The sequence below is a fragment of the Candidatus Blochmannia sayi (nom. nud.) genome (genome assembly GCF_059935855.1).
Genome location: NZ_CP011796.1, coordinates 576716 through 634386 on the forward strand (window position 1 = coordinate 576716; position 57671 = coordinate 634386).

At 30.0% G+C, this 57671-nt stretch carries 41 protein-coding genes, 4 tRNA genes and 1 pseudogene (2 of these 46 running past the window's edge); 15 read left to right on the top strand and 31 right to left on the bottom strand.

Annotated elements, in window-relative coordinates; translation table 11 throughout:
- A protein-coding gene (gnd, locus tag Bsayi582_RS02420; RefSeq protein WP_500815639.1) for an NADP-dependent phosphogluconate dehydrogenase crosses the window boundary here: on the bottom strand, positions 1 to 1069 show its 5' portion. 341 nt of this gene lie to the left of the window's left edge; the window shows 1069 of its 1410 coding nt (coding positions 1–1069); the start codon lies at positions 1067 to 1069; the stop codon falls past the left edge of the window.
- Positions 1070 to 1615: 546 nt separating this feature from the next.
- Here gnd and metG point away from each other — a divergent pair.
- Positions 1616 to 3232, top strand: a pseudogene (gene metG / locus Bsayi582_RS02425) (methionine--tRNA ligase); the annotation flags it as partial.
- 822 nt (positions 3233 to 4054) lie between these two features.
- Here metG and folE read toward each other — a convergent pair.
- Positions 4055 to 4720 carry a GTP cyclohydrolase I FolE gene (gene folE, locus Bsayi582_RS02430; protein ID WP_500816102.1) on the bottom strand — a complete coding sequence of 222 codons (666 nt, stop codon included), beginning with the start codon at positions 4718 to 4720 and terminating at the stop codon, positions 4055 to 4057.
- Positions 4721 to 5682: 962 nt separating this feature from the next.
- Between folE and rplY the strand changes: the two genes are divergently transcribed.
- Positions 5683 to 5976, top strand: coding sequence for a 50S ribosomal protein L25 (rplY, locus tag Bsayi582_RS02435; RefSeq protein ID WP_500815640.1), 294 nt, complete (start codon positions 5683 to 5685; stop codon positions 5974 to 5976).
- Between the two features lie 256 nt (positions 5977 to 6232).
- Here rplY and Bsayi582_RS02440 read toward each other — a convergent pair whose 3' ends face one another.
- The 3 genes from Bsayi582_RS02440 to gyrA all read right to left on the bottom strand — a co-directional run bounded on the left by Bsayi582_RS02440 (position 6233) and on the right by gyrA (position 11616).
- Positions 6233 to 7333 (bottom strand): D-alanine--D-alanine ligase family protein, encoded by a 1101-nt coding sequence (locus tag Bsayi582_RS02440; protein WP_500815641.1) that lies wholly within the window; start codon positions 7331 to 7333, stop codon positions 6233 to 6235.
- Positions 7334 to 7423: 90 nt separating this feature from the next.
- Entirely contained in the window at positions 7424 to 8539 is a 1116-nt protein-coding gene (locus Bsayi582_RS02445; RefSeq protein ID WP_500815642.1) for a porin, read from the bottom strand.
- Between the two features lie 512 nt (positions 8540 to 9051).
- A complete protein-coding gene (gene gyrA / locus Bsayi582_RS02450) occupies positions 9052 to 11616 on the bottom strand; it encodes a DNA gyrase subunit A (protein ID WP_500815643.1) in 2565 nt (854 codons plus the stop codon).
- Positions 11617 to 11908: 292 nt separating this feature from the next.
- Here gyrA and ubiG point away from each other — a divergent pair, with 292 nt between their 5' ends.
- The 4 genes from ubiG to yfaE all read left to right on the top strand — a co-directional run bounded on the left by ubiG (position 11909) and on the right by yfaE (position 16792).
- Positions 11909 to 12601, top strand: coding sequence for a bifunctional 2-polyprenyl-6-hydroxyphenol methylase/3-demethylubiquinol 3-O-methyltransferase UbiG (ubiG, locus tag Bsayi582_RS02455; protein WP_500816103.1), 693 nt, complete (start codon positions 11909 to 11911; stop codon positions 12599 to 12601).
- Between the two features lie 448 nt (positions 12602 to 13049).
- Positions 13050 to 15338, top strand: coding sequence for a class 1a ribonucleoside-diphosphate reductase subunit alpha (gene nrdA / locus Bsayi582_RS02460; protein WP_500815644.1), 2289 nt, complete (start codon positions 13050 to 13052; stop codon positions 15336 to 15338).
- A 61-nt stretch (positions 15339 to 15399) separates the two neighbouring features.
- Entirely contained in the window at positions 15400 to 16530 is a 1131-nt protein-coding gene (gene nrdB, locus Bsayi582_RS02465; RefSeq protein WP_500815645.1) for a class Ia ribonucleoside-diphosphate reductase subunit beta, read from the top strand.
- Positions 16514 to 16792, top strand: a complete 279-nt coding sequence (gene yfaE, locus Bsayi582_RS02470) for a class I ribonucleotide reductase maintenance protein YfaE (protein ID WP_500815646.1) — start codon at positions 16514 to 16516, stop codon at positions 16790 to 16792. The genes nrdB and yfaE overlap by 17 nt, the downstream gene beginning before the upstream one ends.
- A gap of 61 nt (positions 16793 to 16853) precedes the next feature.
- Here the strand turns inward: yfaE and nuoN are convergent, their stop codons facing one another.
- The 18 genes from nuoN to fabB all read right to left on the bottom strand — a co-directional run bounded on the left by nuoN (position 16854) and on the right by fabB (position 39447).
- On the bottom strand, positions 16854 to 18353 hold the full coding sequence (nuoN, locus tag Bsayi582_RS02475) for an NADH-quinone oxidoreductase subunit NuoN (RefSeq protein WP_500815647.1): 1500 nt from the start codon (positions 18351 to 18353) through the stop codon (positions 16854 to 16856).
- A 37-nt stretch (positions 18354 to 18390) separates the two neighbouring features.
- A complete protein-coding gene (gene nuoM / locus Bsayi582_RS02480; RefSeq protein ID WP_500815648.1) occupies positions 18391 to 19932 on the bottom strand; it encodes an NADH-quinone oxidoreductase subunit M in 1542 nt (513 codons plus the stop codon).
- An 84-nt stretch (positions 19933 to 20016) separates the two neighbouring features.
- Positions 20017 to 21906: an NADH-quinone oxidoreductase subunit L gene (gene nuoL / locus Bsayi582_RS02485; protein WP_500815649.1), complete on the bottom strand. Its 1890-nt coding sequence runs from the start codon at positions 21904 to 21906 to the stop codon at positions 20017 to 20019.
- Positions 21903 to 22205, bottom strand: coding sequence for an NADH-quinone oxidoreductase subunit NuoK (gene nuoK, locus Bsayi582_RS02490; protein ID WP_500815650.1), 303 nt, complete (start codon positions 22203 to 22205; stop codon positions 21903 to 21905). The genes nuoL and nuoK overlap by 4 nt, the downstream gene beginning before the upstream one ends.
- Positions 22202 to 22762, bottom strand: a complete 561-nt coding sequence (gene nuoJ / locus Bsayi582_RS02495; protein ID WP_500815651.1) for an NADH-quinone oxidoreductase subunit J — start codon at positions 22760 to 22762, stop codon at positions 22202 to 22204. The genes nuoK and nuoJ overlap by 4 nt, the downstream gene beginning before the upstream one ends.
- A 37-nt stretch (positions 22763 to 22799) precedes the next feature.
- On the bottom strand, positions 22800 to 23345 hold the full coding sequence (nuoI, locus tag Bsayi582_RS02500; RefSeq protein ID WP_500815652.1) for an NADH-quinone oxidoreductase subunit NuoI: 546 nt from the start codon (positions 23343 to 23345) through the stop codon (positions 22800 to 22802).
- 27 nt (positions 23346 to 23372) lie between these two features.
- Positions 23373 to 24341, bottom strand: a complete 969-nt coding sequence (gene nuoH, locus Bsayi582_RS02505; protein WP_500816104.1) for an NADH-quinone oxidoreductase subunit NuoH — start codon at positions 24339 to 24341, stop codon at positions 23373 to 23375.
- Complete coding sequence (gene nuoG, locus Bsayi582_RS02510; protein ID WP_500816105.1) at positions 24341 to 27118, bottom strand: NADH-quinone oxidoreductase subunit NuoG; 2778 nt, start codon at positions 27116 to 27118, stop codon at positions 24341 to 24343. Before nuoG ends, nuoH begins: the two co-directional genes overlap by 1 nt.
- Before the next feature lie 121 nt (positions 27119 to 27239).
- The gene (gene nuoF, locus Bsayi582_RS02515; protein WP_500815653.1) at positions 27240 to 28571 is read right to left on the bottom strand and encodes an NADH-quinone oxidoreductase subunit NuoF; all 1332 of its coding nucleotides are present in this window, start codon (positions 28569 to 28571) and stop codon (positions 27240 to 27242) included.
- A complete protein-coding gene (gene nuoE, locus Bsayi582_RS02520) occupies positions 28568 to 29065 on the bottom strand; it encodes an NADH-quinone oxidoreductase subunit NuoE (protein ID WP_500816106.1) in 498 nt (165 codons plus the stop codon). The genes nuoF and nuoE overlap by 4 nt, the downstream gene beginning before the upstream one ends.
- 61 nt (positions 29066 to 29126) lie before the next feature.
- On the bottom strand, positions 29127 to 30902 hold the full coding sequence (nuoC, locus tag Bsayi582_RS02525) for an NADH-quinone oxidoreductase subunit C/D (protein ID WP_500815654.1): 1776 nt from the start codon (positions 30900 to 30902) through the stop codon (positions 29127 to 29129).
- Positions 30903 to 30994: 92 nt separating this feature from the next.
- Complete coding sequence (locus Bsayi582_RS02530; protein WP_500815655.1) at positions 30995 to 31675, bottom strand: NuoB/complex I 20 kDa subunit family protein; 681 nt, start codon at positions 31673 to 31675, stop codon at positions 30995 to 30997.
- A 76-nt stretch (positions 31676 to 31751) separates the two neighbouring features.
- Positions 31752 to 32060, bottom strand: coding sequence for an NADH-quinone oxidoreductase subunit A (gene ndhC / locus Bsayi582_RS02535; protein ID WP_500815656.1), 309 nt, complete (start codon positions 32058 to 32060; stop codon positions 31752 to 31754).
- Between the two features lie 700 nt (positions 32061 to 32760).
- Entirely contained in the window at positions 32761 to 34062 is a 1302-nt protein-coding gene (gene folC / locus Bsayi582_RS02540; protein ID WP_500815657.1) for a bifunctional tetrahydrofolate synthase/dihydrofolate synthase, read from the bottom strand.
- 91 nt (positions 34063 to 34153) lie between these two features.
- On the bottom strand, positions 34154 to 35014 hold the full coding sequence (gene accD, locus Bsayi582_RS02545) for an acetyl-CoA carboxylase, carboxyltransferase subunit beta (protein ID WP_500815658.1): 861 nt from the start codon (positions 35012 to 35014) through the stop codon (positions 34154 to 34156).
- A 242-nt stretch (positions 35015 to 35256) separates the two neighbouring features.
- Positions 35257 to 36045: a tRNA pseudouridine(38-40) synthase TruA gene (truA, locus tag Bsayi582_RS02550; RefSeq protein ID WP_500815659.1), complete on the bottom strand. Its 789-nt coding sequence runs from the start codon at positions 36043 to 36045 to the stop codon at positions 35257 to 35259.
- Between the two features lie 557 nt (positions 36046 to 36602).
- Positions 36603 to 37730 carry a 4-phosphoerythronate dehydrogenase gene (locus Bsayi582_RS02555; protein WP_500815660.1) on the bottom strand — a complete coding sequence of 376 codons (1128 nt, stop codon included), beginning with the start codon at positions 37728 to 37730 and terminating at the stop codon, positions 36603 to 36605.
- A 502-nt stretch (positions 37731 to 38232) separates the two neighbouring features.
- The gene (gene fabB, locus Bsayi582_RS02560; protein WP_500815661.1) at positions 38233 to 39447 is read right to left on the bottom strand and encodes a beta-ketoacyl-ACP synthase I; all 1215 of its coding nucleotides are present in this window, start codon (positions 39445 to 39447) and stop codon (positions 38233 to 38235) included.
- Between the two features lie 883 nt (positions 39448 to 40330).
- Between fabB and prmB the strand changes: the two genes are divergently transcribed.
- The 3 genes from prmB (at position 40331) to Bsayi582_RS02575 (ending at position 42570) form a co-directional block, all read left to right on the top strand.
- Positions 40331 to 41257, top strand: coding sequence for a 50S ribosomal protein L3 N(5)-glutamine methyltransferase (prmB, locus tag Bsayi582_RS02565; RefSeq protein ID WP_500815662.1), 927 nt, complete (start codon positions 40331 to 40333; stop codon positions 41255 to 41257).
- Positions 41258 to 41267: 10 nt separating this feature from the next.
- Positions 41268 to 42332 carry a chorismate synthase gene (aroC, locus tag Bsayi582_RS02570; RefSeq protein WP_500815663.1) on the top strand — a complete coding sequence of 355 codons (1065 nt, stop codon included), beginning with the start codon at positions 41268 to 41270 and terminating at the stop codon, positions 42330 to 42332.
- A 166-nt stretch (positions 42333 to 42498) separates the two neighbouring features.
- Positions 42499 to 42570, top strand: a tRNA-Arg gene (locus Bsayi582_RS02575).
- 370 nt (positions 42571 to 42940) lie between these two features.
- On the opposite strand, the gene Bsayi582_RS02580 is transcribed toward Bsayi582_RS02575, so the two are convergent.
- The gene (locus Bsayi582_RS02580; protein WP_500815664.1) at positions 42941 to 44176 is read right to left on the bottom strand and encodes an Nramp family divalent metal transporter; all 1236 of its coding nucleotides are present in this window, start codon (positions 44174 to 44176) and stop codon (positions 42941 to 42943) included.
- A gap of 338 nt (positions 44177 to 44514) precedes the next feature.
- Here Bsayi582_RS02580 and Bsayi582_RS02585 point away from each other — a divergent pair, with 338 nt between their 5' ends.
- Positions 44515 to 45705 (top strand): NupC/NupG family nucleoside CNT transporter, encoded by a 1191-nt coding sequence (locus Bsayi582_RS02585; protein WP_500815665.1) that lies wholly within the window; start codon positions 44515 to 44517, stop codon positions 45703 to 45705.
- 114 nt (positions 45706 to 45819) lie between these two features.
- Here the strand turns inward: Bsayi582_RS02585 and Bsayi582_RS02590 are convergent.
- A tRNA-Ala gene (locus Bsayi582_RS02590) sits at positions 45820 to 45892 on the bottom strand.
- Between the two features lie 164 nt (positions 45893 to 46056).
- Positions 46057 to 47475: a glutamate--tRNA ligase gene (gltX, locus tag Bsayi582_RS02595; RefSeq protein WP_500815666.1), complete on the bottom strand. Its 1419-nt coding sequence runs from the start codon at positions 47473 to 47475 to the stop codon at positions 46057 to 46059.
- Positions 47476 to 47643: 168 nt separating this feature from the next.
- On the opposite strand from gltX, the gene Bsayi582_RS02600 reads away from it, so the two are divergent.
- Both Bsayi582_RS02600 and Bsayi582_RS02605 read left to right on the top strand, forming a co-directional pair.
- Positions 47644 to 47716 (top strand) — tRNA-Val (locus Bsayi582_RS02600).
- 19 nt (positions 47717 to 47735) lie between these two features.
- Positions 47736 to 47808: transfer RNA gene (locus Bsayi582_RS02605), tRNA-Lys, on the top strand.
- Positions 47809 to 48043: 235 nt separating this feature from the next.
- On the opposite strand, the gene ligA is transcribed toward Bsayi582_RS02605, so the two are convergent.
- Positions 48044 to 49837: an NAD-dependent DNA ligase LigA gene (ligA, locus tag Bsayi582_RS02610; RefSeq protein ID WP_500815667.1), complete on the bottom strand. Its 1794-nt coding sequence runs from the start codon at positions 49835 to 49837 to the stop codon at positions 48044 to 48046.
- 357 nt (positions 49838 to 50194) lie between these two features.
- On the opposite strand from ligA, the gene cysK reads away from it, so the two are divergent.
- From cysK to ptsI, 3 genes are all read left to right on the top strand, one after another.
- Positions 50195 to 51133, top strand: a complete 939-nt coding sequence (gene cysK, locus Bsayi582_RS02615) for a cysteine synthase A (protein ID WP_500815668.1) — start codon at positions 50195 to 50197, stop codon at positions 51131 to 51133.
- Positions 51134 to 51526: 393 nt separating this feature from the next.
- Positions 51527 to 51784: an HPr family phosphocarrier protein gene (locus Bsayi582_RS02620; RefSeq protein ID WP_500815669.1), complete on the top strand. Its 258-nt coding sequence runs from the start codon at positions 51527 to 51529 to the stop codon at positions 51782 to 51784.
- A gap of 63 nt (positions 51785 to 51847) precedes the next feature.
- Positions 51848 to 53563, top strand: a complete 1716-nt coding sequence (ptsI, locus tag Bsayi582_RS02625; protein WP_500815670.1) for a phosphoenolpyruvate-protein phosphotransferase PtsI — start codon at positions 51848 to 51850, stop codon at positions 53561 to 53563.
- 537 nt (positions 53564 to 54100) lie between these two features.
- Here the strand turns inward: ptsI and cysA are convergent.
- The 4 genes from cysA to cysP form a co-directional block, all read right to left on the bottom strand.
- Entirely contained in the window at positions 54101 to 55168 is a 1068-nt protein-coding gene (gene cysA / locus Bsayi582_RS02630) for a sulfate/thiosulfate ABC transporter ATP-binding protein CysA (RefSeq protein WP_500815671.1), read from the bottom strand.
- A 26-nt stretch (positions 55169 to 55194) separates the two neighbouring features.
- Positions 55195 to 55995 (bottom strand): sulfate ABC transporter permease, encoded by an 801-nt coding sequence (locus Bsayi582_RS02635; protein ID WP_500816107.1) that lies wholly within the window; start codon positions 55993 to 55995, stop codon positions 55195 to 55197.
- Positions 55996 to 56057: 62 nt separating this feature from the next.
- Positions 56058 to 56891 carry a sulfate/thiosulfate ABC transporter permease CysT gene (gene cysT / locus Bsayi582_RS02640; RefSeq protein ID WP_500815672.1) on the bottom strand — a complete coding sequence of 278 codons (834 nt, stop codon included), beginning with the start codon at positions 56889 to 56891 and terminating at the stop codon, positions 56058 to 56060.
- A protein-coding gene (gene cysP / locus Bsayi582_RS02645) for a thiosulfate ABC transporter substrate-binding protein CysP (protein WP_500815673.1) crosses the window boundary here: on the bottom strand, positions 56891 to 57671 show its 3' portion. It continues 245 nt past the right edge of the window; the window shows 781 of its 1026 coding nt (coding positions 246–1026); its start codon lies beyond the right edge, outside the window; it ends in the stop codon at positions 56891 to 56893. Before cysP ends, cysT begins: the two co-directional genes overlap by 1 nt.

A 57671-nucleotide genomic window follows, 5' to 3' on the forward strand; every position in this document is an offset into this window, starting at 1 on the left:
TCTGTTTATAGTTTAAATTCCAATGATACTTGTCAGAAGCAACCTTTAGCTGATAAAAACCTTGCGCATATAAAATAACCTTACTAAGATACAAAGCTTTTCGTGCTTTTTCAAGATATAATGATTTATTCTCACAAAGAATTTTACTGTCAGGACCTAATAATATTTTTGACGCTTTAACACGTTGATTTTTAAGTATAGACACATAACGAGCAAACACCGATTCAGTTATCATATTTAATGGTATTCCTAATTCGAAAGAATCCTTACTAGCCCAAGCTCCAGTACCTTTATTTTCCGCTACATCTAATACAGAATCAAGAATATAATAATCATCAATACTTTGTTTGACAAGAATACGACTTGTTATTTCAATAAGATAACTATTTAATTCTCCTCTATTCCATTCGTTGAAAATCTCTCCTAACTCCTCATTGGTCAAATGAAATACTTTTTTCAGAAAAAAATATATCTCAGCAATTACTTGCATATCCCCATATTCTATACCATTATGTATCATCTTTACATAATGACCAGACCCGTTTGGTCCTATATATGAAACACAGGCTTCATCGTTAAAACGTGCTGCCATCTTTTTAAAAATAGATTCAACTATTTTATACGCATTTAACTGTCCTCCGGGCATAAGAGACGGTCCTTTTAAGGCTCCTTCTTCTCCTCCAGAAATTCCAACTCCAATAAAATTTACACCTTTTTTTAATAATTCAGCGTTACGACGCATAGTATCTTTATAAAATGAATTACCTCCATCAATTAAAACATCCCCAGGACTTATATAAAAAGATAACATTTTAATAATATTATCAACATGTATTCCTGACGTAATCATTAAAAATATAAAACGAGGCTTATTTAAAGACAACACAAATTCTTCTATTGAATAATATGGAACAATATTTCTTTTGGGATTATCAATAACAACAGCATCAGTTTTAGCCTTAGAACGATTATATATAGACACACGATAACCTCTACTTTCAATATTTAATGCCAAATTACGACCCATCACCCCCATACCAATAACGCCAATTTTTTGTTGTTCACGCATAAATACTCCTTACTTTGTGACATAAATACGTTTTATATCTTTATAAAAACAATCTCATGTATAACTATTTTACAGTATATAAAAATTACTACACAAATATATCACATATAAAAAAATAAAAATTTCAAACAATATCCAACATATATATTATGTATATAAACACAAAAATTTTTTTATAATTATTTTTTTAATAAAAAATAAATATACATATAAATAAAATATACACACATACATATTGTATATGTCAAACTAAAATTTAAAATATAACTATACTAAACTAAATTTAAAATAAACAATAAATCTCTCAAAATATTTTATTAACCATAAACCCATTGCTATAATACATCATTTAAACATTAATAAAAATTATTAAAAAATAATTATATATATTATTATTAACATAATAGTAAACATTTTTATGTTAAATATTATATAACATTAATGATAATCGCTAAATAATAGATATATATCTTTAACGAACTATCGCAAAAAAACATATATAATTATATAATACATTTAATCATTTTAAATAATAATCACAAAACTATGAAAACAATGTTAGTTACTTGTGCATTGCCTTATGCTAATGGCTCTCTACATATTGGACATATGTTAGAACATATACAAGCAGATATATGGGTTCGTTACCAACGTATGCAAGGCAATCAAGTATATTTTATTTGCGCAGATGATGCGCATGGAACTGCCATCATGTTAAAATCACAACAACTTAATATAACACCAGAAAAAATGATTACTAAAATACAACAAGAACATAAACAAGACTGCTATTCATTCGGCATCAGCTATGACAATTATTATTCTACTCACAGCGAAGAAACTCGTGAATTACTACATACAATCTATTTCCGACTAAAAAATAATGGATTTATTAAATCTAAATTTATCTCTCAATTGTATGATTTCAAAGAAAATATATTCTTACCAGATCGGTTTGTGAAAGGCATATGTCCAAAATGTAAAGCACCAGAACAATACGGAGATAATTGTGAAATATGCGGTGCTATCTACACATCTCTAGATCTTATACACCCAAAATCAGTTATATCCGGAACATCTCCAACAATACGACAAACTAAGCATTTATTTTTTGATTTACCCGCTTTTACCGATACTTTAAATGTATGGATCCGATCTGGAAGCATACAAAAAGAAGTAATCAATAAAATAGAAGAATGGTTTAAATTAGGTTTAAAACAATGGGATATTTCTAGAGATGCACCTTACTTTGGATTCAAAATTCCTAATACTTCAGAAAAATATTTTTATGTTTGGATGGACGCTACTATAGGATATATAGGGACTTTTAAAAACTTATGCAAAAAAAATAAAAATATATCTTTTAAAGATTTTTGGGACTTAGATTCCAAAACAGAACTATATCATTTTATAGGTAAAGATATTATTTATTTTCATAGTTTGTTCTGGCCAGCCATTTTAGAAGGTAGTGATTTCCGAAAACCAACTAATATATTTGTTCATGGACACGTGACTATAAATGGATCTAAAATATCAAAATCTAGAGGAACATTTATTAATGTAAGTAATTACTTATCGCATTTACATCCAGATTATTTGAGGTACTATTATGCTACAAAACTTTCATCTAACATCAATGATATTGATCTAAATCTAATAGATTTTGCTGCTAAAGTAAATTCAGATATTATCAACAAAGTGCTAAACTTAGCATCTAGAAATTCAGGATTTATACATCAACATCACAATGGAAAACTATCAAAAACATTATCACATCCAGATTTATATGATACATTTGCTGAATCTAGACACCCCATAGGGGAATTATTTCAAAGACGAGATTTTAACTGTGCAATGCGTAAAATTATGAAACTATCAGATGAAGCTAACCGCTACATAGATAAAAACGCTCCATGGCACATCGCAAAAAAAATAGATCGACAACAAGAAGCATGGTCTATTTATTCTATGGGTATTCAATTATTTCGAATTTTAATGATTTATTTAAAACCAGTTCTACCTAAATTAGCTAAATATAGTGAACATTTCCTCAACACTCATCTTACATGGGATACGATCCCTAAACCTCTATTAAACCATCGCATTAATAAATTTAGAATAAATTTTTATCGTATCAGTTCTGATCAAATTTCATCTTTAATAACTACTAAATCGAAATAGCATTATTTTATATTCTCATACAATATGAAATCTTATCCACTTGATAAGATCTATAATCCATATAGATTATAAATATAGAGCAAACATTTTGCACAACACGATAATTTATACAAATTTTATAGTACAAAAAAATAACATATGAAACTTATATTTCAACCTAAATTATATATTATTTTATAATTCTCAATAACAATCCAATAAAATTGACTACAATCCATCTTATTAAGATTCACTATTTACACTTTCATATATTTATTTATTAACTCTATTTAAATCATTCAGACTAATACCCTAATACGAATAAAATTCACATCACTCCAAAATGTTTTTTATTTAATAAAAATATCTTTGATGAATTATAAATTGTAAAAAAAAATTAATGCTACTAAATAATATCAAATCATTTCCTAAATTGACTAAATAATTAAAAATTAAATAAATATATATATATTCAAAACATATTTCTTTCTATAATCAATTAAAGGAAATCATACTTGTTCACATATAACCAATATAATTTTTTTCTGTCAATATATATATTAATTGTTTTTATATTTTAATTTCGAAAACCAATTCATATATTAATTTTTAATAACAAATACACAACAACAATTTTTATTTTTATCAATAAAAATAAAAATTTAAAAATCTCCTATATCTATATTCGACTCAGAACAAATCCTTACATATATGAATATATAATTTCAATATACCACCACCATATACACACACAAAGTTATTAAACATCTTTCTATAAATCCCGTATAAAAAATAATAAATTCTATAGATTTATAAAAATACGACTTAATAATTGCAATATGTAATTGTATGCAGAAACTCTTTTCGAGTATTTACATTAGACTCAAATAAACCACCTAATGCAGTAGTAGTAGTACTACTGCTAACATCATGAATACCTCTAGCTTTCACACAATAATGTACTGCATCAATAAATATTGCTACATTATCTGTATTAAGTAACGTTTGTAATGCTAAAAATATTTGTTTTGTCAATCGTTCCTGCAATTGAGGCCTTTTAGAAAAAAATTGCACTATTCTATTTATTTTTGACAAACCTATCACATTTTTTTCAGGAATATACGAAACAGTAGCTTTACCATTAAAAATAATGAAATGATGCTCGCAAGTACTAGTGATATTAATTCCCCTCACTGTGATCATTTCATTCATTTGCATCGTATTCTGAATAACTGCGATTTTAGGAAAATTTAAATAATCTAACCCTGAAAAAATTTCTTCTATATACATCTTAGCTATTCGTTTAGGAGTATTCAATAAGCTATCATGCTTTAAATCAAGACTCAAAAGATGCACAATAGATCTCATGTGATCTTCAATACAACGCCTACGTGTTTGATCGTTAATATTCAATTCAATTAGTGGATTTTCTAATCCTCGCGTTAATAAGACATCACGTACTAATCGCGCTTCTTGAGTCAATATAGACATATAGATTTCTCTAGAATAATGATGACGAAACATTTTCGTATAACATAACGATATTATGAATAAAAACCTAAAAATAACCTATTAAATTTAATATACGTTAATTAACATTTAAAGCTTCATATTTCTACTATTATGATATCTCCAGCCAATTAAATCATTCATAAAACAATGAATTCTGTTCAATCTATCATTTTATATTTATTTTTAAATAATTTCCTATACATTATATATCATCATTACTATATATAAATGTATATAACCTACACAAAATATATATTTCAACTATTCAATTAATAAAAAATCATATTTATCTATTTATTTCTTTATATTTCATTTGTATCACAATATTATATCCTTAAGCAATATAAATATTTATTAAATAGCACTCATAAATAATTTTTGCTTTCAATTATCATTATAAAAATAGAAAATAATAAGTATAAAAAATCAACCTACTCAATAAATAATCTAAAAATTATGTACTTTATAAAATAAAAATATTCTAAAAGAATAAACACTAAAAAATAAATAGTTACAAACAAAACTATTTATACCTACCAATATTTTATCTCATCATATACTACAAAATTAAATAAAATATTAAATCATAAAACCTAAAAAAAAATAAACCACTAACTTCTATATCAAAGATATAGATATATACATTTTAAAATAATATACAATTTAACTTAAAATATTTAATATCATCTAAATTAATTTCATAAAAACAATAAAAATCATTTCATGTACTTAGCTTATATTATTTAATATTATTATGATAAACATATCTTACTAAAATTAATATCCTATAATATTGCATAACTTAATTAAAAACCATATACTAATTATATCAGTAGTTTACTTCAAACTACACACCTTGAACTATACGATACACATAGTTATACAGTTTATAAACATAAAACATCAATCTTAAAAAAGATACATTGATAGGCATTAAAATAATGTTGACAATCAGAGCTAATTTACGTATTTATCAAAAAAAAAGCGCAACTAGACTTTTACGTAATACAAACAAATGCCCAGCTAATATTTACGGTAAAAACAATGAGCCAAACTTATCCATTACACTAAATCAGTGTGACATTTCACATCCTAATATTGCAACCAAATTACACAAAAACAGCGTCATGATACTACTTATAGAAAATAAACAATCCATTACAGTTAAAATACAAGAAATACAATACCATCCTTTCAAACTAAAAATGATCCATATTGATTTTATACGCGTTTAATCGGATAACACATACTACATATATTAAAACTTAAAATATAAAAATTTATTAAACCTTTGCTGTACATGGTAATTTGTATTTTTTCTTATAAGAAACAAAAATATTTGTGCTGTTGTATAAACTAAATACAATTATTCTTTCATGCCATATTATGGCTCAATTATAAACAACTCCATCATAAAATCACCAATAAAAAATAAAAATTCAAATTAATCCTATTACCATTCCAAATATATAATGTACAATCACACCTACTCTACCTATACGCATCACTGCTTAAGTGATGAAAATATCTATTATCTTTATCATGAAAATCTAATGCTAATTCTATCAATTTTGTAATTAACTTTTGAAAACTTAACCCAGTTGACTCCCACAACCTAGGATACATACTGTTATCAGTAAATCCGGGTAAAGTATTTATTTCATTAATAAAAATATTATTATTTGGAGTTAAAAACACATCTACACGCGCCATTCCAGAACAATTTAATACTTGAAACGCACGTAAAGCAATATAACGAATCTTATCACTTATTGAATTACTAATCACAGCGGGTATCACGATCTGTACATTACGCTCTATATACTTGTTATTATAAGTATAAAAACTACTATCATCCGATAGAACAATTTCACCACATACACTAATTTCTGGATTATCGTTACCCAACACCGCACATTCTAACTCTCGACCAACAATATACGGTTCTATTAATACTTTATAACTTAAAGAAAAAGCTTTAATTAATGCTTTATTAAAATCTTTATAACTAATAACCTTCGAAACCCCTATTGATGAACCTTGATTAACTGGCTTTATAAATAAAGGTAAACCAAAAGTATCGACAAGATTGTCAAAATTTATATAACGTTGATCATGTGCAAAAAAAATTTTAAATGGAACTACTGACAAACCTGCGTCACGTAATAAACACTTAGATACATCTTTATTCATACCTATAGATGAAGCTAAAACTCCAGACCCAACAAAAGGCACATTCATCATACGTAATAAACCTTGTAAAGAACCATCCTCTCCTAAATCCCCATGCATTACGGGGAAAATGACATCAAACTTTGACAACAAATTTATACTTTTAGTAATATTAAACGTAAATTGATGAGGATAACTATTCAATAAAATAGAAATGTATGTATTATTTGAATGCTTGAGCTCAAGATTAGAATTTATATTTTTTAATAAGTGCCAATACCCTTTTTTATCTATCCATAAAATCATAACTTCAAATAAACATTTATCTATAAATTGAGCAACACACATAGCTGATTTCAACGAAATTTCGTGTTCTAAAGAACGACCTCCACAAATGATACCAATACGTAATTTAGACATACTACATTCCTTACACTTTACTTTATTTATAAAAATAAAAGGCGAATTATCTATTCAATAACATCGCCTTTTATTTTTATAAATAAACAACTAAAATAAGTATGCTATGCCTAACGCTAACACATCATCGGTACCGATTTGAGCAGCATAAACAAAATCATTTTTATTTAACAAATTAATTCTATAATCCATGGTAGCAAAAACATTTTTATCAAACACATAACTAGTTCCAATAGTAACGCACTTCTTTAGATAATTACCGTAACCATTATCTATATCACTAGCTTTTGAATGCAAATAAGATACAGAAGGGCGCAATCCAAAATCAAATTGATACTGAGCCACTAATTCAACATTCTTTGCTTTATTAACAAATCCATAAATATGCTCTGAATTGAGATTATCAGAGAAATTTCCAAAAGGAGTCATATTGTAAGTTTCTCCATACACAGCCGCAACATACATCCTCTTTTTATCATATTTAACTCCAACAGAATAAGCTTCAGCATTATCATTAAAATATACATTACTATCCAAACTACTTTGTCCGGTAGTACGTTTACTATTAGTATAAGCAGCAGCAGCAGCAATCCCATTATCTAATGAATAAGAAGCAGATATTCCATATCCTTCTCCATTAGCCGTTTTCAAAGTACGACCAGTTGCTGTATTAACATCATTTTTACCTTGATATTGTAAAGCAAAATCTAAACCATCAACCAAACCAAAAAGATTGTTATTACGATATGTAATAACATTTGAACTACGACTAGACAAGAAATTATCTACAAGTGATATATCCCCACCAAACCCTGGTATTACGTCTGTCCAAGCTCCTACATCATATAACACTCCATAATTTCTACCGTAATCAATACTTCCAAACTTTCCAAATTTTACCCCTGCGTAACCAAGAAGTGTCTTACCATTATTTAAATTAGCTCCTTCAACATTCTGCAAGGAAATCTCATGCTCCCACATTCCAAAACCAACTATTTGATCATTAACATGCGTTTTACCTAAAAAACCGTATCTTACAAAAGAATTATCCCCATCTTTAGTATTATCTTTAGAAAAATAATAACCTCCAACAAGACTACCAAACATACTTAATGTATTTCCATCTTTATTGTAAATTTCAGCAGCCCCGGCAGTGCTTGCCATAACCATAGTTGCAACCAGGCTAGTAAAACACCGTAATTTCATATTAACACCTCACACTATATAGTAAGCAATGCTATTAACAACACCAATATATCAAACCAGCCAACATACATCAATTGTTTGAAATAATAACAAATAATCTGATTCTTTTCAAGAAAAGTAACTATTTTAAACAAATACACAAAAACAAACCAATACTACTACTAATCACCAACAATACCTATTATTTACAATTAATTCACAATATTTAATAATTCATACAACCCTATAACAACAGAATTATTCTACCACAATATATATTCATGTACACCATATTAATTTAAATAATTACAAAAAATTTTATTTAAAAATTTTTTTTATAAAAAGTAACCATCACTTAACAAAAATATTACAAAAAACCACTATATATCACATTTTTATCCAAAAACCCAACAATATATAATTAGTCAACAAATGATACAATGTTTATTTATACAAATACAAAACACATATCCCATTTTTACTTAAAACTCTACATATTAAAATTAACAATCAATTTATAATAATTAAACTCTCTATAATATTGTATTAATAAAACGATTTTCATTTTCTACTGATTCAACAACACGCTGTAACCCCACCACGTGTTCATCACATGCAGTACGAATTAACATTACTCCTTGAGTATTACGTTTAATAATATTAACTTCGGAAACACGAGTACGAACCAATCGACCTGAATCAGTAATCATCACTATTTGATCTGATTGATTTACTTGTACTGCACCTACTACATGACCATTCCGTTCAGTAACTTTAATAGAAATCACACCTTGAGTAGCACGCGATTTAATTGGATACTCTGATTGATTAGTACGTTTACCAAACCCATTTTGAGTAACAGTAAGAACAGAGCTCTTATCTTTCGGTATAATTAGAGATACTACCCGATCACCTTGCAATAAATGAATACCTTTTACTCCGATCGCCGAACGACCCATACTACGTACTTGAGTTTCTTTAAATCTCACGACTTTTCCGTAAGCAGTAAATAACATAACTTCATTACTACCATCAGTTATATCAGCTCCAATCAACTCATCGCCATCATTAAGATTAAGCGCAATAATACCAACATTACGTGGTCTACTAAACTCTGTAAGCGGTGTTTTTTTTACAACTCCACTACTAGTAGCCATAAATACCTGATGTCCTGTTACATAATTCTGAATTGGCAAAATAGCAGTAATTCGTTCATTCGCATCTAATGGTAATAAATTTATAATTGGCTTACCTCGTGATCCGCGATTAGCCTCTGGTAATCGATAAACTTTCATCCAATATATACGTCCATAATTAGAAAATAACAAAACCGTATCATGCGTATTAGCTACTAACAACCTAGTAACAAAATCCTCTTCTTTTATTCGTGTCGCTAATTTTCCCTTCCCCCCGCGTTTTTGTGCTTCATAATCTGTTAATGGCTGATACTTGACATAACCTTGATATGACAAAGTCACTACAACATTCTTTTGATCAATTAAATTTTCAATATCAATATTTCCAATATTACTGCTAATTTCAGTCCGACGTAAATCATTGTATTCCTCTTTTATAGCTAATAATTCTTGACGAATTACCCTCATAAGACATTTTGGGTCCTTCAAAATAGAAATTAAATCTTTTATCTTTTCTAATAAATTACTATATTCCTTTAACAATTTTTCGTGCTCCAAAGTAGTAAGCTTATGCAATTTTAAATCTAAAATAGCTTGAATTTGACTCTTCGTAAGATGATATTTATTATTATAGATAGTATTAGTTACTTCTGAGCACTCATATTCAGAAAAATTAATAACAGATATTTGTCTCATATCCAGGATATTACCCAAATCCCACGATGACGCCACTAAAGCAGAACTAGCTTCCACAGAACTGTTAGATTGACGAACAAGTTTAATAATAGAATCAATATTATATAACGCAATAGCTAATCCCTCTAAAATATGAATACGACTACGTGCTTTTTTTAATTCAAACATAGTACGACGAATTACTACTGAGCGACGATGACATACAAAAGCAGATAAAATGTCTTTTAAAGACATAATTTTTGGTTGTCCTTGATGTAAAGCCACCATATTAATTCCAAATGAAATCTGTAATGGGGTTAAAGAATATAAATTATTTAAAATTACTTCACTAATAGCATCATGCTTAATTTCAATAACTATACGCATACCATCTTTATCAGATTCATCACGTAAATTATGTATCCCTTCAATACGTTTTATTTTTACCAATTCAGCAATTTTTTCTAACAATCGAGCCTTATTTACCTGATAAGGAATTTCATATATTATGATAGACTCGCGACCGCTTTTAATATCAGTTTCAATTTCCGCACGAGCACGAATATAGATTTTACCCCGTCCAGTAATATATGCCTCCTTAAGACCACTACAATCATTAATAATAGCAGCACTAGGAAAATCCGGACCTGGAATATATTTCATCAATTCTTCAATAGTAATGTTTTCATTATCTGTAAATGCTAAACATCCATTAATCACTTCAGAAAGATTATGTGGCGGAATATTAGTAGCCATGCCCACAGCAATACCAGAAGAACCATTGATTAAAAGATTTGGAATTCTAGCAGGCAATACTCCTGGTATTTGCTCAGTACCATCATAATTAAGTTCATAATCAACAGTCTCTTTTTCTAAATCTAATAACAATTCATTTGCTATTTTAGACATACGTACTTCAGTGTAACGCATAGCTGCTGCTGGATCACCATCCACTGAGCCAAAATTACCCTGACCATCTATTAAAACATAACGCATTAAAAAAGATTGTGCCATACGTACCATAGTTTCGTATACAGCAGCATCTCCATGAGGATGATACTTTCCAATAACATCACCTACTACTCTAGCTGATTTCTTATAATTTTTATTCCAATGATTACCAAGTACTTGCATCGCAAACAGTACACGACGATGCACAGGTTTTAATCCATCTCGTACATCTGGCAAAGCACGTCCCACAATAACCGACATAGCATAATCTAAATAAGAACGTGTTAATTCTTCTTCTACATTAATTTGTGTAATTTCTCTAGCAAAATCATTCATGCATTTATTCCCCTTATTTATTTTTAGTTTATACATATACTAAAAATTATTTCTATCATTTATTAAGTCTATAATATAAACTGCTTTAATGATTATTTAAATTATTCTATAGGATAAATACGTCTATGATGTCATTACATATGATTTAATTAATAACCATATTCTACCAAACTAATCATTGTGAATAATTCATATACTAAAATTAAATCTTTAAAATTTATGTTTATCGTTGTACTAAGGCATTGACACAAAGGAGATAATTATTAAGAAAACCACAATACATCATAAAAATATAGATAAAAAAGAAATTAATAAATTTGACGCGTCTTTATCTCAATGGTGGGATAAATCCAGTATATTTAAACCATTACATCACATTAATTTAATGCGTTTTAATTATATTATTGAACAGAGCAACGGATTATTTGGTAAAAAAGTATTAGATGTTGGATGTGGCGGAGGTATTTTATCAGAAAGCATGGCGCAAGCAGGCGCAAAAGTCGTTGGACTGGACATGAACTTTTCTGCTTTAAAAGCAGCAAAACTACACGCCTCAAACCAAGGATTAAATATTCATTACATACAAGAAACAATAGAACACCACTCTTTAAACCATATTAATTATTATGACGTAATAACCTGCATGGAAGTATTAGAACACGTACCAAATCCTTCATCCATCATTCACGCTTGTTCTGCTGCGACTAAAGTAGGTGGATCAGTATTTTTTTCTACACTAAACCGTACTTTTACAGCATGGTTACTAATTATAATAGGCGCTGAATATATTTTACACATCATTCCAAAAAATACTCACAATTTCAACAAATTTATTACTCCAGCCGAGCTATTAGAATGGATTGATTCTAGTACTTTAGAAGCACAAGACATCACTGGATTGTACTATAATCCCTTTACAAAAAAATGCACTTTAATACAAAACATCAACACAAACTATATCCTGCACACTCAGCGCGTAAAATAAATATTGTTGTATTACGTAATTACTAAATCAATATAATATAACAATACTATTTTTAAGAAACATGACCATTATTGTTCAATAAAAATTTGATTAACAATACTGTAAACAATTATTTATTCATACCAAAACCAAAACATATGTGAATATAATATGTATTCCATTATTTTAATGATTTCTTTAAATAAAAAATTATAATACCAACACCACACAATATATAATCTTCAAAACACAACTAATTATAATTATTTTAAACACTTAATGCACAAGAACAATAAAACATTCTTTACTTGAATTTCTATTCAATTAAAACTATTTTTTTATACAATAAAAACTATAATATTATTACAAATGTATCATTTTTTTCATAAATCTGAGCTACAATTGATTTGATAGCGAATTACTATGATTAATATTCTTATACTATAATACAATGGATATATAAAATTATATGAACCACACTCTACTAGTTACTAAACGAAATGGTCAACACGAACCTATCAATCTTGATAAAATCCACCGAGTTATTAATTGGGCTGCCAAAGGCTTAGAAAATATTTCCGTTTCACAAGTAGAATTACGTTCCCATATACAATTTTATAACGGAATAAAAACTTCTGATATTCAAGAAACCATCATCAAAGCAGCAGCAGACTTAATATCCGAAGAAGAACCTGACTATCAATATTTAGCAGCACGCTTAGCAGTATTTCATTTACGTAAAAAAGCTTACGGTCAATTTGAACCACCAAAACTTTATAATCATGTATTACGATTGGTAAAAATTGGTAAATACGATCAACATTTATTAGATGATTATAATATGGAAGAATTCAATCAAATGGATACATTCATCGATCATTGGCGAGATATGAATTTCTCATATGCTGCTATAAAACAACTGGAAGGAAAATACTTAGTACAAAATAGAGTGACCGGAGAAATTTACGAAAGTGCTCAGTTTTTATATATGTTGATCGCAGCTTGTTTATTCTCTAAATATTCTAAAGAAACTCGCATGAGTTACATTAAACAATTTTATAATGCAATTTCAACTTTTAAAATTTCTTTAGCAACACCTATTATGTCTGGAGTACGCACACCAACACGTCAATTTAGTTCTTGTGTACTGATTGAATGCGATGATAACCTTGATTCTATTAATGCAACATCCAGCGCTATTGTAAAATATGTTGCACAACGCGCTGGTATCGGTATTAATGCTGGACGTATCAGAGCATTAGGAAGCCCAATACGCAATGGAGAAGCATTTCATACCGGATGTATCCCATTTTACAAACATTTTCAAACAGCTGTAAAGTCATGTTCTCAAGGAGGTGTAAGAGGTGGAGCCGCTACATTATTCTATCCTATTTGGCACTTAGAAATAGAAAATTTACTTGTTTTAAAAAATAATCGAGGAATAGAATCTAACCGCATACGTCATTTAGATTACGGTGTTCAAATCAATAAACTAATGTACCAACGTCTTATTAAAGGAGAATACATCACGCTGTTTAGCCCATCTGACGTACCAGGACTGTATGAAGCTTTTTTTGCTAATCAAAATGAATTTGAACGCTTATATAAAATATATGAAAATAATCATAATATTAGACACCAAAAAATTAAAGCAATAGAGCTATTTTCTTTAATGATGCAAGAAAGAGCTTCTACTGGAAGAATTTACATTCAACATGCAGATCACTGTAATACTCATAGTCCATTTAACAGCATGATCGCTCCAATCCGTCAATCTAATTTATGCTTAGAAATAACATTACCAACAAAACCTTTAAACAATATTAATGATTACAACGGTGAAATTGCTTTATGTACATTATCTGCTTTCAATCTTGGCAATATCGACAATCTTGATGATTTATCTGAACTCTCTGCTTTAGTAGTACGCGCCCTTGATGCTTTATTAGATTATCAACACTATCCTATTCCTGCTGCACAACGCAGTGCTATAAAAAGACGCTCCCTAGGTATCGGAGTAATTAATTATGCTTATTACTTAGCTAAACACGGGGTACGCTATTCAGATGGCAGTGCCAATAAACTAACACATCGTACTTTTGAAGCCATTCAGTACTATTTATTGAAAGCTTCCAACAATTTAGCTAAGGAAAAAGGATCTTGTGCATGGTTTCATGATACCTTATATGCAAAAGGAATATTGCCTGTTGATACATATAAAAAAGATCTTAATTTCTTTATTAATGAACCATTACACTACAATTGGGAAGATTTGCGCGCTAATATTAAAAAATATGGATTAAGAAATTCTACATTATCTGCATTAATGCCATCAGAAACTTCTTCACAAATTTCCAATGCTACCAATGGAATAGAACCTCCTAGAGGATTTATCAGTATAAAAGCTTCAAAAGATGGGATCTTACGTCAAGTAGTGCCTGATTTTATTAAATTAGAATCTTCTTATGAATTATTATGGCAAATACCAAATAATCAAGGATATTTACAATTAGTAGGAATTATGCAAAAATTTATTGATCAATCCATTTCAACTAACACTAATTATGATCCATCTCGTTTTCCAGCATCAAAAGTACCCATGAAGCAACTACTTTCAGATCTATTATATGCATATAAACTCGGTATTAAAACACTATATTATCATAATACCCGTGATGGAGCACAAGACACACAAAAAACACTCCTACCATCACATAATCAATCAAATATTTGTACAAGTGATGCTTGTACAATTTGAAAAATATAAATTTTACTTATAAAAAAATCGTGTATATGCACTTTGCAATTAAGGAATAAATATGACTTATACAACCTTTTCTCAAAACAACAATAATCAATTACTTGAACCAATGTTTTTAGGACAACCAGTAAATATTGCTCGATTTGATCAACAAAAGCATTCAATTTTTGAAAAACTGATCGAAAAACAACTTTCTTTCTTTTGGCGTCCAGAAGAAATAGATATTTCTAAAGACCGAATAGATTATCAATCGTTACCAACTCACGAAAAACATATTTTTATCAGCAACTTAAAATATCAAACATTATTAGACTCTATCCAAGGACGTAGTCCCAACATCGCTCTATTGCCATTAATTTCCATACCAGAGTTAGAAACTTGGGTAGAAACTTGGTCATTTTTTGAAACTATCCACTCCCGTTCTTATACTCATATCATTCGTAATATTGTTAGCAATCCATCTTTAATATTTGATGATATCGTAAATAACGAAGAAATTTTAAAACGCGCAACAGACATTTCAACATACTATGATAATTTAATTGAATTAACCAGTTATTATCATATTTTAGGACCTGGCATTCATCAAATTAACAATAAAGTCATCACAATAAACTCATATGAACTAAAAAAGAAGTTGTATTTATGCTTAATTAGTGTTAATGTGTTGGAGGCTATCCGATTTTATGTAAGTTTTGCTTGCTCTTTCGCATTTGCTGAACGCGAGTTAATGGAAGGAAATGCAAAAATTATACGATTTATAGCCCGCGATGAAGCTTTACATTTGAATGGAACTCAACATATAATTAATTTAATGCGCTCTGGATTAGATGACCCAGAAATGGCTGAAATCAGTAAAATATGTCAGCAAGAAAGTTACAAAATATTCTTAATAGCTGCAGAGCAAGAAAAAAACTGGGCCAAATATTTATTTAAAGATGGCTCTATGATTGGTTTAAACCAAGATATACTTTGTCAATATATTGAATATATCACCAATATGCGTATGCAAGCAATCGGACTAAAAACGCCTTTTGAAACTAAATCCAATGTAATACCTTGGATCAATTCTTGGTTATCATCAGATAATGTGCAAGCAGCTCCACAAGAGGTGGAAATTAGCTCTTATTTAGTAGGTCAAATAGACACTAATATTAATGATAATGAGTTTAATGACTTTCAATTGTAAAATATTTCTTTCTTCAAAGAAATATTTTAATATACAGTTTTCACATGGTAGCAGAAAATATTACTCTTTATTAGAAGCATTGAGAATACACCGTATACCATCATTAAATTATCAATGTCGAGCGGGTTACTGCGGAAGTTGTCGAGCTCACTTAATATCAGGAAAAATACAGTATTATACAGAACCTTTAGGTTATATTGATTCCAATGAAATTCTAACTTGTTGTTGTAAACCTATAGAAAACATTTCAATAAAACTATAAAATATTCTTTATATATATTTTATACAAAGCAACTTTTAACTATTTCAAATATTTAACACATCTAATAAGTGATGCGATTGATTGGATGTATTAAATGAACAAAATCAATAACAGGTTGCGGATATAATCCTAAAAATAATATAAAAAACACGACAATCATTACTACTATTCCATTGGGAGTAACCATCCAATTGCAAGAAGCATCAGAAGAATTAAGAACATTCAAACAATTTGAAGAACTGAGATACAAATTTATCACAATCCTTAAATAATAAAATAAACCAATAACATTACTCATTACAACAAAAATAATAAGCCACCATAATTGACTGTTAACTCCTAAAATAAACAAATAAAATTTGCCAACAAAACCTAACGTAATAGGTATTCCTGCTAAAGATAACATTATAATGCTAAACGCTACTGATAACATTGGTTGATGCCAAAAAAGACCGCGATATGTAAATAATACATCTGTATCTTTATGCATATAAAACATGGACATTATAGTAATAATCCCAAACACCCCTATGCTGGTAAGTAAATAGCTTATTAAATAAATTCCAATAGCTTCTAAAGCAATAGGATTAGTTTGCAATATTGCTATTACACCAATTGAGATATAACCCGTATGCGCAATAGAAGAATAAGCTAAAATCCTTTTAATATTGTTTTGTTTAATAGCCATTAAATTTCCAAACAACATTGAACAACACGCAACCCCTGACAAAAATATATAAAATACTTTATGATACTGCTCAGGAAATACCATAAATAATCGTATTAATGCTGATATTATGGCTACTTTATTAGTAGTTGTAAGATACAATGACACTGAAGACGGCGCGCCCTGATACACATCAGAAGTCCATAAATGAAACGGAACCAAAGATAATTTAAACCCAAACCCGACCATCATCATTCCTAATCCAATCATTATCATTAACATAGGTTCATGCAATGTAACACTATGTAGATTTAGTAATGCATTATTAATATTAGTAAAAGATAAACATCCAGTTTCAGCATATACTAGAGCTATCCCAAATAATATAAATGATGAAGATACTCCAGATAATATAGTATATTTAATACTCGCTTCTAAAGAAAACTTTTGAAAAAAAGAATAGCCTATTAACCCAAATAATGGCAACGAAATTAATTCCATACCCAAAAACAATATAACTAAATGATTTGTCGTTGCTAATAAAATGCCACCAATACTGGAAATAAGTAGCAATAAATAAAATTCATCACGATGACTTGGATAGCTCAATAACCAATAATAAGATAATACAGTACTCGCCAAACTAGAAACTAACATCAATGTTATATATAATATAGCAAAATTATCAATACACATTAATTGAAAAACATCTCGATCACTCTGATGCCACACCGCGCTAAGAGACGCAATCGCTAAAATCAATCCAAGTGTCGTTAATATAGTATGTAAAAATAAATTACGACAATATGCAATAGATAACATAATAATAATTATTGTTACACCAATAATTAACACAGGTAATAATACAATTATTTGTACATGAGAGATTATCATAATTAATTGCTATTTTATTATGTTTGTTATTACATAATCACACGGAACAATTATATTCTTTTAACCAAATACAAATGTTTTTCATAGTTACATACGAAGTATCTAAAATACATTGCGGAAAAAAACCAAGCACAAAAATAAATGATAATAATATTATATTAATACATTTTTCTCGTAGTGTCATATTTTTTAATAATACATCACTACCAAGAGTTGAAGTTACTACCGGCCCATAATATATACGTTGCATTAAAACAAGAGAATAAATTGATGAAAATATTATCCCGAAACACGCTATCATTGTAATAATAGGTGCTACTTGAAAGTTACCAAGTAAAATAGTTACTTCTCCGATGAAATTTCCAGTACCCGGTAATCCAAGTATCGCTACCATAAAACACAAAGAAAAAGCAGGAATTAAATTTATACGATCCCATAACCCACCCATTAAACGCATATCTCTGGTATATAATCGTTCGTACAACTGACCACAAAGTATAAACATTCCAGAAACAGATAAACTATAAGAAAGAATTTGTATTACAGCACCTTGATATGATAATTGATTACCACTAAAAATCGCTATTAATATGAATCCCATGTGCGATATACTAATATATGCTATCGAACGCTTTACATCAGTTTGAGCAAATGCCATACAAGCTCCATAAAAAATATTCAATATACCTAAACACATAGCAATCGGAGCAAAATTTTTGGAAGCACAAGGAAACAATGGAATACTAAACCGAAAAAACCCATAAACCGCTGTTTTCAATAAAACCCCAACTAAATCTACTGAACCAGCAGTGGGAGAGTGACTATGAACATCCGGTAACCAAGTATGAAACGGAACAATTGGCATTTTTACTGCAAAAGCTAAAAAAAAACCCAGCATCAAAAAGTATTCCATATTTACTGGTAACCTTATTTTTAATAAATCTTCATAACTAAAAGACCATACTCCATTAATATTATAATTTATAGAAACAAAAGTAATAATAGAAATTAACATAAATAATCCACTAAATTGAGTATAAACAAAAAACTTAGTAGCAGTGTTAATACGAATACTTCTATTTACCCCTACATGCCCCCACAAGGATATTAAAAAATACATTGGAACAAGCATCATTTCCCAGAAAAAGAAAAACAAAAACATATCAACAGACAAAAAAACACCAATTGATCCACTTAGAATCCATAATAAATTAAAATAAAAAATACCTTGATTACTCCGAATTTCACACCAAGAACACAATACTGCCATACATCCTAAAACACCAGATAACACTACCATTAACAAAGAAAATCCATCTAACGCCAAATGAAAACAAATTCCAAATCTTGGAATCCAATCATGCACATATTCTAATTGCCATTGAGGAAACGCACTCTCCCTTAGCATATCCGACATACTATAATAACATTCATTTTTCCATAAAAATAAAGCAATAATTAAAGTTATACTCATACCACACAAAGCAATCCAACGAGGTATCCAAACGCTAATACGTTCTAATTGCCAACATAACAAACCAAAAATAAACGGAACAAGTACTAAAATAAGTAATAACATGCTTTTTTATTGTTTTCCCTCTAACATAAACCAACCAAAAATTCTGTACACTTTGACATATAAACAAATAACATCCGCATTAACCTACATACAATCATGAATTAATATAATAGTTAATATAATTACTGCTCCTATACTCATAGATACTATATACCAACTTATTTTTCCATTTTCGCTAAATACCAAACCACTCCTTACCCAAGATAATAATGATCCAGTAATATCTGTAATTACATTCATTGGATCAGAATAAAATATTTTTCTAGTTATAAATAAATATGGTCTTACAAATATTAATCCATATAGCCAATCAAAACCCCATCCATAATAGCACAATAACATTGTGTATCGTTCTATCTTCTCTGCAACACGAGCTCGAACCATTTTTCTGTTATCCTCAGGTAAAAAATTTAACCAATAAACTGACGCAAGCCATATGCCAAAAACCACTAAAAATCCGAATATTACTTCAAAATATATTCGACTATAATTACACTTTTCATTAATATTCATATCTATAACAGTGTCTGCTAATAAAGGTAATTTTATCCACCCCCCAATAAACGTAGATAACAACAATAACATAATTAAAGAAAAATTTTGAATAATTGTATTACACGCGCGTGGTTGAATTTTATTCTGACCATGAAATATAATAAAAATCATACGAAACGTATAAATAGGAGTCAGCAACATTCCTATCAATCCTGAAAAAAAGAAAAAATAATCATGATTAAATAAAGTTTTCAACATAATCATTTCTTTTGAATAAGCACCAGCAGTAATTATAGGAACCCCAGATAATGATGCTCCACCTATTAAAAAACAAACATATATTAAAGGTACAGATTTATATAATCCTCCCATTTTTAAAATATTTTGCTCATTTCTACAAACATAAATTAATGAACCAGCAGCTAAAAACAATAAAGCTTTAAAAAAAGCATGTGTCACCAAATGCCACATAGCTGCATACCAATGTTTTCCTCCAAGCGCTAAAAACATATATCCTATTTGACTTATAGTAGAATATGCTAAAATTTTTTTAATATTACTTTGTAATAGCGCTGAACAACTAAATAATACGACAGTAAACGAACCTATAATACCAACCAAATATAGCACACTAGGAGTCATCACAAAAAAATTATTCATACGAACTATTAAATATACGCCAGAAGTTACCATAGTGGCTGCATGAATCAATGCTGATACTGGAGTTGGACCAACCATAGCACTGATTAGCCAAGTCTGCAAAGGTAATTGAGCCGATTTACCTATCGCTCCAATAAGTAACATAAAAGATATCCATTTGATATTATCAGATGCATAAAAAGACGAACTTTTTAAATCTAATATTAGCAATTCGCTAAAACTTAAAGTATGGTATTGATTATAGATCATAAACAATGCATATATTAAACATATATCCCCAAAACGAGTTATAATAAACGCTTTTAAAGCAGCAAATCCATTCTTAGTATCAAAAAAATAAAATCCAATTAATAAGTAACTACATAAACCTACGCCTTCCCACCCAAAATACATTAATAATAAATTGTCCGATAAAACCAAAAGGATCATATTTGCCATAAACAAATTAGTATAAGCAAAAAAACGAGAATACCCTTCACACCCTCTCATATACCAAGCAGCATATAAATGAATAATAAATCCAACTCCAATAACAACCAACAACATTATTGCAGATAATCCATCTAATCTAAGCGCTACAGTAATGCATAAAGTATTAATAGAAAACCATGTCCAAAGTTCTTGAATAAATACGAAAGTAGCAAGATTATTAAAGCTATAATAACAATCAAATACTACATAAATAGTAACTAATACTGAAATACCTACTGAACCTACTCCTATTATAGCAGAATTATTTTCCGTCCATTTCCCTTGAGACATAGCTAATGTAACAAACCCTAAGAATGGGAAAAATATAGCCAAAACAAGCAAATTCATTCACGCATCTCGCTAATATTATTAATATTCAATGTGCAATAACGACGATACAATTGAAACAACAATGCTAAAGAAATCGCAGACTCAGAAGCAGCTAAAGTAACTACTAATATATACATGATCTGTCCATCGGATTGGACCCAATAAGACCCTACTATTACAAACGCTGAAGCAGCAGCGTTAATCATAATTTCCAATCCCAATAAAATAAATAACAAATCACGTCTGATGATTACACCTATTAATCCTAATATAAATAAAATTATAGATAAACTCAAACCATGTGATAAAGGAATCATATTTTGTGTTCTTGAGATTGATCAGAAACAACACGACCAGCATCAAATAACTTACGCTCTTGAGCTAAATGAAATACAGAAATTAATGCGCTTAACAATAAAAATGATGCTAATTCCACTACTAATATGTATGGCCCAAATAATGTAATGCCGACCTGTCTAGAATTAATTGCTGATTTATTGATATCTATTATAAAATGATCTTTTGATTCAAAAGAAACATACAGTAAAATAATAGATAAGACACTTACCAATAAAATAACACCACAACACAATATAGGATTTAAAAATATATTCTCTTGTTGAACGCTGCTAATAGACATAATAGTTTTTGTATTCATCATCATTACTACGAATATAAATAAAATCATAATAGCACCAGCATAAACAATAATTTCTGAAGCACCAGCAAAAGATGCTCCTAAACAAAAAAAACTACATGATATAGATAAAAACGAAATTATTAAATATAATAAAGCACGTACCGGATGATGATGCAATATAGAAAAAACTGTAGATAATATTGCTATAGTTCCAGAAATATAGAATAATACCATCAAACATTTCTCCATTCTTCAGCTTTAATTATAAAAATCAAGGTAATATATTTTTTATATTTATGGGTTTTACTTCATTTTTTGCATCTCCTTTCCTTTTATCCAAAACTTCTTTACCAGAAAATTTATAAAAATCATATTCCATATATTTTCCGGGACCTGATATTAATAAATCAGATTTCTCATATACCAAATCACTCCTTTTAAAGTCACTCATTTCAAAATCAGAAGTTAACTGAATAGCCGCAGTCGGACAAGCCTCTTCACACATACCGCAAAAAATACACCTAGAAAAATTAATCCTAAAAAACTCTGGATACCATCGTCCATCATCAGATTCTCCTTTCTTTAAAGAAATACACCCTACCGGACAAACTACAGCACACAAATTACATGCCACACAACGCTCTTGACCTGATGAATCTCGAGTCAATACAATACGACCACGATACCTAGGCGATAAGGCACATGAAACATCAGGATACATTTGTGTTTCACGTTTACTAAATATTTGCAATCCTATCATCCAGATACTACGTAGTATAGATGCAATACCTATAAAAAAAATTTTTAACTTTATCATAATAGAGCGCTTAACCTAATCTAATAATTACATTAAAATAACAACAGCTGTACCCAATAAATTAAACAACGTAACAGGCAAAAAAAATTTCCAACCTATCAACATAATTTGATCATAACGCGGACGCGGTAACGCCGCACGTATTAATACAAATAATACTAAAAACAAAAAAGTTTTACAAACAAACCACACAAAAGGAGGAAACCACGGTCCATGCCAACCCCCAAAAAATAATATTACAACTAATGATGAAACTACAATCATATTAATATATTCAGAAATAAAAAATAAACTAAATTTCATACCCGAATATTCAACATGATAACCATCAGATAACTCTTGTTCTGATTCTGGTTGGTCAAACGGATGTCTATGACACAAAGCCATGCCTGCTAAAAAAAAAGTAACAAACCCTAAAAATTGAGGTATCACATTCCACAAATATAATTGATCTTCAATTATATTTTTTAAATTAAACGACCCAGATTTAACAACCACACCCATTATAGATAATCCTAAAAATATTTCATAACTAAGTGTTTGAGCTACAGCGCGAACAGCTCCAATTAAAGCATATTTATTATTACTTGCCCAACCCGCAAGTAATACCGAATAAACTGTTAAACCTGATATCATAATAAAAAATAAAACACCAATATCAGAATCCCATATCACCCATGTAGGAGTAAAAGGAATAATTAATATATTTATTAATGATATGATGAAAGCTATCACTGGAGCTAAAACAAATATAACACGATCAGAAAATGGAGGAATCCAATCTTCTTTAAATGCAATTTTAATTAAATCAGCTAATAATTGCAAAGAACCATTCCAACCTACCCGATTAGGACCATAACGATTTTGAAACAATGCCAATAACCTACGTTCCAAAAAACTCATATACGCTCCACAAGCTACTACTGTTAACAAAACAACCACTGCACGTATGATAATACAAATACAATGTTCTGTACTTCCCGAAAAACAAGAAATCACAATAGTACCCCTTGAACATCTTGAGCGTACATACCAGATAAAAATACAGGAATATTTGGAAACCCTACAGGTAATCCAATATGACCTACAGGAAGATTAGTACTAAATTTTATAGGTAAACACAAAATTTGATCAGCACATGTAAATCTCAACAACATATCTTCCTTTACTTCCAGTTGATATGCATCGCATTTGTTAAGCATAACATAAGAATTCGGCATACAATTTTGAATACATTTAGATTGCTGAGAAGTTTCATCACTTCCAAATAAATGCCAATAAGGCGCTATCAACCACTTATTAATACTTTTAATAATCTTAAAAGATTCAGGTATTGTGTTAAACCAATTCAATTTTAATTTATTATTATCAATACACAACAAACGTATTCCTGGATCTCCAGAACGTAAATGTCCACCTACTTTATCTTGAAATTTATTCCAAGCTTGTATAGAATTCCATCCTGGCGCCCAGGCAAATGCTACCTGTTTATGCGGAGATTGCACATCATGACTGCCTTCCATAGAAAAATCGAACATCGTATCATCATCCTGTGATATATAAGGTTCATGTATATTAACATTAGCATGTATCGCTGTTCGTCCACTGTAACGATGTGGAGCACGGGCTAATTTCTGTCCATGCACACGAAAAGACGCATCTGGTGATGCTTGCTTAATCCCAATTAATTCTGGAAAACAATCAATAATAGCATCTATAACATGATCAAGGCATATAGATTCTCCTCTAGTATAATTTAAATAAGCATCACGTATCAAATACAACCACTTCCAACTTTCTAAAATTATTGCGTTTCTCTCATAATTTTCTAACTTATATAAACAAAAAAATCTTTGCGCACGTCCCTCATAATTAACTACTGTTCCATTACTTTCAACAAAACTAGACGCTGATAAGATCAAATTTGCTTTCTTTTGTAATAAATTATATTGATGATCCAATATAATTAAATAATTTACTTTATTCAAAGCCGCATCAATTTGAGTAGCTCTCGCATGACGGTACAAGTCATTTTCCAATACAATTAAACCAACAGAAAGATTACTACTACTATTATCACAACAAATATTTACAAGAGCATCATCAAGACTTTTATTATCTAACATTACTAAACCCATACTATTTACGTCGCTTACTATAAAAGTAATACCAACCTCACTACCGCGATTTTTCAAAGCACGAGCAATATTTGCTGCTGCAGCAATCAATTCCTTACTACCTGCATTACTTCCAGAAATAATCAATGGCTTACGTGCTTCTGTTAATCTTTGAACGGCTATATCTAATTTATCACTCAGTTTATGATCAAAATCCTTTACTTCAGGAGCGCTATTGTCTAAAGCATGAGCAATGGCAAAACCAAACCGAGCTTGATTTTGTACCGAATCATAATATGTTAATACAGCAATATCATCTAATTTTGTTCTATCAATACCAGTTATCAAAATAGGATGCCTAACACTCTGAGAACTATTTATAACAGCTGCAGACTGCCAATCAAAAATTCCTTGAGATTTTGATTGTTTACGCGCCTTCCCTTTAGCAGCTTGACGTACTGACAGCGCTACCCGAGCTCCAGTTTGAGTTAAATCTTCTCCTAATATTAAAATCGCATCATAACTCTCTATTTCACGTAGCGAAGGAACATAAATTCCACTATTGCATAGTATCTTAAATATTAATGATAATCGCTCTTGTTCAAGACTATTAACTCCGGTATAAAAATTATCTGGTCCTACCAAATTTCTCAAAGCAAAATTACTTTCAATACTAGCCCGAGGAGATCCGATACCAATAATCTTATTACAATTGTATTTCAATGCTCTAGAAGCTTCTTGTATTGCTGTCTTTGCATCAATAGAAACCCAACTATTATCATCATCATTTCTTCGTAACGGATTCTTAGGTCTATTACTAAGATTGATATAATCACAACCAAATCGACCACGGTCACATAAAAAATAACCATTAATATTACCATTATAACGATTTTCAACCTGACACAACTTTCCGTAACGCTCACCTAAAATAATATTACACCCGATACTACACTGGTGACAAATACTAGGCGCAAAAATCATATCCCACTTACGAGCATAATTTTGTGACTGAGTTTTATCAGTAAAAACACCGGTGGGGCATATTTCTATTAAATTACCAGAAAACTCACTCTGCAACATCCCATCTTTAACTCGTCCAAAATAAACATTATCATGTACTCCAAAAACACCTAAATCATTACCATCAGCGTAATCATTATAATATCGTACACAACGATAACAAGTAATACATCTATTCATTTCATGAGCAATAAACGGCCCCAAATATTGATTATAATGAGTACGTTTAGTAAATCTATAACGACGATACGTTTGACCAACCATTACTGTCATATCCTGAAGATGACAATGCCCTCCTTCTTCGCATACCGGACAATCATGAGGATGATTAATCATCAATAACTCTAATACAGTCTTTCTAAATTCTTCTATTTCATCATCAGAAACAACAATAAAATCACCATCTGATACTGGTGTCATGCAAGACATCACTAAATTACCTGCAGTATCGTCGTGCATATTACTACCATTACGATATTGTTTGACTGCACACTGTCTACAAGATCCAATACTACCTAAAGCCGGATGCCAACAAAAATAAGGAATGTCAAATCCAAAAGACAAACACACGTCCAATACATTTCTTGAATCTTCTACTGTGTACTTATTTCCTTCTATGTAAATAGAAACCATCATTTTAATATTCCAATTTATTTCTTTATTTATTACCTTAAAATTCTCTCAAGAAATACTCAATATATAACGCTCAACAATACGATTGTTTGTACAACCAATTCATTTTATTTATAAAATATTAACTAATTTGTATGCAACTAATTCTAGTTTCTTCTCGTTTACAAAATTTAGCAATACCTAATTCAAATTCATTTCGAAAATACTTTAAAGCACTTCTTAAAGGCGCTATAGCACCTGGAGCATGAGCACAAAAAGTTCTGCCAGGTCCAAGCGAACGACACAATCTCTCTAATACTTCTATATCTCCAAATCTCCCATCTTTATTTTCTAAAGAAATTAATAATTTTACGATCCATGGTAAACCATCCCTACATGGGGTACACCAACCACAAGATTCTCGCGAAAAAAACTCTTCTATATTACGTAATACAGAAACCATATTTACAGTATGATCTACTACAATCACCATCCCAGTACCAAATCGACTTCCGGATTCAACAATATTATTAAAATCCATAGGTGTATCCAAATGATCTTGTGTTAAAAAATCTGTACTTACACCTCCAGGTTGCCAGGCTTTTAAAACAAAACCAATACACATACCTTTCGCATAATCTTCTAAAATTTCTCTAGCAGTAATACCGAAAGGTAATTCCCAAATTCCTGGATTTTTTACTCTCCCAGAACAACCCATCAATTTTGTACCTGAATCATTACTTTTTTCAGAAGAAATACCCCTATACCAAGTTACTCCATGTTCAATAATTCCTGGAATATTACATAATGTTTCAACATTATTAATACATGTAGGTTTACCCCATAATCCTACATGACTAGGAAATGGTGGTTTAGCACGTGGTACTGCTCGGCGCCCTTCTAAAGCATTAATCAGTGCTGTTTCTTCCCCACAAATATATCTTCCAGCTCCTGTATGCAAAAAAACTTCCAAATCAAATCCACTACCCAAAATATTTTTCCCTATTAATCCAATCGATTTGATTTCATTAATAGCACGAGTCAAATATTCAGCCGCAACCATATATTCATATCGTAAAAAAATATACGCTCGTGACACTCCTAGAGCATAACTCGCAATCAATATACCTTCTAGCAATAAATGAGGTAATCGTTCCATCAAAAATCTGTCTTTATAAGTCCCCGGTTCCATTTCATCTGCATTACACACCAAATAACGAAAACCACTCAACTTATTTTGAGACATCATAGACCATTTTACTCCAGTAAAAAATCCTCCCCCACCACGACCTCTCAAACCGGAATGTTTAACTAATTCAATAATCTCTTCTGGAGACATTCGAGTTATCGCTTTATGCATAGCTACATATCCATTTTTAGATTGATATTCACTTAACCATACTGGATTTCCGTCGCAACGCATTCTCCACGTAAGCGGGTTATTCTCTGGATTAGAACTACAAATATTATTCATAAATAACGTCCTAAGAATTTTTGAATCATTTCTGGAGCTACACTAACATAAATATCTTTATTGATCATCATAACTGGAGCTTTATTGCAAGCACCCAAACAACAAGTAGGTAACAAAGTGAAACGATTATCTGGAGTTGTATTACCTAATGTAATATTTAATGTATGTATCAAAGTTTTGTGAATTTCTTTGCACCCAACAAGATAACATACTATACTATCACAATACCGAATTATGTGGCGGCCTACTGGCTGACGAAAAATTTGATTATAAAATGTCGCCAATCCCTCTACATCAGCAACAGAAATATTTAATATTTTAGCGATCAATGTAATCGCCCGGTCTGACACCCATCCACGGCTTTCTTGAATAATTTTTAATGACTCGATAGAAACAGCACGTATATCTTCATAATGCGCGCATTCTTTTCGGATAGCATTAGATTCTTCTCGACTTAAACTAAAAACATCGTTATCACTTAAATCAATAGGCATATTGTTATCAACATCAGTTTTAATTTTACACATATAACTACTCCTCCACCTGACTCATGTATCAACGATCTACGTCAGACATAACAAAATCAATACTACCTAAATATACAATTAAATCTGATATTAAACTACCACGAATAACATACGGAATTTGCTGTAAATGAGGAAAACTAGGAGTACGAATACGTGTACGATAACTCATAGTATTTCCATCGCTGATTAAATAATAACTATTAATTCCTTTGGTAGCTTCAATCATTTGAAAAGACTCATTAGCCGGAAGAACGGGACCCCAAGACACTTGAAGAAAATGAGTGACAAGAGTTTCAATATGCTGTAAAACGTATTCTTTTATAGGAGGAGTGGTTAAAGGATGATCTGCTTTAAATGATCCTATTGGCATATTCTGTAAACATTGTTCTAAAATACGCACACTTTGATACACTTCTTCTACTTTTAACATTACTCGATTATAAGAATCACTAATTCCATTTCCTATTGGTATCTCAAAATCAAAATTTTCATAACCAGAATAAGGACGAGACCTACGTACATCAAATGCAACACCAGTAGCACGTAATCCAGTTCCAGTCACACCCCAATCTAATGCATCTTTAACATTATAAGCGCCAACACCACAAGCGCGGTTTTTTAATATACTATTTTTTAATACTGATTTTACATAAAAAGAAATACGACCTGGTATCCAATCTAAACACTTTCTCAACAAATAATCCCAACCTTTAGGCAAATCACTAGCGACTCCTCCAATACGAAACCATGCCGGATGCATACGAGATCCAGTAATTGCTTCAATAACATCATAAATTTTCTGCCTATCAGTAAACGCTAAAAACACTGGAGTCATAGCTCCTACATCTTGTAAATAAGTACTAATATACAATAAATGACTATTTATCCTAAATAATTCAGATAACATAACACGAATAACTTTTACTTTGTCTGGTACGATAATTCCAGCAAGTTTTTCAACAGCCAATATATAAGGCATTTCATTTATACATCCCCCCAAATATTCAATACGATCAGTATAAGGAATATAACTATGCCAAGACTGTCTTTCCCCCATCTTTTCAGCGCCTCGATGATGGTAACCAATATCCGGAACACAATCTACAATTTCTTCTCCACTTAATTGCAAAATAATACGAAACACTCCATGCACTGATGGGTGATTAGGTCCTAAATTAAGAAACATAAACTTTTCATGTTTTGTATGTCTCCGCATCCCCCATTCTTCTGGTTTAAATAATAAATCCTCCATTGCTAAATCTTCTTTTTGTTTAGTCAAAGTAAAAGGATAAAATTCAGTAGCCCGAGCTGGGTATTCTTTTCGTAATGGATGCCCATTCCAACTCTTAGGCATCAGAATACGTGTCAAATTAGGATGATTATCAAAATGTATACCAAACATCTCCCAAGTTTCTCGCTCATACCAATTCGCATTTACAAATACAGATACTATTGTGGGAACAAATAAAGATTTTTCCAGCAAGGGGACCTTTATAATTATATCATCATTACGTGATATAGAAATTAAATGATAAAATACTGTAAAATCTGATTTTGGTAATCCTGATCGATTCACACGTAATCTTTCATCTATACCATGCAAATCATACAACATAATATAAGGTTTTGATGTTGTTTTTAAAAACTTTAATACTGGAATAAGTTTTTCACGTTGTATCCAAATTATTAAAGTTCCAGTATGAGAAGATTGTAATACAAAAACACTAGAACTGAAGGCACAAAATAAATCCTTTAATATCGGATTTTTATTTTTAACCAACCCCTCCGTAGATTTATTACACATAATACCTACCAACTAACAATTATAATCATAAAAATAACACAGTCTTACACTTTCTCATTACAACTCATCATGTTTCTTATTTTAGATGTACGTCACAACACTTTATCTGGAGAAAATAAAACAGTTTCCGAAATACGAGTCTTACTTTTACGTTGACGCTCTGATTGCATATTTTTACGATATATTCCTTGCTCTCCTAATACCCAAGATAATGGACGTCGCTCCTCATTAATGGATTTCTTCAATAACAATAACGCTTGAATATATGCTTCAGGTCTAGGTGGGCATCCAGGAATATAGATATCTACCGGCAGAAATTTATCTACTCCTTGAACCACCGAATAAATATCATACATACCACCAGAATTAGCACAAGCTCCCATAGAAATCACCCATTTAGGTTCTAACATTTGATCATATAACCGTTGTATTACTGGGACCATTTTAATAAACGGAGTACCTGCTATTACCATAAAATCTGCTTGACGAGGAGAGGCGCGCAACACTTCTGATCCAAATCGAGCTACATCATGTACTGCAGTAAATGCAGTAGCCATTTCGACATAACAACAAGATAATCCAAAATTATAAGGCCATAAAGAGTTACTTCGCCCCCAATTAACAATTTTATGTAATATTACATTTAATTTTCCAAACCAAACATTTCGTTGAACATTCTTTTCTAAAGGATCTGACACAACCTTTTTTTCTTGAAGAGGATATTGATCATTTTCATCATTGTCTACGCGAGCTGTTGTTAAAGTATATTTCATATCTATTCCTTTTATCACTTTTTTTTAAAATCTCGAAATATATAAATTAAAATAATTTTTACAATGAAACATTGTTTCAATGATGTTTTGACCAATTTAATACGCCAATTCTTATTAAATATATTAAGCCTACTAACAATACAAAAATAAAAATAAAAATTTCAAAAAAACCTATCCAACCTACGTCTCGCATAGATATAGCCCAAATATATACATATATCCCCTCCACATCAAAAATTACAAAAGCCATTGCAATTAAATAAAATTTAATAGAAAATCTTATTCTAGCATCCCCTACAGAATCCACTCCTGATTCAAATGGTGTATTCTTAAAGCGCGAATTAGAACGTCCTCCAAAAAAACATCCACAAAACAACATAAACATACATAAAAATAAAACACCAACTATAAACACTATTAGACCGCAATAATGAATATTATACAAATTATTCACCTTCTTTTGTTATAAAATACTCAAATTAACATTAAACTACATAATCTAACCACTAACACAAAATACACGCGCTCTATTATTATTTTCTTTGAAATTTAAGATAAAAATATATTTATATCTATTATTTTGATACTTTTTTTTAAAATACATTAAAATAAAAATATATAAATTCTCTATATATAGAATTATAAATATTTTATAATACAAAAAAATGAATTGTATCGCTACAAATAACCAATCCATTGATACTTATAATACAATTCTATGAAAAAATTTAGTTTTATAACAAAAGTCTTATCCTGTCATAATCACCGAATTTAATGAAATTAATTAAAAAATGAATATCACCTATTATTCTAATACTTATAAAGTTGCTATACTTTTTTAAAAATATAACTACGAAATTATATAAAATAAATCTTTTAAATTTTTTGTTATTAATATGTATCCATTTATATCTATTAAATACATACGATTTATATCTCACTATAATTACAATATTTAACACTTACTAAAACATTCTTTTAATTTCTTTATTTCCTTTACAAAAAATTCATACAAATCATCAAAAACAATCACTAATATATCATTATACTTATACTTACTGTTACGTATATCAACAAAAATTATATTAATGATCATTGATTATCTTTCTCATAATTGGTTCTATCGCATAAAACGATCCAAATACCAAAACACAATCACTACACGTAGCATCTGATATAGCTTTATTCCAAGCATCCAATATATTATCGAATTGCCAAACATTATTAACATTATTAGTATTATTCATGAGACAAGCAAAAGATAACTCTACAGAACTCGCAGAACGCGGCGTATTTAAATTAGAACAGTACCAAATATGAACTAAATGACTCAAGCAACGTATAGTACCTTGAATATCCTTATTTTTTAGCATTCCTAGCACTGCTCGTATACTACCTACTCTTTCTGTAAAAATCGTAGCTAATTGCTTAGCTAAAAACCCAGCAGCATGAGGATTATGTCCTACATCTAATATTACAAGTGGTCTATTAGATACTCTTTGAAAACGCCCTGGCAAAGTAGCGACTCGTAATCCATAACATATAGCTGATCGAGTAACAGAAAAAGGTAAACAATGCAACACACTCAATGCAGTAGCAGCATTTTCCAATGGAATTATAGGTAACGGTAAATCATACAGAGACAAACTGCCATAATTAGAGTGCTTCCTCCATAACCATTTATCTTCATAAACACTAAAATTCCAATCGCGACCACGTACAAACAATATTGTTCCACAACGTTCCGCTATTTTATCTATAATTATTGGATAACTACTTTCACCAATTACTGCTAATTTATTACAACGAAAAATACCCGACTTTTCTTGCGCAATCATATCACGGCTCACACCTAAAAAATCAGTATGATCTATTGCAATATTAGTAATGACAGAAATATCAGAATCTACAATATTTGTAGCATCCAATCGGCCACCTAATCCAACTTCAAGAATCACTACATCTAATTTCGCTTGTTTAAATATATACAAAGCAGACAGAGTAATAAATTCAAAATAAGTTAATGCAATATAATTACGAACATTGTCTATAACAGACATAGCCTCAATATGCACTCTATCCGGTAATTCTTTTCCACAAACACGAATCCGCTCATTATACTTAAGTAAATGAGGTGAAGTATATAAACCAACTGTATTATTATCATTTAATAAAATAGATTCTAACACACAACATGTGGTACCCTTACCATTCGTACCACCCACCAATATAACATATGCTGCAGGATGTATTAGATCCAAATTAATAGCTATCTCTCGTACTCTATCAAGATTTAGATCAATAGATATTTGATTTAAATGTTTAATATAATACAACCATTCTGATAACGATGATTGCGTAGTAGGAACAGATAAAATCTTATTCATATCTTATTATACTTCAATTATATATTAAATATATAAATACAATTTTAATAAATAAAGCAAATACTTACCAAAAACAATAATTGAGTTATTACTATTTTGGTATGGGTCTTTGCGTTAATTTCGCTAATAATCCTGCTATTTTAAATCGCAAATCTGGTCTGCGTACAATCAAATCAACCACACCTCTTTCCAACAGAAATTCACTACGTTGAAATCCTGACGGTAACTTTTCCCGAACTGTTTGCTCAATAACTCTAGGACCAGCGAATCCTATCAGTGCTTTTGGTTCAGCAATATTCAAATCACCTAACATAGCTAAACTGGCAGATACTCCTCCCATAGTAGGATTGGTTAACACAGAAATATATGGTAAGCATTGAGCATATAAATTAGCCAACGCAGCACTAGTTCTTGCCATTTGCATTAAAGATATAAGAGCTTCTTGCATACGAGCCCCGCCACTTGCAGAAAAACACACTAATGGACATCTAATTTTCAAAGCTTGATTTACCGCACATACAAAACGAGATCCTACCACAGAAGACATTGAACCACCAATAAAGGAAAATTCAAAAGATGCAGCAACAATCTTCATACCATATAAAGTCCCTTGCATAACTACCAATGCATCTTTCTCTTTAGTTGCTTTTTGCGCTGAAATTAAACGATCTTTATATTTCTTTAAATCTTTAAATTTTAAAATATCTTTAGGTTCTAACTCACTTCCTAATTCAAACGCACTGCTCTCATCTAAAAAAGAAAATAAACGCACCCTAGCTGAAATCTTCATATGATGATCACACTTAGGACACACCTCTAAATTACGCTCCAGTTCTTTCTTGTATAACAATTGCCCACAATTCTCACACTTCGTCCATATTCCTTCTGGAATATTTATTTTTCGAGCTGGAATAATAGTATTTTCATTAAGAATCCGCTCAATCCAACTCATTGTGAACCTTTCAATTTTCAAATTTCCTTTAACAAGCACTATTTTTTTTCTAAAAAAAAATTAATAACACCTTATTTATATTATATAAAAACCATCTACACAAAATACATGATCACTAAATACTAATCAATAAAACAAACAACTTCTTAAAAAACTATAATTTATTTATATTCATTTTTTTTGATACAACACAAATTAATAATAGTTACAATCTCGTGATATAAAACATCAAGACACACAACCTATATAGTAAATAAAAACTCTTCTACAAAAGAAGAAGGAATAGAAAAATATTCAGGATATCTTACTTCCACCAAATACAAACCATTCGCTGGAGCTGTTATACCAGCTAATGATCTATTACAATTTTTTAACAACTCTAAAATCCATGCTTCCGATCGTTTTCCACAACCAACCTGTACCAAACTGCCTACAATATTTCGCACCATACGGTACATAAAAGAATTAGCTTTAATGTCTATTATAATACATTGGCCTTTTCGTATAATACGTAGATGATATAATTTTCTTCGTGTGGAACACGATTGACAACCCGAAGCACGAAACGAAGAAAAATCATTTTCCCCTAATAAACACTGAGCAGCAGAACGCATTTTATTAATATCTAAATATTTTTTATAATGCCAAGCTTTTTTAAATAACAAAGCGGACCTTATACAACCATTATAAATAACGTAACAGTAACGACGGGAAATTGCACTAAATCGAGCATGAAAATCCTTACTTACTAATTTAGCCCAACGTATGCAAATGCTTGATGGTAAATAACTATTAACACCTAATGTCCAAACAAGATTTGCACGCTGAGAATAAGTCTCAAAATGAATTACTTGTCCTAAAGCATGTACACCAGAATCGGTGCGTCCCGCGCAAAATGTTTGTACTGACTCAGAAGTTATTTTGATTAAGGCATCTTCTATACAAGCCTGAATACTAGGCAAATTTATTTGTCTTTGCCAACCACAATATAACGAACCATTATATTCAATCCCTAAAGCTAATTTAAACATAAAACTATAATCTTCACATTTATAATATACACAATCTATCTTGACTTACATTACTAACACTTTTTGTGAATCATGTAAATAAACTAAATGACATCTAACCCGCATTGATTACAACCCTCATATGTTATACATAACAATTAATTCACTACACCTCTATAAATAACTCAAATACACAATAATATTCTAATTAAATTTAAACGCAATATCAGTATAAATCATAACAATACATTATCTGTTCTTTTAGACATAAAAAAATCATAAAACATTAACGTATATTATTACAATGTACATAACACCATACAATTAATCATATAAATAACTTAATTTTCTCATCCCTGTTATATAAAAAAATTAATTATACTTAATATCTCATAATACATCACATACAAAAAATCAAAATACATAAAATAAACTATTAAAAAATCATTCATACTATTAAAAATTTAATCCAACCTAAACAATAAATTCAAAATAATTCATATATATACATGATAATGTAACACGAACATTAATCGTTTAAATAACACTCAAAAATACACTCATATATCACAACAATACTATTCACATAAAACCACACTAAATCCCAAATTAATCAACAGCTCATTATTAGAATCTATGTGTGTTTTTATACACAACGCAGACCATTCTCTACGATTCAAATAATATCTACGTATATTATCAAACCCTCCCGACATGGAAGCAAAACATCTTAATATTCGATCATCATAACTTATATCATATATACGTTTAATCAACTTACTTAATAATACTTCATCTATTTCTTGTTGTATTTTTATATAACGATTAACAGAAAGATTTAATAAAGATAAATTAACTGTATTAATAATATTAAAAAAATTACAATATGCACTATATATCTGAGTAATACCCCGTATTTTACTTTCAAGTGTATACCCAGCAATATGCGCGGTTCCTATATCAACATAAGATAATAAAGGTAAAGATAATTCTGGTTCTGTTTCCCATACATCTAACACTACATTTAATTTTTTACCCTTTTCTAAAACCTTTAACAAAGCACTATTATCTATTACAGCACCACGACAAGTATTAATTAAAATACGATTAGAAGGTAATGCTTCTAACACGTCAAGATCAACCATATGCCATGTAGGATAATCACCGTTATAACTTAAAGGAGTGTGAAAAGTTAAAATATCCGCTTCAGAAACTATTTTTTCAAAAGATACCCAAGATTTATTTGTATTTACTTCTGATAAAGGCGGATCACACAACAAAGTATGTATTCCAAAATTACGCAATCTTCGACACAATAAACTTCCAATATTACCTACTCCAATAATTCCAATAACTTTATCACGCAAAAAAAATCTATCACGTTCCGCTAACCAAAATAGTGCGGTAAAAACATATTCTACTACCGCCACAGCATTATTTCCTGGAGCATAAGCAAAATGAATTCCACACTTTTTTAAATAATTTTGATCAATATGATCAACGCCAGCTGTTACAGTACCTACAAATTTTATAGAACTATTATCTATTAATAGATGATTAACTTTTGTTACAGAACGTATTATCAAAACATCTACATTTTTTACATCTTTAGCAGAAATTAAACGCCCTTCATATACTACCACTTTATTATGCAAACCAAATAATGTGTAAACATGAGGCACATTCCTATCAACTAAAATTTTCAAATTAATACTCCAAATAAATTACTACATACAAAATAAAACGATTAATTTTATATGATCTGATATTTCTACACACACTAATAAAATTAGACATAATATTTCCAAAAATTAAAATAACATATACTATTTAAATTTTAACTTATACAATATACCAAATACATCACGATAATTATCCAATAATCTATAAGTTAAAAAAATATAATCAAAAAAAATTATAATCAAAATCGATTATAATTTATTTATATGTATTTTAAAAATACAGTAATTAAGTTTTATTTAAATAAAACAAAACACATTAATTAATAACTACATATGTAATAACCATATAGTTACCAAACGGTTATTCACAGTAAAAAAACAACTGTAGTCTTTTATAGATTGAAACAATCTCTAAACTATTAAAAGTTAAAATACCTATTTAAATACATTTAATTCCATTACATAACATGAACTCAATTCATTTATAATACTAACAACGATACAATTAAAAATTTCACCCAATTATTTAAAGATATTTACTCATAACTAATGTAGCATTCGTTCCTCCAAACCCAAAACTATTAGTCATAACTGTTGTCAATTTACAATATATAGATTTATTCATAACGAGTCTCATATTTTTTATATATGGATCTAAACTATCAACATTGATACTTGGAGCAATAAAATTATGTTCTAACATTAACAAAGTAAAAATTACTTCATGTACTCCAGCAGCACCTAATGAATGACCAGTCATTGATTTAGTAGAAGAAAAAGCAGGATGTTGATCACCAAAAGTCTCACGAATAGCCCAAAGTTCCTTAATATCACCTATTTGAGTCGATGTACCATGTACATTAAGATAATCTATTGGACTATTGACATTTCTTAATGCCATTTTCATACATCGGATTGCTCCCTCTCCAGAAGGGGCAACCATATCAAACCCGTCAGATGTAGCCCCATACCCAACAACTTCTGCATAAATATGAGCTCCACGACCTAAAGCATGGGTCAATTCTTCTATTACAACTATCCCACCTCCTCCTGCAATTACAAATCCATCACGATTAATGTCATAAGGACGAGATGCTTTTTCTGGCGTCATATTATACTTCGTAGACAACGCACCCATTGCGTCAAACTCACAAGCCATTTCCCAGCATAATTCTTCTCCTCCTCCAGCAAAAATAATAGATTGTTTTCCTGATTGAATTAATTCGACCGCATTTCCAATACAATGTGCAGATGTAGCACAAGCAGAACTAATAGAATAGCTAACTCCACGAATTTTAAAAGAAGTAGCTAAACACGCTGATACACCAGAAGCCATAGATTTAGTCACCATATAAGGTCCCACTCCTCTCAAACCACGCAATCTCATCCCATTAGATCCAGATACTTGATTGCGTGGAGAACCCCCTCCAGAACCAACAATTAGTCCTGTCTGATCACTGGTAATCATATCCGTAGATAATCCAGAATCTATTATTGCTTGTTTCATAGATAAATAAGTATAAACAGACGCATCGCTCATAAATCGAGCAATTTTACGATCAATTAATCCTGCCGTGTTGAGTTTAACGTTACCCCAAATATGACTACGCATTCCAGATTCTTCTAATTCTTGAGAAAAAGTCACTCCAGATCTACCATTTTTTAAAGCAAACAAAACTTCATTTTGATCATTTCCAATGCTTGATATAATCCCTAAACCAGTAATAACAACACGTTTCATTTTTTTAATATACCTCATCATCATTATGATAATATTCTATGTGGTATCAAAGTAGCGCTACATCTTAAATACATTCACTCACAATATTAATTACGCGAAAAATTATTAATAAAGGAAACAACTTAATAATACAAAACCAATTACGCACTTACGTAAATAATCCATAGAAACATGTTATTAAACTCAAATATTACTACTCTTCAAATAAAAATACACATATGATATATGATCACTAAATCATAAGTAACACTTTATATTATCAAGAAATCAATACCAATATCAGCTGAATATATTATTACAATGTAATAATATAATACTTACTGGATACATCATTAATTTTATATCCAAATACAATATTTAAAAAATAATAAAATTATTGCATAATGTAATATATAAACTGAATAAAAAATCGTAATACATTTAAAAAATACAAGCAAGAGAATTGTAATTTCTAATAAAAAACAAAATTTGTTCTAACATTAATACTCATTATCACGCTTAAATATACTAAATACGCTCATATAACACAATTTCAAACAATTTCATATATGAAACATATTTCCTAATAATTCCTATTTAATTAAAAACAAATACATAAACTTATTATCATTTAAAAAAAATTATTGTGCATAAATTTTTATAAAATAACATATATAAAACATATCAATATCATTTATATATATCATTTGACAATAAAATTAATTACATTACATACATAGTATGTCAATTTTTATCAAAAATAATCTGTCTAAATATATATTTATGACATAACATAAAAACATCGCCCATTTAAATATTTTCTCTTCACACTACATTATACCATCAAAATAATAACACTCAAAAACACTATATATTACAGATAATATCACGGAAATTACAACCTATGAAAAATACACCAAAGGAAAAATTAACAGAAATACATACTATATTAGATATATTACGTTGGAGTAGCAGTCAATTTAACGCTAGCTCAATTTTTTATGGACACGGTACTAATAATTTTTGGGATGAAACATTACATTTAATATTACCTAGTTTACATTTACCTATAAATATCCCAACAGAAATATATCAAGCCCGTCTCACCTACAAAGAACGCAAAAATATAATAAAATTAATTCGTCGTCGCATTTATGAACGTATACCTACGCCTTATTTAACTAATAAAGCATGGTTTTGTGGTCTAGAATTTTATGTAGATAAACGAGTATTTATTCCTCGTTCACCAATTGGAGAACTAATTACATCATATTTTCACAATATATTACCTTATTCACCATCTCGTATTCTTGATTTAGGCACCGGCAGTGGATGTATTGCTGTCGCAATCGCTATGATTTATCCAAAATCTGAAATAGATGCAATAGATATCTCCATAGATGCATTAAAAATAGCCGAATACAACATCAAGTCATATAATCTAGAAGATCGTGTCATCCCTATTTATTCAGACTTATTTACCAAGATTCCAAATTTAAAATACGATCTAATTATAAGCAACCCCCCTTATGTAAACAATTCGGATATATATAAATTACCAAAAGAATTCCATTACGAACCTGTGGTATCCTTATCTGCAGGTAACGATGAATTACAAATAATTCACAAAATTCTGATTAATGTTATAGGCTATTTAAATACAAATGGAGTTTTCATATGCGAAGTAGGAGCAACTAAAATGTCATTAATAAAACATTATCCGCACATACCATTCCGTTGGTTACAATTTACTAATGGAGGAGATGGTGTATTTATGTTAACTTATAAACAATTGTTATCTTTTCAAAATAATTATATATCTAATATTTAAGGAAATTACCATGGCTGGCAATAGTATTGGACAATTTTTTAGAGTAACAACTTTTGGAGAATCTCACGGATCTGCGCTAGGTGGAATTATTGATGGAGTACCTCCAGGTCTTTCTTTGACAGAAACAGATCTACAACACGATCTAAATCGTAGACGACCAGGAGCTTCCTCCTATACCAGTCAACGATCAGAATTAGATATAGTAAAAATTTTATCCGGTGTTTTTAATGGAAAAACAACAGGTACTAGCATAGGTTTAATTATAAACAATACCGATCAACGATCCCAAGATTATGAAAATATAAAAAACCTATACCGACCTGGTCATGCTGATTATACTTATGAAAAAAAATATGGTTTTAGAGATCACCGAGGAGGAGGTCGATCTTCAGCGCGTGAAACAGCAATACGTGTCGCAGCAGGAGCCGTCGCAAAAAAATATCTTTTTGAACAAAAAAAAATAAATATTCGTGGATTTTTAGCACAAATGGGTAACATTACCTGTACCTTAAAAGATTGGAAACAAGTAAATAACAACCCATTTTTTTGTCCTGATTCCGAACAATTAACTGCATTAGATAAATTAATAAATAATTTAAAAAAATCTGGAAATTCTATTGGCGCTAAAATAACAATAATAGCAGACAATATACCTACCGGTTTAGGCGAACCCGTATTCGATCGACTTGATGCCGATTTAGCTCATGCGTTAATGAGTATTAACGCAGTAAAAGGCATAGAAATTGGAGACGGATTTTCAGTTATTACTAAACTTGGCAGCGAACATAGAGACGAAATAACATTAAATGGCTTTCAAAGTAATAATTCTGGAGGAATATTAGGAGGTATTAGTAACGGACAACCAATAATTATACATATAGCTGTCAAACCAACCTCAAGTATAGCAATTCCAGGTAAAACCATTACATGTGAAAATAAAGAAACACAAGTCCTTATTAAAGGACGGCATGATCCTTGTATTGGTATTAGAGTAGTTCCTATAGCTGAAGCTATGATTGCTATTGTTTTGATGGACCACCTACTTAGACAACGTGCACAATGTACAAAAATATAAGCAATATCTTTAATATCGCAAATATAAATATATATTTATTATAAATATACACAATAACAATAATAAATTTGTTAATTTCAAATATATATTTGAAATTAACTCTATAACACACGAATATTCTAAAAAAATATAGTTGTTATAATTAAACAAAAACCTATAACAATAAACCTTCGTAGTTAAACGGATATAACAAGCCTCTCCTAAAGGCTAATTACAGGTTCGATTCCTGTCGAAGGTGAAACTATACTTATAGTACTATATAGATAAATATAGTGCTATTTAATTATAAGTGAGCCACATATTTAATATATAAAAAATATGAACTAAAAATCAATTTATTTCAAAATTTTAAATAAAAACATATCACATGTTATATATTGTTACGTTTTAATAATACAAAAAACAATCAAATTATTTTAATAATTTATCACAACAAAAAAAATACCCCAATGAATAAAATTCATCTACTATAAAGATCAACTTTTCTAAATTATATCATATGCAATAATAATAAATATATATTAATGCATAATGCAAATAACATATCCCTATCATTATGATTCCAACAATAAATCAAATCTTTTTATACACAATTTTATATAAATTAACTAAATAATAGTACCAATTAACAAATATATATTAAGCATTACTACTATTAGTGTTATTGACCAACCAATTAATTTAATCCATAAAGAATTTACCAATTCGTTCATTAATTTAACATCCCCAGTAAATACTAATAATGGTACTAATGCAAGCGCAATCCCAAAGCTAAGTAACACTTGACTCATTATCAAAATACGCGTTGAATCAATTCCAAAAGAAATCACTATAAACGAAGGCAACATAGTAATAATACGACGTAACAATAACGGAATATGAAAACTAACAAAACCTTGCATAACCACTTGACCTGCTAAAGTACCTACTATTGTTGATGATAATCCTGCCGCTGTTAAACTTAAACCAAAAATTGTAGCAGCAGTATGACTTAACAAGGGAGATAATGTCAAATAAGCCTCATCTAAATTAGAAATACTAGTATATCCACTGCAATGAAATACCGCTGCTGCAGTAGCCATCATAGATAGATTCACGAATCCAGCAATAGTCATTGCAATAGCAACATCCAATTTTGTAGAAGAATATCGATCCGATCTACTTACTGTAACATTATCATCTTGAGTAAGAGAAGAATGTAAATAAATAACATGAGGCATAATTGTAGCTCCTAATACCCCAGCTGACAGAAATACCGCTTCCCTATTTGGCAGTATTGGAAATAACATACTCATACCTAATACAAGAAATTCAGGTTTTGAATAAAAAAGCTCAATGACATAAGAAATTGCCACAAACAATAATAACCCTCCAACAACAAATTCCAATGGTTTTTTACCATAATTTTGTAAAGTTAAAATTAAAAAAGTTATCAACCCTGTCAAAAAAGCGCCTTGTAATAAAGACATTCCAAATAATATTTGAAATCCAATAGCAGCTCCAATAAATTCTGCTAAATCTGTCGCCATAGCAATAATTTCAGCTTGAATCCAATACATCCATACAACCGATTTAGGAAACCGGTCTCGGATATGTTCTGCTAAATTTTTACCAGTAGCAATACCTAATTTTGCAGATAATAATTGAATTAACATGGCCATTATATTCGCCCATACTACGACCCATAGTAATTGATAACCAAAAGTAGCTCCGGCTTGTATATTAGTTGCAAAATTTCCAGGATCAATATATCCAATAGCCGCTATAAAAGCAGGACCAATCAAAGAAAACTTAACTTTTCTTCTAGCACGACGTTCAACTTCTGCAACTCGCTCATCCAACATACTAATGATCCTCACAAATTGTCTTATTCGATTAACTTTATTTATATACTTAAATAAAGTATAATGGATAATAATAATTGAAATTTTTAAATGTATAATTTCAAAATCAATATTTATATTGTCGCAATATAAACAATTATAGCACAGGCTAACTTATAAAGTATTATTTTTAAATAACCTATTAGAAAATCTTTTTTTAATAATTACAAAACAATAAACAAAGTTTTTTGTTTCACTGAAAAACATCATATAAAAACTAATTTGAATTATTATTCTAATATATGAGATGATAAAGAAACATTTCTACATTATATTAACATAAGGGGAGTTAACAAACTGTGGATCGTATTTTACATTTTATAATAGGATTCGGTGTAATAGTCATTCTAGCACTACTAATCAGTAACAACCCCAAAAATATTCGTATACGTTTTATTTTACAAATATTAATAATAGAAATTCTATTTGGGTATTTCATTCTACATTCTCAATTAGGGTCAGATTCTGTACAAAAATTATGTTCTTTATTTAACGCGCTATCGATGTTTGCGTCAGAAGGCACAGATTTTGTTTTTGGAGGAATGCATGCGCAAGGATTAGCCCATTTTTTCTTAAATATACTTTGTCCAATAATTTTCATTTCCGCTTTAATTGGTATTCTGCAATATACTCGGATATTGACATTCACTATTAAAATAATTGGAACTATTTTATCTAAAATTAATGGCATGGGAAAACTAGAATCTTTCAATGCTATTAGTTCACTAATTTTAGGACAATCCGAAAATTTTATAGTTTATAAAAACGTCATTGGGAACATATCTGAATTACGGATGTATACTATGGCGGCAACTACTATGTCTACCGTATCCCTTTCCATCATTGGCGCATATATGACCATGATAGCTCCAAAATATGTCATAGCCGCATTAATATTAAACATATTTAGTTCTTTTATCATATTATCACTGCTTAATCCTTATGTAGTCAATAAAGAACAAGATTTGCATATAACCAATTTTTTTATTAGTAACCGAAATATTTTTGAAATTATAGGAGAATATATTCTAATTGGATTTAAAATCACTGTTACTGTAACCGCAATGTTAATAGGATTCATTGCACTCATTTCTGCTCTTAATGCAATATTTACAACATTGTTTAATGTATCTTTACAAGAAATTTTAGGTTATATATTTTTACCACTCGCCTGGATCATCGGCATACCACCCAACGAAATATTGCAAGTCAGCAGCATTATGGCTACTAAACTAATTTCTAACGAATTCATTGCTATGATAAATTTACAAAAAATCTCCGGTGTTTTATCATCTCACAGCATGGGAATCGTATCAGTCTTCTTAGTTTCATTTTCCAATTTCTCGTCTATTGGAATTATTATCGGTGCTATTAAAGGACTAAACGAAACACAAGGAAATATAATTTCACATTATGGACTAAAACTAATATATAGCTCTACACTTATTAATATGTTATCTGCTACTATAACCGGTTTAGTTATGCAATAAAACTCTATCTCTTACCGATACATAAAATATTTTTTGTAACCTTTTTATTATTATATTGTCTATCAAAAATCGCGCATTAATACACAACACTTATTTTATCAACAAAAAAATAAATGGAGCTAAGCGGGATCGAACCGCTGACCTTTTGCATGCCATGCAAATACTCTTCCAACTGAGCTATAGCCCCAACAAAAAAAATTATTATCAATCTTATATTACCTTGTCATCCGCATATTATATTACAATAATCACAAATAACCGATATATATATATACGTTTTTTATCAAAAAATTTTTTTTAAATTATTAAAAAACCACTAATATACGTTGAATTAATACTAATAATCACTATCTAATATAACTTTAAAATATAATATATTGCCCGATCAATACGTTTTAATACTTGGTCCTTACCAAGAATATATATGATAGCACTGAGCGTCGGTGTACTATCTGTACCAGTTAACGCTGCACGAAGAGGCATACCTATTTTATCTACACTAATACTTAATTCCTTGATAGAATCTTTAATTACGGATTTAATAATTTCTGGATCCCAATTTACTATGTTATAAAATTTTTTTCTTAAAAATTTCAATGGTTCCATTGCTATAGGTTTTAAATAAACTCTAGATGCCTGATTTTTGAATATATCAAAATCTATATAAAAATAATGGCAGTTATTTGCAATTTCTTTCAACGTACGTGAACGTTTCGCAAACAACTTTATTATACTAGTCAATTTCGGACCATTTTGAATATTAATACCTTGTTCATTCATGTGCCAAGATAAATGCGAGGCTACATAATCTATTGGCAAGTGATTAATGTAATAATGATTTAACCAAAGTAATTTTTCAAAATCAAAAACACTAGGAGATTTACTAACCTTATTAAGATCAAAATATTCTTTCATCTGATCAATACTAAAAATCTCTTGATTTCCATAAGACCATCCCAACTTTATTAAATAATTAAGTACAGCTTCAGGAAGAAATCCATCATTACGATACTGCATAATTCCTAATGTTCCACAGCGTTTTGATAGTTTTTTTTTGTCATTATCTAAAATCATTGACACATGAGCATATATTGGTACTGGAGCTTTTAATGCCTTTAATATATTAATTTGACGCGGAGTATTATTAATATGTTCCTCGCCGCGTATAACATGGGTAATATTCATATCCATATCATCTATCACAACACAAAAATTATACGTTGGAGAACCATCAGCACGACGAATAATTAAATCATCCAATTCTTTATTATCAAACGTAATCATACCTCTAATTTGATCATGAAAAATCACCACTCCTTCTTTAGGATTACAAAAACGAATTACATAAGAATTTTTACAAGACATATCATGTGTAGTTGTATTTTTTATAAAACGACAATAACCGTCATATTTAGGTTTTTTTCCATTTTTTATTTGTTCTGATCGTAAATATTCTAACCTTTCCGATGAGCAATAACATTTATAAGCCATGCCATGTCGAATCATATAATTTATAACATCATTATAACGAGCAAACCTATTAGTTTGAAAAACAGGCCCTTCATCCCAATCTAAATTCAACCATTTCATTCCAGAAATAATAGATTTAACACCATCGTGTATAGAACGTTTCAAATCAGAATCTTCTATTCGTAACAAAAACTTACCGCTTCTCTTCCGAGCAAACAACCAAGAATATAAAGCAGTACGAATATTTCCAACATGCACCAAACCTGTAGGACTAGGTGCGAATCGAGTTTTAATATGCATAAAAATTAAAAACCTAATAATATTTATTATCTATATACACCCATTTAAATTAACATAAAATTTTCGATTTTAATTCTACATTTAATAATATATAATCAAAAATATTTGTTTTTTTACGAAATCCATTGACTCATTTCGATGAATACATATAATTCAATCCAACAGTAAAGGTGATTAGCTCAGATGGGAGAGCATCTCCCTTACAAGGAGAGGGTCGGCGGTTCGAGTCCGCCATCACCTATTTCCATTTTTGTATCCTTGGGTCGTTAGCTCAGATGGCAGAGCAGTTGACTTTTAATCAATTGGTCGCAGGTTCGAATCCTGCACGACCCAAAAAAATTATTCTACATCAAAATAATAGAAAGATACTTAACCCAATCAGAAACGTAACTTTAAGATAATTCAATCCAATCATTTAGTATAAATAACATACATTATTATGCATACATCCACAATGTACCAATGAAACAAATCTTTCATAATATTACTTTCATCTGAATAATACTTCAACATACAAAATCCAAATTACGTATATTAATAAAATTTAATTTATTAAAATATCTGATCTTCAAATAACAGAATCTAACTGAATACCAACAGAAGGTTCAAGTAAATTTTTAACGTTTTTTAAATTATTTGGATCTCTAAAGAAACGATATATATTATCAGCTACAGTAGGTCCTATATATTGTAAATTTGACAATGACTGAAAATCAGCATTAACTAAATTATCGACAGTTTTATATATAACAGCTAAATTATTAGATACCGTCTCGCCTACATTACGAATACCTAATGCATATATAAAACGAGCCAAAGTAGTTTTTTTTGAATTTTCAATGGCTCTTAACAAACGTTCGGCATACTCCACACCAAATCCTTCTAAGTTAATCAATTTATTTTTATTTAAACTAAATAAATCAGATGGAACCAATACTATACCTCGATCAACTAATTGATTAATAATTTTATCTCCCATGCCACAAACATTCATTGCTTTTCTAGATACAAAATGTTTAAGCGCTCCCTTTCGTTGCGCAGGACATTCCAATCCAGCCGTACAACGTAATATTGATTGATTATCCCATGTTGTAACAACAGCTCCACATATCGGACAAAAATGCGGTAATTCTACAGTTCTCATTCGATCAATACGCTCTGACAAAACTACTTCTAAAATTTTAGGAATAACATCACCAGACCTCTGAATAAGCACTGTATCTCCAATCATCAATCCTAATCTTTTCACTTCATTTATATTATGAATATTCACCTTTCTAACTATAACATCAGAGATTACAATTGGTTCCAAATAAGCTATCGGAGTAATAATACCTGTTCGTCCGACTTGAAAAATTACATCATGTACTTTAGTAGACCTTATTTCTGAGGGAAATTTATAAGAAAGCGCCCAATTTGGAGCTTTAGATCCATAACCTAATTTGTTTTGACATTCAACACTATTTACTTTAATAACTATTCCATCGATATTAAATTCTAAATCAGATCGTATCATCTTAATATAAGAATAATATTCCGATATTTTACTCACCCCAGTAATTAAACGAGTATGCTTACTAATTGGCAAACCCCAATTATTTTTACATAACTGTAATCGATCCCAATGACTATCTGGTAATTCTTTTTCTCCAAGATAATCACTAATACCATAACAATAAAAACTTAATGGACGTGTAGCCGTAATAGCGGAATTTAACTGCCTCAATGAACCAGAAGCGGCATTTCTTGAATTAGAAAAAGGCTTATTACCTTGTTGTATTATTACCTTATTTAGTTGTAAAAAACATAATTTAGATATAAATACCTCCCCTCTAACTTCTAATAAACGTGGTAATACATCATATTTATTATTATTGTTTGTCCTTAAACACACAGGTACCGAGTGAATAGTACGTACATTTTCAGTAACATCTTCACCAATTTTACCATCACCCCGAGTTGCTGCATGAATTAACTTTCCTTTTTTATACAATAAACTAACCGCTACCCCATCTATTTTCAACTCACAACAATATGACACAATACTATCATTATTAAGTTTAATTTTTACTCGTTTATCAAATGATAACAATTGCGATTCTTTAATAATACTATTTAACGATAACATTGGTATGTTATGATATATTTTTTTAAAACTGTCCTGAAATACACCCCCTATACGTTGAGTAGGAGAATTTTTTGTAATTAAACATGGATAATTTTGTTCTAACCGACACAATTCTGCTAATACTGCATCATATCTTGCATCAGATATTTTAGATTCATTTTTTACATAATATAAATATTCCCAATGACGTAATTTTTTTTTTAAATTTTGTATTTTTTTTTTAACAAGTTTCATAGTACGAATATCTCAGCTACATGGGTTATAATAATTATTCTAATATGTAAAAATAGATTTTCATTGAAAAAATAACTAATAGTTCATGGAATCAATATTGTAACAATGCGATTGTTCAATATAAATAACATTTAATATAAATTAAATTTTATAAATTATCTATATCTATTGAATGACATAAACGTTATTGTATGTTAAATATCAATCTACATAAGTAATATATAATAATGTATGTTATTTTGATGTTAATATCGTTTATACTTTTGTTCAATTTGAATTTTTTTTGAAAAAAGATATTTTGTCTAACAATAAATAACATGTCATGTAATATTGTATAACATCTAAGGAATCTTAAATATGCATAAAATTTACCAAGATAATTCTTACACTATTGGTCATACCCCATTAGTTCGTCTTAACAATATTGGTAATGGTCGTATAGCGGTCAAAATAGAATCCAGAAATCCCAGTTTTAGTGTTAAATGTCGAATTGGTGCTAATATGATTTGGGATGCAGAAAAAAGAAAACTATTACAACCAAATACGAGACTTATAGAAGCAACAAGCGGTAACACTGGAATTGCTTTAGCTTATGTAGCAGCTGCTCGTAACTATAAACTAACTTTAACCATGCCAGAAACTATGAGCATTGAACGCCGTAAATTAATTAAAGCTTTAGGAGCTGAAATTATATTAACAGAAGGAAATCATGGCATGAAAGGAGCTATCGCCAAATCAGAAGAAATTGTTGCTTCGAATCCTAAACGTTACTTGTTATTACAACAATTTAGTAATCCTGCAAACCCAGAAATTCATGAAAAAACTACAGGTCCTGAAATTTGGAATGACTCTAATGGTCAAATAGATATATTTGTAGCTGGAGTTGGAACTGGAGGAACAATTACTGGAGTTGGAAGATTTCTTAAACATACAAAAAAAAATAAAAAAATTATTATCGTAGCGGTTGAACCAGAAGATTCTCCAATAATTAGCCAAACATTATCTGGTCAGGACATAAAACCAGCGCCACATAAAATACAAGGTATTGGTGCCGGATTTATACCAAAAAATCTCGATTTAACCCTAATTGATCACGTAAAAACAGTAAGTATAGACGAATCTATCAGTTACGCTAAATATTTAATGGCAAAAGAAGGAATTTTAGCTGGAATTTCATCAGGAGCTGCATTAGCGGCTGCTATACAATTGCAAAAAAATAAAAACTATGTTGATAAAAATATAGTAGTTATACTTCCATCATCTGGTGAGAGATATTTAAGTACCATGTTATTTTAAAAACATAATAACAATAAATTTTTATTTTCTATAAATATAAAACAACATAATAAACACTCATCTGGAGTGTTTTTCCGTATTTATCTTTTAACGTAAAGAGAGCGCTACATGCTTTTTATTCATTGAAGAATTTATAAAAACATTGAATTAATTACATTATGTAAATAGAATATTATATTAATCTAATATCTTAAAAGATTCCAAAGAACTAATATAAATATCTTTAGTTCATATTCTGTTTTAAATATAAAATACATAAAAGATAAACAGAAAATAATAAATTATTTTGATATAACAGTTTTTATTCACCTTTGTTCATCAACAAAGTATTTAACTTAATAAACTAAATGAAATATTATTTTCATCGCATTGTTTAATCAAATGGAGATAAAAATGTATCAAAAAGAAATCGTAATTACTGCTTCCAATGGCTTGCATACTCGTCCAGCCACTCAATTTGTAAAAAAAGCAAAAAATTTCAATTCTGAAATTACAGTTATATCTAATGGCAAAAAAGCAAGTGCTAAAAGTTTATTTAAATTACAAACACTAGGTTTAAGTAAAGGTTCTATGATTATCATTACTGCTGACGGTACAGACGAAGAACAAGCGGTACAACATTTAATCAAATTCATTACTGAACTTAAATAAATATACAATATAATAAAATATAAAATATATAAACTATATATAACCATAAATGAAGGTATAATTATGATTTCAGGAATTTCAGTATCACCTGGCATCGCCTTCGGAAAAGCGTTGCTATTGCAAGAAAAAAAAATTATTATCAATTCAGAAAAAATAGCCATTGACTCCATTGAACAAGAAATTAATCGATTTTTTTCTGGACGCGCTGAAACTTCTAAACAATTAAAAGAAATTAAAAACAAAGTAAAAAAACAATTAGATGCAAAAAAAGAAGCGATATTCGAAGGTCATATTATCCTGCTAGAAGATGAAGAGCTCGAACAAGATATCATCACTCTTATCAAAGAAGAGCTATACAGTGCTGATGCTGCTGTACATTCCGTAATTGAAACACAAGCACAAGCTTTAGAAAACCTAGAAGATGAATACTTAAAAGAACGTGCCACCGATGTACGAGACATCGGAAATCGATTACTAAAAAATATTCTCAGGATACCAATCATCGACCTAAATGCTATTACTGAAGAAGTAATCATTATCGCAGCAGATCTTAGCCCATCAGAAACTGCTCAATTAAATTTAAAAAAAGTGTTAGGATTTATTACTGACGCTGGCGGCAAAACCTCGCACACCTCTATTATGGCTCGTTCTTTAGAACTGCCAGCTATTGTAGGTGTTGGCAATATTACAAAACAAGTTTCTAATGGAGATTTTATAATACTTGACGCTTTAAACAATAACATATATATCAATCCAACTCCAAATATCATTAAAAATATCCACACTTTGAAAAAAAAATACATTTTTGAAAAACATAAACTAACCAAATTAAAAAATCTTCCAGCCATTACACTGGATGGGCATCAAGTAAGAATATGCGCTAATGTTGGCGCAATACATGATGATATAATCAAAGCCAAAAAAAACGGGGCCGAAGGCATAGGATTATACAGAACTGAATTTTTATTTATGAATCGTAACACATTACCTACAGAAGAAGAACAATTTCAAGTTTATAAAAATGCAGCAGAATCGATGCTTAATGAAGCTATTGTTATACGCATTATGGATATCGGAGGTGACAAAAAATTACCTTATATGCACCTTCCAAATGAAGAAAATCCATTTCTTGGATGGCGTGCAATTCGCATCTTATTAGATAGAAAAGATATATTGCACACACAATTACGCGCGATATTGCGAGCTTCCTTTTTTGGAAAATTGCGCATAATGTATCCTATGATTATCTCGGTAGAAGAAATAAATACTTTAAATATAGAATTAAAATTTTTAAAAAATCAACTTCGTCAAGAAGGAAAAAAATTTGATGAAAACATCGAAATAGGCGTTATGATCGAAACTCCAGCTTCTGCAATCATTGCTCATCATTTAATCAAAAAAGTAGACTTTTTCAGTATTGGAACTAATGATTTAACACAATACACTCTTGCAGTAGATCGTGGCAACGAATTAATATCTCACTTATACAATCCTATATCTCCACCTATTTTAATATTAATCAAACAAGTAATTGAAGCCGCGCATGCCGCAGGAAAACGAGCTGCTATGTGCGGAGAAATGGCAGGAGATGAACGTACTACCTTATTATTATTAGGAATGGGTTTAGACGAATTTAGCATGAGTTCTATATCTATTCCACGAATCAAAAAAATAATTCGCGACACATACTATCATGATGCAAAAAAACTTGCAAAAAATGCATTAAATCACTCAACCACAGAATCATTAATGCATTTGCTTAAACATGGAACAAAATAAAACATTTATGTTATATAATACATAAAAATTATTTCTATTCGATTTTCATTAAAAAATCAACATACTATTACATAATTCTTCATAAAAACATTATACAACATATAACGATCACTAATTCATCTAATTTTATTATAAAAATAAATACACGAACTATAATCTAATATACATTTGCGTATAAACAGTTACGATAGATATTATACAAATAAAGAATCGTTCTATACAATGGATTATTATATAATGCTTGTCTTTTAAGAACTTTTTGCAATAATATTGCATAAAACATCTGCACAAATACATTTATAAACTATAAAATTAACAAATACAAATCTAAACATTGTTTGTATTACTACAATAATTATTAACGTTCGATATACACACTACTGATCAGTCTAACATCCTCTCATCAAATTTATCAAACAACACGACAAACAAGATTTTATATAAATGAACATTATACATGTAATACTAGTGTATTATGGATACTATAAACATAGGCAAGATAAATAGCATGCATATAATAAATAACAATAACATTACTTATAATGCTATTTCTCCTGAATATAGCCGTGCATTGCATCCGCTTAAATAACAGTATGCACCACATTGTGGCGCTCCAAACACATCCTTAATTCCCAAAATTATAGTCAGTAAATCCTGGTGCCATCCCAAAGGTTCTACACTCAACTGCCAATAATAACCATGTAAACTAATACTCACAATCCTAGCCGGCAACGGGTAAAATACACTCGATTCTTTACTAATACCTATTTCCCATGGACGAAAAAAAAGTTCTACTTTTCCCTGTAAAGTAGGAATATACGGCAAAGACCAATGGTATGATCCAATAAATAATTCTGATCCATATACTGTTCCTTGTAAACAATTCACCTCACTCAAAAACTCTAAAACAAAACGAGAAGCTGGAGCACACCAAATATCCTTAGGCGTACCTATCTGTTCGATGATACCTCGATTCATGATCACTATTCTATTGGCAACTTCCATAGCTTCTTCTTGATCATGCGTAACAAAAACACTAGTAAATTTGAATTCTTTATGTAATTTACGCAGCCAACGACGTAATTCCTTTCTCACTTTCGTATCTAACGCACCAAATGGTTCATCCAATAATAAAATCTCTGGTTCAATGGCTAAAGAACGAGCCAAAGCTACACGTTGCTTCTGTCCTCCGGAAAGTTGATCAGGATATCTATTAGATAAATGTTCTAACTGCACCATATTTAACAATTGCATAACTTTCTTATTAATTACATCAGAACCTGGACGTTTATTTCGCGGCAACATCCTCATACCAAAAGAAATATTATCTGATACTGTCATATGACGAAACAAAGCATAACTTTGGAAAACAAAACCAACATGACGATCCCGAGCGCTAAGTTTACTGACATCTTTTCCTCTAAAACGTAAAAAACCGCTGTCCTGACGTTCTAATCCAGCTATAATTCGTAATAACGTAGTTTTACCAGAACCGGATGGTCCTAATAAAGCTACTATTTCTCCAGATGCAACATGCAAAGAAATATTAATCAACACTTTATCATGATCAAAACACTTAGTTATCTTGTCTATCTCGATACTCATTTATTATCTCTAATCACAAATATTGATTAAATACGTTTTAAACGATCCTGTAAATAGTTCTTAATAAATAACATAATAATTGAAATGGAAGCTAATAATGATGCAGCAATAAATGCACCCACAGTATTATAATCTTGATATAATAATTCTATATATAATGATAAAGTATATGTTTCTCCTCGTATTAATCCAGATACTATAGACACCGCTCCAAATTCACCAATAGCACGAGAATTAGTAATAATTGCGCCGTATAACAAAGCCCAACGAATATTAGGAAAAGTAACATAACGAAACATCATCCAACCAGATGCTCCAAGCAACATAGCTGCCTCATCCTCCTGTCTACCTTTATTCATCATCATCGGAACAAGCTCATGTACTACAAAAGGACACGTAACAAAAATAGTGACTAACACCACTCCTATCCATGTGAATATTATTTGTATATTATGTGTGTCAAGCCAATTTATAATCATATTATTATTGTTCGTGTAAAATAATAAATATAACAACCCAGCAATTACTGGAGACACAGCAATAGGTATATTTAATAAGGCATATAATAATTGTCTTCCATAAAAGTCAAAACGAGTTATTAACCATGCCATTAATGTTCCAAAAAAAATATTAATAGGTACAGCAAACAACGCTGTAATAACTGTTAAACAAATAGCATTTACCATATCTTTATCTGTTAAATTTATTCTGACTATCTCCAGTCCTTCTGAGAAAGCAGATACAAAAATCATAATTAAAGGAATCAATAACAGTATTATCGATATAAATATACTTAAAACAATTAAAACCCACTGATACCATCTCATTCCACTACTACTAAAACTATCATGATTATTCTTATTAAAACAATTGTGAAAAATGTGTACCATTAAGATCTATTAAACCTCCTATATATACGTAACTGAAATGCATTAGTACAAAATAAGAGTAATAAAGAAACAATTAAAATTACGGAAGCAATAGCGCTAGCAGCTGGATAATCAAATTCTTGTAAACGAATAAAAATGATTAAAGATATAACTTCATTCTTCCAAGCAACATTTCCAGCTATAAAAATCACCGCGCCAAACTCACCTAAACTTCGAACAAATGATAATACTGTTCCAGATAACCAAGCTGGAGCTAATTCTGGAAAAATTACACTATAAAATATTTGCCAAGAATCAGCTCCAAGAGTTTTTGCTGCTTCTTCATACTCTACGGTAAACTCTTCTAAAATTGGTTGTATAGTTCGAACTACAAATGGAATACTCGTGAAAATCATTGCAATGGATATTCCTATCCACGTATAAGACACTGTAATGCCTATTCGAGATAACCAATGACCATACCAACCTGACTCCGAAAATAATGTTGCCAAAGTTAATCCCGCCACAGCAGTAGGTAAAGCAAAAGGCAAATCAATTAATGCATCTAACAATTTTTGACCAGGAAACTTATATCGAGTTAATACCCATGATACTAATACACCAAATACAGCATTAAATAATGCTGCTAATCCAGCAGCTAACAAAGTAATTTTATAAGCAACTAACAACGCTGGATCCGTAATTATTTCCCAATACTGTGATAAACTCATTTGAGATAATTGCATGATTAATGCGCTTAAAGGCAATAATAAAATTAAACACACAAATAACACACTACTTCCAAGAGCTACTCCAAATCCAGGTAACGTATGTTTAAATGAAAAAAACAACATCAACGATATCCTACAGATAACAGCTTATCTAATTCACCACCACGTTTAAAATGTATATTCATAATAGAATTCCAACTACCACATGTATCCTCTACTCTAAATAATTGATTTTTAAAGGATTTATTCTGATGCATTTTTGTAGTATCCATTGCATCTACACGATACCCAAATTTAGTAATAATCTTTTGAGCGGCAGGAGTATACAGATAATGTAAATAAGCCTGTGCTACAGCTTCAGTTCCGTTTCGAATAACATTTTTATCTATCCAAGTTACCGGAAACTCTGCTAAAACATTAAATTTCGGTATAATAATTTCATAATCATCGAATCCATATTGACTCTGAACTAATTTTGCTTCTGATTCAAAATTAATTAAAACATCTCCCTGATTACGATCAACAAAAGTAGAAGTAGCAGCGCGCCCACCGGTATCGAATACTACTACATTCTTTAAAAATTTCTGCATCAAAACGCGAGTTTGATCTATATTACCATTGCTATTTTTTAAAAATACATTCCAAGCTGCTAAATAAGTATAACGCCCATTCCCAGAAGTTTTAGGATTAGGAAAAACTATTTTTAATCCTTCGCGAGTTAAATCATACCAATCATAAACTCCTTTAGGATTACCTCGTCTTACTAAAAAAGCCATAGTAGAATAAAATGGGGAACTGTGATTAGGTAAACGATCTTGCCAATTTGAAGGAATTAATTTACCACGATCATGTAAAATTTGTACATCTATAACCTGATTATAAGTAACCACATCTGCACGTAAT

Excerpts from the sequence above, each read along its gene's own strand:
- cysT (WP_500815672.1), bottom strand. The coding sequence starts at position 56,891 with ATGTTGTTTTTTTCATTTAAACATACGTTACCTGGATTTGGAGTAGCT.
- folE (WP_500816102.1), bottom strand. The coding sequence starts at position 4,720 with ATGTCTATATTGACTCAAGAAGCGCGATTAGTACGTGATGTCTTATTA.
- gyrA (WP_500815643.1), bottom strand. The coding sequence starts at position 11,616 with ATGAATGATTTTGCTAGAGAAATTACACAAATTAATGTAGAAGAAGAA.
- Bsayi582_RS02530 (WP_500815655.1), bottom strand. The coding sequence starts at position 31,675 with ATGAAATATACTTTAACAACAGCTCGCGTAGACAATGATGAAAATGAT.
- ligA (WP_500815667.1), bottom strand. The coding sequence starts at position 49,837 with ATGAAACTTGTTAAAAAAAAAATACAAAATTTAAAAAAAAAATTACGT.
- prmB (WP_500815662.1), top strand. The coding sequence starts at position 40,331 with ATGAAAAATACACCAAAGGAAAAATTAACAGAAATACATACTATATTA.
- Bsayi582_RS02620 (WP_500815669.1), top strand. The coding sequence starts at position 51,527 with ATGTATCAAAAAGAAATCGTAATTACTGCTTCCAATGGCTTGCATACT.
- aroC (WP_500815663.1), top strand. The coding sequence starts at position 41,268 with ATGGCTGGCAATAGTATTGGACAATTTTTTAGAGTAACAACTTTTGGA.
- nuoN (WP_500815647.1), bottom strand. The coding sequence starts at position 18,353 with ATGATAATCTCTCATGTACAAATAATTGTATTATTACCTGTGTTAATT.
- Bsayi582_RS02580 (WP_500815664.1), bottom strand. The coding sequence starts at position 44,176 with ATGTTGGATGAGCGAGTTGCAGAAGTTGAACGTCGTGCTAGAAGAAAA.
- Bsayi582_RS02445 (WP_500815642.1), bottom strand. The coding sequence starts at position 8,539 with ATGAAATTACGGTGTTTTACTAGCCTGGTTGCAACTATGGTTATGGCA.
- nuoF (WP_500815653.1), bottom strand. The coding sequence starts at position 28,571 with ATGAATAATATTTGTAGTTCTAATCCAGAGAATAACCCGCTTACGTGG.
- nuoJ (WP_500815651.1), bottom strand. The coding sequence starts at position 22,762 with ATGGTATTATTCTATATTTCTGGAACTATAGCAATATTATCTACAGTT.
- Bsayi582_RS02635 (WP_500816107.1), bottom strand. The coding sequence starts at position 55,995 with ATGAGATGGTATCAGTGGGTTTTAATTGTTTTAAGTATATTTATATCG.
- cysA (WP_500815671.1), bottom strand. The coding sequence starts at position 55,168 with ATGAGTATCGAGATAGACAAGATAACTAAGTGTTTTGATCATGATAAA.
- cysK (WP_500815668.1), top strand. The coding sequence starts at position 50,195 with ATGCATAAAATTTACCAAGATAATTCTTACACTATTGGTCATACCCCA.
- nrdA (WP_500815644.1), top strand. The coding sequence starts at position 13,050 with ATGAACCACACTCTACTAGTTACTAAACGAAATGGTCAACACGAACCT.
- accD (WP_500815658.1), bottom strand. The coding sequence starts at position 35,014 with ATGAGTTGGATTGAGCGGATTCTTAATGAAAATACTATTATTCCAGCT.
- nuoI (WP_500815652.1), bottom strand. The coding sequence starts at position 23,345 with ATGATAAAGTTAAAAATTTTTTTTATAGGTATTGCATCTATACTACGT.
- gltX (WP_500815666.1), bottom strand. The coding sequence starts at position 47,475 with ATGCATATTAAAACTCGATTCGCACCTAGTCCTACAGGTTTGGTGCAT.
- nuoC (WP_500815654.1), bottom strand. The coding sequence starts at position 30,902 with ATGTGTAATAAATCTACGGAGGGGTTGGTTAAAAATAAAAATCCGATA.
- ndhC (WP_500815656.1), bottom strand. The coding sequence starts at position 32,060 with ATGTTTATGTTGTTTTGTGGATGTTTTTTTGGAGGACGTTCTAATTCG.
- nuoG (WP_500816105.1), bottom strand. The coding sequence starts at position 27,118 with ATGGTTTCTATTTACATAGAAGGAAATAAGTACACAGTAGAAGATTCA.
- nuoK (WP_500815650.1), bottom strand. The coding sequence starts at position 22,205 with ATGATTCCTTTATCACATGGTTTGAGTTTATCTATAATTTTATTTATA.
- truA (WP_500815659.1), bottom strand. The coding sequence starts at position 36,045 with ATGTTTAAATTAGCTTTAGGGATTGAATATAATGGTTCGTTATATTGT.
- nuoL (WP_500815649.1), bottom strand. The coding sequence starts at position 21,906 with ATGAATTTGCTTGTTTTGGCTATATTTTTCCCATTCTTAGGGTTTGTT.
- nrdB (WP_500815645.1), top strand. The coding sequence starts at position 15,400 with ATGACTTATACAACCTTTTCTCAAAACAACAATAATCAATTACTTGAA.
- folC (WP_500815657.1), bottom strand. The coding sequence starts at position 34,062 with ATGAATAAGATTTTATCTGTTCCTACTACGCAATCATCGTTATCAGAA.
- rplY (WP_500815640.1), top strand. The coding sequence starts at position 5,683 with ATGTTGACAATCAGAGCTAATTTACGTATTTATCAAAAAAAAAGCGCA.
- yfaE (WP_500815646.1), top strand. The coding sequence starts at position 16,514 with ATGACTTTCAATTGTAAAATATTTCTTTCTTCAAAGAAATATTTTAAT.
- fabB (WP_500815661.1), bottom strand. The coding sequence starts at position 39,447 with ATGAAACGTGTTGTTATTACTGGTTTAGGGATTATATCAAGCATTGGA.
- Bsayi582_RS02440 (WP_500815641.1), bottom strand. The coding sequence starts at position 7,333 with ATGTCTAAATTACGTATTGGTATCATTTGTGGAGGTCGTTCTTTAGAA.
- nuoE (WP_500816106.1), bottom strand. The coding sequence starts at position 29,065 with ATGCCTATTGATTTAAGTGATAACGATGTTTTTAGTTTAAGTCGAGAA.
- nuoM (WP_500815648.1), bottom strand. The coding sequence starts at position 19,932 with ATGTTATTACTTATTTTAGTACTTGTTCCGTTTATTTTTGGTTTGTTA.
- ptsI (WP_500815670.1), top strand. The coding sequence starts at position 51,848 with ATGATTTCAGGAATTTCAGTATCACCTGGCATCGCCTTCGGAAAAGCG.